Below are 57,671 nucleotides of genomic sequence, written 5' to 3'. Positions count from 1 at the left end.
CAACCAATTAACCTTTTGCCCCGTTTTGTAGGCTATATTACCCATATGGCAAACCATCGCCGTATTGTAACCTACTTCAATTGGAGCGTTTAGCGTACTTCTATCCCTAGATTTTACCGCTTCAATAAAATTCTTAGTATGCAAATCCAATCCGTTACCTTGGTTGGTCTGCAGCGGTACCGCTTCAATCTTTGGCCCTAAATTAGTACTCCAATCTGGCTTATTATCTTCAGGAATTACCTCCCAACCACCTCTATCTAATACTAAAGTTCCATTATTACCAATAAAGGCGATACCATGGTTGCGGCCGTAATTACCACCATCTATTCCTGTGGCATGCTCCCATAGAATTGAAAAATCATCATATTCATAGACAGTTTGCAAGGTATCCGGTGTTTCCGAAGCATCTTCTGGATAGGCAAACTTACCTCCCAAGGCCATCACCGAATTTGGAGTGCCTGCTTTCATTCCATACAATGCATAATCTATTAAATGCACGCCCCAATCTGTCATTAACCCGCCAGCATAATCCCAAAACCATCTAAAGTTAAAGTGAAAACGATTGGCGTTAAAAGGTCTATTTTTTGCTGGCCCCAACCACATTTTATAATCCACATCTTTTGGTGTTTTCGTATCTGGAACCACAGGTACAGGCTTCATCCATCCTTGATAAGCCCATGCCTTGGCAAGCCTTATCTTACCCAATTTACCAGAATGCACGTAATTTATAGCATCTACAAAATGTGGTTGACTTCTTTGCCATTGCCCTACTTGAACAATTTTATTGGTGGAGTTGACCGCATTCAACATAGCGTTACTCTCAGCAATACTATTAGCTATTGGTTTTTCGCAGTACACATCTTTACCGGCCGTCAATGCATCTACCAACTGTAGACAATGCCAATGGTCTGGTGTGCCAATAACTACAACATCTACATTTTTATCTTCCAAAAGTTTCCTATAATCTGTATACCACTCTGGTTTTTTAAGTCCGGCTTTTTCCAAATCTGCCGTACGTTGCGCTAAAACGGTTTTATCCACATCGCAAAGCGCAACAACCTTTATTTCTGATAGTTTTAATAAGGATAAAAGGTTAGAAAAGCCCATTCCTTTACACCCAATTAATCCAACTTGTATTTGATCGTTGGGGCTTATCTTATTTCTCATATGTGCCAGCATTTCTATAGGGAACAGAAAACTTACACCCGTAGCTGCAGTAGCCATTGCAGAATTTTTTAAAAAATTTCTTCTAGAATGCATTTGGTTCTATTTTAAGGTGTATAAGTTACACATAAAATTACATGCAAAAAAAAAGCACCTAAAAAATAGGTGCTTATCTTTTTTGAGCCAAAAAGGATTACTTACTTGCTACGGGGTTTAACTTTTTACTAGCTTCCATAGAGATTGCAGCTCTATCAAACTTTAACCTACCTGCCATAGTTTCTATGACACATGAATTATCGTTGTCGTTTAAATCTACAATTTTACCGTAAAGACCACTTTTGGTCATTATTTTATCTCCCTTTTTTAACTCGGCCGCAAACTTTTTCTCGTCTTTTTGACGTTTCATTTGTGGTCTTATCATAAAAAAATAAGCCACAACAAATATTAGTAGTAGCGGAAAAAACTGTTGTAATTGTTCCATTAAATTTTATTATCCGTTTTTCATTGGAACTGAAATTGCAGCTCCGTCTTTTGGCGTTACAAACGCTTTTATTCTTAACAATTCAGAACCTTTAGCCGTGTTGGCCGTAACCGTAATTGTCTTGGTTACTTGGTTTTGCCCCGTTCCATTGAATTTTACCAATAGCTCTCCTGAATCTCCAGGAGCAATAGGTGTGTTTTTTGGGTATTCTGGAACCGTACACCCACAGCTACTTTTAGCATCTGTAATAATAAGTGGTGCATCTCCTGTATTGGTAAACTTAAAAATTGTTTCTTGAGGCGTTCCGTTTTCAATAGTACCAAAATCATGCTCAGACTTTTCAAACTGCATTACAGGTACTTTTTTAGAGGCCTCATCTCTTGTACTGGCCGTCTCTACATTGTCTGCTACAATTTTAGTGCTAGCCTTGTCTTTACAAGAAGTAGCACCTATTAACATTGCCCCTAAGGCAAAAACATACAATACTCTTTTCATGGTTTAAATTTTAGATATTCAAAAATAATAATTTCCTTTTTACAGTAAGCCCCTACCTATTTTTTGCATTTTACCGGTTTCTTTAAATTCTCTAACTACTTTATCTAGAATACCGTTGATAAAAATGCTACTTTTTGGGGTAGAGTACTCTTTGGCAATCTCTAAATACTCATTAATAGTTACCTTTTCTGGTATAGAGGCAAAGTGTAAAAACTCGCATATGGCCATTTTTAATAAGATATGATCAATTTCCGCTATACGGTCGGTGTCCCACTTTGGTGTTTTCTCAGCAATAATTGACTCCCATTCGGCATTGTGCAATAAGGTTTTAGACAATAAATCTTTGGCATAGGTCATATCCTGCTCGTCTTTTAACAACTTAGGCAGAAAATAGCTAAAGGTCTCATCTTCTTTGGCCTTTTTTAGCAACTTTACAATAAAGGTATTCACAATAGGAATATCATCTACCCAAGTAAGTTTATCGTCTTCAAAATATTCATATATCTTGTCATTGGGCGCAATTACCTCTTTGTATAATTTTATAATCAATTCTTTGTCTAAAGCGTAGCTAGAAGTAGGCTCGCTCATGTACTTTTTATACACTTCACTTTCGGTGATATCTTTTAGAATAATTTTTACATATTCCTCGTTTAGATACCAATTGTTAAGCTTCCTTTTTTCCAATGCTTCTTTTAGCGCTGCATTCTCTGCTAGTTGAACCAACAAACGATTATTTACAAATTTGGATTTATCCGGATAGGCATCCTTCTTATCAGAAATATATTTTTTATTAGATGCGGTAACATGCTGTTCGGCAAGTTCCCTAAGTTCTAAAAGCAAACTCAACATTAGTAAGTACAGACTATACACGTTGGCAATACTTACATTTAAAAACTTTTGTTGTTTCTCCAAAGACTCTTCTTTGGACTGTATTAATGCATAGATACACTGCATCACCTTTACTCTAATGTGCCTTCTAGTAAGCATTTAAAAGAACTTTTTCTTGATTAGGACTCTTTTTCACGCTGCAAAAGTAATGTTATATTCTTACTCTTCCTATGTTCCCACATTATCTTATTAGTTTTATAACATTTGTTTTGGGCTGTAAAAACTATCTTTGGCATCTTGCAAGGGCAAAACTTCCTTTTAAAAGGTATTGATGAAAGCATTAAAACACCTAAATAAATACTTTAAAAAATACTGGCTCAAATTATTTTTGGGTGTATTGATTACGATAATTGCTAGAATTTTTTCTTTGGTGATGCCCTCCTACGTTAGCAAATCTATTAACGTAATTGAAAAGTTGACTACCAATGATATTGATAAGGCTACCGCTAATGATTTGTTATTGCAATACATTTTGGTAATTATAGGTACCGCACTTTTGTCTGCTCTTTTTACCTTTTTAATGAGGCAGACCATAATTAACGTTTCCAGATATATAGAGTATGATTTAAAAAACGAAGTATTTGATCATTACCAAATACTAAGTCTGGACTTTTATAAAAGAAACCGCATTGGTGATCTTATGAACCGCATTAGTGAAGATGTAACCCAGGTTAGAATGTACGGTGGCCCGGCAATAATGTACGGTATGCAAACCTTGACACTTTTTGTTTGTCTTATTCCGCTCATGTTCATGAAGGCACCTACCATTGCATTTTATACCTTGGTACCCTTACCTATTTTGTCCGTCTTAATCTATCAAATAAGTAAAATAATACATAAGCGCAGCACCAAAGTACAAGAATACCTTTCTACGTTATCTACTTTTGCCCAAGAATCGTTTTCTGGTGTTGCCGTAATTAAAGCGTATGGCTTAGAGCCAAAAATAAATGCCGACGTTGCCCAACTGGCTACCGAAGGTAAAGATACCAGTATGGATTTAGCTAAAGTAAATGCCTGGTTTTTTCCTTTGATGATCCTACTAATTGGAGTAAGTAATATTTTTGTAATCTACATTGGTGGTAAACAGTATCTGGCAGGAGAAGTTAGCTTGGGAATTATTGCCGAATTTATCTTGTATGTAAATATGCTTACTTGGCCCGTTGCCGTGGTTGGTTGGTTAACCTCTATAGTACAACGTGCAGAAGCATCTCAGAAAAGGATAAACGAATTTTTAGAGGTAACACCAACGATTACCAACACTACAACTACCCCTACACCCATAAATGGTAAAATAGAATTTAAAAATGTAAGCTTTACCTATCCAGATACGGGTATAAAAGCATTAAATAATATTTCTTTTGTCTTAGAACCTGGCAAGACCATGGCTATTTTAGGCAAAACCGGTTCTGGTAAATCTACCATTCTAGATTTGGTAGCTCGTCTATATGACGTAGATTCTGGAAAAATCTTAATAGACGATAAACCTATTAAAGAAATAAACCTAGATAGTTTAAGAAACAGTATTGGTGCCGTACCGCAAGACGCTTTTCTTTTCTCAGATACTATTGCCAATAACATAAGGTTTGGCAAAGAAGATGCCACACAGGAAGAAATTGAAGCTAAAGCCAAACAAGCTGTTGTACACAAGAACATTATGGGTTTTGCAAAAAAATACGACACTATTTTAGGAGAGCGTGGCATAACCTTAAGCGGTGGTCAAAAACAACGTGTTTCTATAGCAAGGGCGCTTATAAAAGAGCCTAAAATCTATTTGTTTGATGATTGTTTATCTGCCGTAGATACGGAGACAGAAGAAAAAATATTAAAAAATCTAAAAAAAGCGGCACAGCAAACAACTACTTTGATCGTGAGCCACAGGGTATCTTCCGCAAAAAATGCAGATACCATTATTATCATGGAAAATGGTAGTATAAAACAACAAGGTAGCCACAACGAGCTAAACAGCGTAAATGGGTATTATAAACAACTTTATGAAGATCAATTAACAGAGAAAGATTAACATAAAAGTTGGTACATTATGATTTTTTTTACATTTTTGACAGAATATTGTAAGCAAATTCAATAACAGACACTACACCAAAATGAACGAAAAAGGATTAATGGAACAGGAAGAAATTTACTCTAAAGTACTGCGTGCGGGGAGACGTACTTATTTCTTTGATGTTAGAAGTACCAAAGCAGGGGATTACTATCTAACTATTACAGAAAGCAAAAAATTCACCAATGATGATGGTTCATTTCACTACAAAAAACACAAAATATACCTTTATAAGGAAGATTTTGAGTCGTTTAGGGAAATTATGAACGAAATGATGGACTATATAATTGATGAAAAAGGAATGGAAGTAATCTCTGAAAGACATCAAAAAGATTTCAAAAAAGAGGATCAACCATTAGAAAATAGTACAGCAGAAAGCTTTACAGATGTAAGCTTTGATGATATTTAAGGATTAAAAACCTTAATAAAATTTTAAAACGACCTGTAACCCAGGTCGTTTTTTTATTTTTAAGCTCGACTAACTCAAAACCAATCCGAGAATGAAAAACAGACTTTCAATTCTGGTGGCAATATTTTGTTGCTTAACCACCCATGCACAAGAAGATTTAAGTTTAGATTACTACTTACCACAAAACGTTACGTACAACCCTAATATACCCACTCCTAAAGAGGTAATTGGTCACGAAGTTGGTGAATGGCACGTAACGCATGATAAACTTAGTTTTTACATGCAAACGCTTGCCAAAAGTACCAATAGGTTTACACTAGAAGATAGAGGAACCACATTTGAAGGTAGACCTCTACTATTGTTAACGGTAACCGCGCCAGAAAATCATTCTAATCTAGAAAATATCAGAAAAGAGCATTTAGCACTAACCAATGGCCAAACAGGAGCTTCAACTATAGAAAACATGCCCATAGTTGTATATCAAGGTTTTTCTATACACGGCAATGAACCAAGTGGTTCTAACGCGGCATTGGCATATGCCTATTACCTTGCAGCCGCCCAAGGCCCAGAAATAGATGCCATTTTAAAAAATACCATAATATTATTAGACCCAAGTTTTAATCCAGATGGTTTGCAACGCTTTGCTTATTGGGCCAACATTCATAAAAGCCAGAACCTAAATCCAGATGGCAATGAAAGAGAATACCACGAGGTTTGGCCTGGCGGTAGAACCAATCATTATTGGTTTGATATGAACCGTGATTGGCTACCGGTACAATTACCAGAAAGTAGGGCACGTATTGCGTCTTTCCATAAATGGATGCCCAACATTCTAACAGACCACCACGAGATGGGAACCAATTCCACGTTCTTTTTTCAACCAGGAGAACCCACAAGAGTACACCCACTAACCCCTAAAATTAACCAAGAACTTACCAAAGAAATTGGTACCTACCACGCAAAGGCTTTGGATAAAATTGGCTCATTATATTATTCTGAAGAAAATTATGACGATTACTATTATGGCAAAGGTTCAACTTTTCCAGATGTTAACGGGAGTATAGGAATATTGTTTGAGCAAGGTAGTTCTAGAGGACACATCCAAGAAAGTGAAAACGGGGTATTAACCTTTCCATTTACCATTAGAAATCAATTTACAACAGCTTTGTCTACCGTTGCCGCTGCAAATGGTATGCGTACCAAGATTTTAAACTATCAGAAAAAATATTATCAAGACCTAGCCCAAGAAGCTACCAAAGAAAAAAGCAACGCATATATTTTTGGCGACGAAAAAGATGCTGCAAAAGCTTGGCACTTGGCAGAAATCTTAGAACGCCAACAAATTAAATTTCATGAGTTAAAAGAAGATGCTAAAATCAACGGAAAAAGCTACAAAAAGGGCTCGGCCTATGTGGTTCCACTAAATCAAAAAAATCCAAGGTTAATACATGCCATGTTCGAAATGCGTACCACGTTTACAGATAGTTTGTTTTACGATGTATCTGCTTGGACTTTTCCGTTGGCATTTAATTTGGATTACGAAAAGGTTACCTCTTTGAACAACGCCGGCAATGCGGTTACGGCATTAGAACCTATTGCGGGTAAAGTAAGCGGCCAGAGCAATTATGCTTATCTGTTCTCTTGGAACAATTACTATGCCCCAAAAGCACTTAACCAAATTACACAGCAAGGTTTACGGGCAAAAGTTGCAAAATCTCCATTTACGGTAGAAGGTAATAATTATGATTATGGTACTATCATGATACCCGTACAAGGTCAAAATATGGATAGTAAAGAATTGTTTGCTTTTTTACAAACGGTAGCAAAAGAGAGCATGTTAGACATAACCGCTGTTGGTACAGGTTCTACCGTAGGTATAGACTTGGGAAGTAATGATTTTGACCCCATTAAAAAACAGAAGGTGGCCCTTTTAGTGGGTAATGGGGTACGTTCTTACGATGCTGGTGAAATATGGCACTTATTTGATACCCGATATCAAATGAAAATCACCAAAATAGACACTGATTATTTTAACAGGGTTGATTTAAGTAGTTATACCGATTTAATAATCCCGAGCGGATATGGCAGTAATATATTAGACAAAAATGGAGCAGAAAAAATTAAGGAATGGGTAAAAGATGGTGGTACCGTAATTGGTTACAGAAATGTAGCCCAATGGTTTAACAAAAATGGTTTTTTAGATTTAGAAATGCTCAAGGATACTACCTTAAAAGCCAAAAATATTCCATTTGATAAGCGTAGCGATTTCTACGGTGCCCAAGTTACCGGAGGTGCTATATTTGAAGCCAATTTAGATTTAACCCACCCTATTGGATACGGTTATAAAAATGATAAAATTTCTTTATTTAGAAATACCAACATCTATTTAAAACCGGAAAAAAATAGTTTTGACAATCCTATACAATATACCACCAACCCACTACAGAGTGGTTATATCTCAGAAGAAAACGAGGCTTTGATAAAAGGTAGTGTTCCTTTTAAAGTAAAAGGATTAGGCCGTGGTAAAGTTATACTGTTTACGGATAATACTAACTTTAGAGCCTTTTGGTATGGCACCAACAAATTAATGATGAACGCCATATTTTTTGGTCCAAGTATGTAGTAAGTAAGGAACTAAATAAGGAAAAGCCATGGTAATACCATGGCTTTTTTTTTGAATAAACTAACTCTACTAGTAGAATTAACTAAACTAAAATGCAATCGAAAATAATCCAAGTTAAAAGTAAGTGCATCCTGTAGTGTAAGGGTTTTAAGAAATAAAGAAAATATACTTGGGTTACTATATAAATGTCCCTAAATTTAGACGTAGCCTTAAATTTACCATTGTGATAAAAGCAACGGACATTCTTGTAAATGACGATTCTAGAATACCAAAATACAAACAGGTAGTAGATTCTTTAATTAGCCATATAGCAAAAGGAAATTTGCCCATCGGCAGTAAAATCCCATCTATAAATGAACTTAGTGAAAATCTCTTGTTATCTAGAGACACCATAGAGAAAGCATATTCTGAGCTAAAAACAAAAAAAATAATAACCGCTGTTAAGGGCAAGGGGTTTTACGTAGCAAAGACCGATTTGATTTCTAAAATCAATGTCTTCTTTTTAATAAACAAACCCAGCTCTTACAAAATGCGCATTTACAATTCTTTTGTTAATGGTTTAGGAGTAAATGGCCATGTAAATCTATTTATTTATCACTGTGACGAATCCTTGTTTACCAGAGCCATTGAACGCAATTTAGGAGCCTATGATTACTATGTGATAATGCCGCATTTTAAGAACATGAACCTTGGTCACGTTAGTGCCACCAAAAACGTACTAGAAGTATTAAAAAAGATTCCACAAGACCAACTTATCGTATTGGATAATGCAAGACTAGAATTAAACGGGAATTACGGTGCCTTGTATCAAGATTTTGAAAACGATATTTACAATGCCCTTAAAGAGGCTTTAGAAAGACTTCGTAAATATGACAAACTTATTTTAGTTTACCCTAGCAAAAGTGTTTTTCCTTATCCAAAACGGATTTTATACGGTTTTCAAAAATTTTGTGGAGAATTCAATTTTGACTTTGAAATCCTAGATGAAATCTATGATGAAATGGAACTACAAAGCAAAGATGTTTTTATTACCATAGAAGAAATGGACTTGGTGAATTTAGTTAGACAAGTACGCGCCAAACAATTGGTTTTAGGGGAAGATATTGGCATAATCTCTTATAATGAAACGCCACTAAAAGAGCTTTTGGGTATTACCGTAATTAGTACTGATTTTACTGCAATGGGAGAAACTGCCGCCTACATGGTACTTAGAAACAAAAGAGAAAAAGTCAAGAACGTATTTAGCTATATAGAAAGGAATTCTGTTTAGCCTTACACTACAGGATACTTACCAAATTATCACCTAGTATTTTTACTAAAAGTATGGTGGTACAAAAAGCTTTATCAATCTTATTTTTTATCTATGGCGCTATCTTAAGTGGGCAAGAGCAAAAGTATACTTTTGGCCTAGCTGATGATACAACCAATAATTTTGTTGGTAAACAAGCGTACAACATGGAAAGTGGTGCTGGTTGGGATGCCATAACCAATAAGCACATCTCCCAGCTAGACGATTGTGTTTGCCTAACTAAACCCTCCTACTTTTCGGTTATGGCAGATCCAGGTAATTATTTAGTTAAAATAGTATTGGCCAGTCCAATAGAACAGACCCAAACCACTATAAAAGCAGAATCTCGCCGCTTACTAGGTAACAATCTAATCATAGAAAAGGGCAGTCATAAAGAAGTAACCTATTTAGTCCATAAAATGGATACGGTTATAAACGATACGCTTTTTGTAAAACTAAAAGATAGGGAGAAACGAACTTTAAATTGGGACCATAAACTAACCTTGGAATTTTTAGGAACCACCTGTATAAAATCTATTAGCATTACACCTACAAGTTCCAAAACTATATTTTTAGCGGGAGACTCTACCGTAACCGACCAAGATTTAGAACCTTGGGCCGCATGGGGGCAATTTTTGCCCAGTTTAACCAAAAACATCTGTATAGCCAACTATGCAGCATCGGGTGCTTCCTTACATTCATTCAGAGCTAGAAATCGTATGGCAAAAATTCTTTCACAATTAAAACAAGGAGATTATGTTTTTATACAATTTGCCCATAACGATGAAAAGCGAAAGGGTCAAAATATTGGACCCTACTCCTCTTTTACCAATTACTTAAAAGAATACGTAAATGCCATTCGAAAAAAAGGTGGGCAAACTGTATTGTTCACCCCCATTCAAAGACGCTTCTTTAACAATAAAACGCAACTAAAAGCTACACATGGCGAATACCCAAATGCTATTAGAATCGTGGCCAAAGAGATGCAGGTACCACTAATAGATTTAACCCATCTTACCACAAAAATGTTAGTTGCTTGGGGACCTGAAGAAAGCAAAAAAGCTTACGTTCATTTACCTGAAAACAGTTTCCCTAATCAAACATCGGCACTTGCAGACGATACACATTTCACCAATTTTGGGGCTTTTGAAATTGCCATGTGTGTAGCCTATAATTTAAAGGAGTCAAGCACTATACCTGCTTCCTATTTCATCAAAGATTTACCCAATTATGATGCAGCTTTTCCAAAAAACTATAAAACATTTGAATTTAAAACCAATTCACGATTTGAAAATACCAAACCCTATGGTAATTAAACAGAATAGACCAACAAAACTGTTTGTCCTAATACTTTTATACCTTACCGCTTACCACCTAATACATGCGCAAGAAACAGAAAAGATATACCTAAGTGGTAAAGATTTTGAACATCCGGTTACTTGGCAATTTAAATGTAGTAATGGCAATAACTGCAACCAATGGTCTACTATAGGCGTTCCCTCTAATTGGGAGCTGCAGGGTTTTGGTGAATATACCTATGGTAGATGGTATAAAGAATTAAACCTTAAAGAACCCAGCAAGGAAAAAGGATTTTACAAATACCGTTTTAACCTTTTACCTAACCATAAGGATAAACACATTAACCTCGTGTTTGATGGAGTTATGACAGACGCAGAAGTCTTTTTAAATGGAGAAAAGGTTGGCCCAGTACATCAAGGTGGTTTCTACAGGTTTAAATATGATGTTTCTAAGTTTCTTAAATACGGACAAGAAAACGTATTAGAGGTCATGGTTAGTAAACACTCCCAAAACCAATCGGTTAACCAAGCAGAGCGTTACACGGATTGGTGGTTGTTCGGTGGTATCTATAGACCGGTTTGGTTAGAAATTTTACCTAAAAAACACATTGCCAAATTAAAAGTAGATGCAAAGCAAGACGGAAGCCTAATACTAGCGACACAATTGAATAAACTTGCCAAAAATTCTACTTTAAATGTATCCATAAAAGAGCATACCGCTAAAAAATTTAGACCATCGCAAAATGTTGATTTAAACAATGGTGTAAGAGATACTATCCATACCCAATGGAAAAACGTGAAGCCATGGTCCCCAGAAAATCCTGTATTATATGACCTAAGGGTCTCTTTAGTAGAAAAAGGTAAAATTATGCATACCGTTACTGAACGTATTGGTTTTAGAACCTTAGCGTTTATTAAGAAAGATGGTATTTACCTTAATGGCACTAAGTTAATAATGAAAGGAGTAAACAGGCATAGTATATGGCCAGAATCTGGCCGTAGCCTTAGTAAGCGCATTAGTTTATTGGACGCTACCTTGATCAAAGACATGAATATGAATGCCGTACGCACACATTACCCGCCTGCAGAACATTTTCTTTCGGTTTGCGATTCTTTAGGAATCCTTGTTCTGGACGAGCTGGCTGGGTGGCAAAACCCGTACGATACCAACTTAGGGGCCAAGCTTGCTCAAGAGGTACTCGATAAAGACGCAAATCATCCAGCTGTAATTATTTGGGACAACGGAAATGAAGGCGGATGGGGACCAGGTGCGGACCATGTTTTTAAAACCCAAGATCTACAAAATAGGATAGTAATACACCCTTGGTCTGATTATGATGGTTGGGACACCCACCACTACCCTACTTACCAAACAGGCTTGCATAGATTTACCAATGGAGAAAATGTCTTTTTCCCTACGGAGTTTATGCACAGCACCTATGATAACGGTGGCGGAGCGGGTCTAGCAGATTTTTGGGAAAACTATAGTAAAAGTCCGCTATTTGCTGGTGGTTTTATTTGGGCTTTTGTAGATGAGGCCGTGCTTCGTACAGATTGGAAAGGCCCACGTAAGTATGACTCTGCCGGTTCATTGGCCCCAGATGGGATTGTAGGGCCCCATAGAGAAAAAGAAGGTAGCTATTATGCTATTAAATCTATTTTTTCTCCCGTACAAATTGCTCCTGTTCAAATCACAAAGATGTATAATGGTGAGCTTGCCATTAGCAACAGCAATTTATTCACCAACTTAAATACCTTCACGTATACTTACCAAATAGTAAGCGCTTCTAAAGATTCGTTTTATTCCAAAGATTCGGCAAGTGTAATTCATGAAGCATCCTATTCATTTCCAGATATTTCTCCTGGGGAAACTAGAAAAATCAATCTAAATTTACCAGCAAATTTCTTTGAAGGTGACTGGTTAAAACTAACGGCATTCAACAATAAGGGGCAAGCAGTGAACACCTTTACATGGCCCATTCATAAGGCTAAATTTTACAGTGATAAATTTCTAAAAAGTGCTGCTAATCCATCTAAAGTAAATCTAAATACAGACGGCGAAAATATTACCGTGTCTGCCAATAACATTAGTCTTACCCTAAATAAAACAACTGGCTATATTGTTAAATTTACGAGTAGCAAAAAAAGTGTTCCTCTAACCAATGGACCAAAACCTATAGGCATGCAAGCCGTTGTAGACTCCGTACAATCTTTTAAAACAGATAGCACTGCGGTTGTAGACGTCTTTTACTCTGGAGCTATAGATAAAATAAGGTGGACTATGACCCAAGATGGTAAGATAAATCTTAAAATGACGGCCTTACAAAAAGCCAAAACCATAACGGGTTTTGACGGACCTATTTTTGATGCTAAAATTAATAGTTTTGGGTTGTCTTTTGATTATCCAGAGACCGATGTACTTGGCTTTAAATGGTTTGGAAAGGGACCCTACCGTGTCTGGAAAAACAGGATGGAAGGGGTTAATTATGGACTCTGGGAAAAAGCCTACAACAATACGATTACCGGAGAAAGTTTTGAAAATTTGGTCTACCCAGAATTTAAGGGCTACCACGCCAATTTTTACGCAGGAACACTCCATTCTAAAAACAATACGTTTCGGTTTTTTAGCGAAAATGAAAATACCTTTCTCAGGCTATTCACACCGGAATACCCCAAGTATGCCATTAAGGGAAGAAGCCATCCACAACCCGAATTTCCAGAAGGGGATATTTCTTTTATGTACGAAATACCTGCCATGCGTTCATTTAAACCCATATCGGACCATGGCCCTAATAGCCAACCAACCAACATTCGTATAAAAAAGGGAGACCAAGGAATTACCATGAGCCTTTGGTTCGATTTTATTGATTACAACAAAACAAAATGAACATATCAAAACAACTAATCACAAGCCTGTTCGCATTGATATTAATTGGCTGTGGTACTTCTAAAAAAGAAACACCCACCTTATTTACCGTAGGCGATAGTACCGTAAAAAACGGGCGTGGTGATGGTGCAGATGGTTTATGGGGATGGGGCGATTTTTTAGAACAATACTTAGATAGCACCAAAATAAAGGTTAAAAACCATGCTTTGGGCGGCACCAGCTCTAGAACTTATATAGATAAGGGGCTTTGGGGTCCTGTTCTTGCTGAAATTAAAAAGGGGGATTTTGTTTTGATACAATTTGGTCATAACGATGACGGCCCTATTAACGACACGATTAGGGCTAGAGGGACTATTAAAGGAGTTGGAGAAGAAACAGAAACCATAAATAATTTATTAACAGGCAAGCACGAAACGGTACATTCTTACGGTTGGTACCTAAGAAAAATGGTTAACGAAGTTAAAGAGGCCGGAGGTAAACCCATTTTGATTACCCCTATACCTAGAAACAAATGGGTTAACAATACTGTTATACGCAATAACTCCAATTATGGTGGTTGGGTAAGACAGGTAGCCGAAGAAGAGAAAGTTCCTTACTTAAACTTGAACAATCTGCTAGCTTTGGAAATGGAAAAACTTGGCATGGAAAAAGTGATTAATACTTATTTCTACGATTGGGATGCCACACATACCAACGCAAAAGGAGCTGCGGTTGCCGCAAAATTAGTCGCCGAAAGCCTACAACAGAAGGTTTCTTTTTTTAACGATATACTCCTAAATAACCCAGACATTCAGTTACCCCCAAAACGAACCATTTATTTAATAGGAGATTCTACTATGGCAGATAATAATAATGATAATGCCGTTGGCTGGGGTGTTCCATTTGTACAATTTGTAGATACCTTACGGGTTAATGTTCAGAATAGAGCTATTGGCGGGCGTAGTAGTAGAACATTTATGAACCAAGGACATTGGAATGCCATTAAACAAAAACTTACCCCGCGCGATTTTGTTATAATTCAATTTGGCCACAACGATGCAGGTAACATTGATAAAGAAAAATATCGTGGCTCGTTACCAGGAACAGGAAAAGATACGACGCATGTAGCATTTGCTAATGATTCTACAGAAGTAGTACATACATTTGGTTGGTATTTAGAGCAGTATGTTAAAGATACCAAAGCAGCCAGAGCCACCCCAATATTATGTAGTTTAACCCCAAGAAATGAATGGCCTATGGGAAAAGTGGAACAACGAAAAGATTCTTACATTAAATGGACTAAAGAGATAGCCCTAAAGAATAACGTACAGTTTATAGATTTAAGTGACAGTATTGCAACTGCTTATCAACATTTAGGTGCTAAGAAGGTTGCCGAATTCTTTCCTAAAGACCACACACATACGGGTCTTAAAGGGGCTCAATTCAATGCTTCAATTGCGGCCAAAAGTTTAAAACAATTAAAAGGTTGTGAAATTGTTTATTTTATAAAATAGCGCTAATCATAGATTGCCTTTAAATCGATATTAGAGCAATTTTCCAATTCAACTTTAGAAGCATCCAAAGTACGTAAGCTTACATTATCTATTTTCCAGTTTTTACTATGGTTTATACTACCGGCAGTTGCAGCATTAATTTGAACGTCTTTTAAATACACCTTGTTAATTGTAGATACCTCCAAACCACTTACACTAATTGCTTTGTTAGCATGTTTTACCAAAACATTATTGAGTACAATGTTTTTAAATTGAGGAATACCCTGTTGCTCTGGAACGGTGTTTAACATGGTTTTCCAATGTTCTGGAACTTCGTCTATATTATATTCTTTAGGTAATTTAGAATAGCTGTAGGTGGGGTTCCAGTTCGTACTAATGCTTAAAAAGGTACCCACGCTATCCATTTTCATATTGTCAAAAATAATATCCTCTATCACACCGCCTCTGGTTGTCGCAGATTTTAGTTTTAAACCCGCATCCGTGCCCTTACCCTGTATGTTGTTGGCATAAATATGCCTAATACCACCACTGGTCTCGCTACCAACAGTTAATAGGCCAGCGCCTTTACCTGTTTTACAATCCTTTATAACCACATACTCTGTTGGTCTGTTAACGCGCAGACCGTCCCAATCCCTGCCTGCTTTTAGACAAAAATTATCGTCATTGCAATCTATATCACAGTTTTGAACCAAAATATAGCTACTAGAATCTATATCAATTCCGTCTGTGCTAGGACCATGCCCTCCAATGTTGTTTCTAATGGTTAATCCGTCTGTGGTTATATGTTTAGAATACAATATTTGTACCGTCCAAAAACCGGCACGTTGTAATGTAAGATCCCTTACTATAACGTTCTTACTATTTTGTATTAAAACGGTCCTTGGTCTTTTAGCATCATAATCCACAATCCATCTTAAACCTTTAGGCTCATAATCGTTCTTTCGCATGTCCCAATACATATCCCAAAAAACCTTACCCTGACCATCTATGGTTCCCTCCCCGGAAATTAGTACGTTTTGCGTATCAATGGCATTCACAAGTGCCGCTGGCCATTCCATCTCAATACCTGCTACCCGGGTGGCTATTTCTTTATAATCCAAAATATTTTGGCTTCCTAGTAAGGTTACCTCCTTATCTAAATGCAACTGTACATTATCCTTTAAAAATATTGACCCTGAGAGATAAGTACCAGGTCTAAATTTAACTATACCTCCACCACTAGCGGCGCAAGAATCAATTGCCGTTTGTATTGCTTTGGTATTTGTAAATCCAACTTTGCTCTGCGCACCAAAATCATTGGCATAAAATATTCTTTCTGGAACATTAAAGTTTTTGGCCCCTACTTTATGGGTCCAACCGGGCTCCAAACTGGTTTTGCTACCAATATTTGTTTTTGTCTCTTTATTTTTCTTGCATGCGAATGTAAACACTAACAGGATTACACTTAAATATCTAGTTAAAACCATGGTTTATTGTAAATAAAAAACTTCTTTTAAATCTCCTTCTACCGGACTATTATCCAAATTTGTTTCCATAATGTCTGCCATATAGGCCCACCATTTTTTTACAATTGGATGATTGGGTAGAAATGAACTATCAAAATCTTCGGCTAGCTTTTGAACCGCAAAAAGAGTATTTGATTTTTCGTCTAAATAAATAGCATAGTCGCTAACCCCAGATGCTGTTAATAGGGATACAAGTTCTGGCCAAATTTCATCGTGCCTTCTTTTGTATTCTTGGGCGTAGCCCGGTTTCAGTTTCATGGTAAACGCGTGTTGTTTCATATCTATTTATCAAATATTTCTGGTCCATTCACAGTTGCCGCATCCTTGGCAAATTCGCTTATTAACTGTTTGTGTAATTGGTTGGTAACTATTGGTTTTGAAGCCGCTAGATTAAAAGCTTCTTCTGGGTCTACCACAACATTATATAACTCTAGAAGAGTATCTTTTTTAGATCTAGTTCGTATTAATTTATAGGGTGGTATTATTATGCTTTCCTGTAGATGCCCTCTAATATATAACTGCGGAATTTTTGTCTGCGATGCTCCATTAAGTAGGTTTAAAAAACTACTACCTTCAATAGTGTTGGGTTTAACGGAAGCACCTGTTAATTCTACTAAAGTTGGCAAAACGTCAATAACGCCAATAAAATCGTCTAACGTTTTACCATTAAAATGGTTTTTCCAATATACAAAGGCCGGCACACGTATAGCGCCCTCATAATTAGTTGTCTTATAATCCTTAAGTGGCGTATTATCACCCAAGGTAGTATTTGGACCATGTTTACCTTGGTATTGATTTTTAGGATACCAATTTTTCATGGCACCATTATCACTCATAAACAAAATTAAGGTGTTATCTAACTTTCCAGAGCGCTTCAAGGAATTTAAAAGCCTACCGAACGCTATATCTAAATGAGTCATGGCAGCTGCATAATCTACCCTACTAGAATCTGTGAATATAGTGCTATATGGTCTTTTGTAACGCACCTCTTCCTGTAGCGGAAAATGAGGCGCACTATATGCCAGTGTCACAAAACTTGGCGTCTCTGTTTTTGTTTCTTGATTAAAATAAGCAATGGCTGCATCTGTTAATAAATCGGTTACGTGTCCGTCTTCCTTAAGGAATTTACCGTTTTTATGCCAACTAGGGTCTCCATTTTTATATTCATGGGTGTATTGGTCTATTTGGCCATGTAAAAAACCGTAAGAAGTATCAAAACCATATGCTTGGGGGCCATTTTCCGGGGTAAGACCTAAGTGCCATTTTCCGAACAGGGCTGTTCTATAACCCAATTTTTTCATTGCCTTAGGTAAGGTTACCAAACTATCTGGCAAGGCAATTTTGCTCTTACCGGCAATAGGTGCCACTATTCCCAATCTACTGGCAGGTATGCCCGTTAATAAGGCGGCCCTAGAAGGTGAACATGTAGGAGCCACATAAAATCTCTCTAGCTTAGCCCCATTATTTGCCAAACTATCTAGAACTGGTGTTTTAATTTTAGAACCATGGTAACCCACATCGTTCCACCCGGCATCATCAGCAATTACCAGTAAAATATTGGGTTGCTCTTTAGGTAAACTGTTAGACGATTTTATCTTTTTATCGCAACCCCAAAAACACAAACCAATAAAAAATGATACCAATATCTTAAAAACCACATTATTCATCAACACTAAATATTGGTGCTGTTGTTTTTACAGGTTTATCATAAAACTGAACAGCACTGTCATTCATTTTAGGATGGGCATTTTGTAATAGCAACAAAACCTCAGCGCCTGCCAACAGTACAGGCCCGTAGCCATGTGCTGCGTAAACGTTTACCGGTCTATAATAATAAAAGGCTGGATCAAAACCCATTCCTGTACCCACACAAGTACCTGTGACCTGACCTTTCTCATTAACCTGTTCCGCAACAGCGTTCCACGCCAAACAGACCGCTGGCCCGTATGCTTTTGCATCTATATACCCGCGATTAATTGCCCTTGCCATGGCATAGGTGAAAATTGCAGATGCAGAGGTTTCCAGGTAAGAATCATTCTTATCCAATAACTGATGCCATAGACCATTTGCTGATTGTAATTTTGCCAATCCCGAAATATGCTTTCTTAATAATTCTAAAACCTTGTTGTAATTTTTATGTTCTTTAGGTAAGACTTCCAATAGTTCTACCATGGTCATAACCGCCCAACCGTTTGCCCTACCCCAATAAAAAGTAGGATGGCTTTCCATATCCATGATATAAGCGTGCATAAACAGCCCTTTTTCTGGTACAAACATGCGTTCCGCAAATTGCAAAACTTGTTGGGTAGCATCATCAAAATACGTATTGTTATTGGTGTAAGCCCCCATTTGTGCTAAAGCGGGAACACTCATAAATAAATCGTCTAACCAAAGTGAATTTTTCATTGGCCTATTTCTTGCCAATGTCCCGTCTAACAACCGTAACTGTTTGTTAGAGATGTAATCTATAAAATTGTTGACCATTGGATCTACAGGTGCATCCAAACCTTCCCGTTTAGCTTTTAGCATGGCAGCACATATAGCTCCTGCATCATCTAAAGCATTTGGATGCAAAACAGTGTGCATGGGATGTTCCCCTTCTGGATGTTTTTTCTCCCATTTTTGAAGATTAGGATACAAATCAGCCAAAAAGGAAATACGGTTGTTGGTGTAATTGGCATATTTAGGATTTTTAGTTGCTTGTGTAGCCAAAAGCATCCCTGCATAGGTTACCCCCCACTCATAGCTTACTAACCTAAAATCTGCTGCACCAAAAGTTAAATTGGCCGCTTTTTCTAAATTCTTAAAATCAGTAATTTCTTTTCCCTTGTTCTTATCAACAATTGTTGTAGGCGTAGTACTTTCTAAATAGGCATGCACCTTAGATAAAACCGAATTTATTTTTGCCTTATCTGGCACTCCATATGGATAATCATACTGTGGTTGCATAAGGTGTAGCGGTGCGGTAGCATCGTTCATTTTTTGCTGTGCCGATAAAGCAAGGCAACAAAGGCAAAGTATAGGCAGTAGTTTTTTGGTCTTATTCATGTATCTGTTTTTAGTTGATTTCTACCTGTATCTCATAGGTTAAGGTTAATACCAATTCTTCTAAATACGCTTTAAAAGCATCTTCTGAAGTGAAATTAGGATTTGAAAGTTCCCAGCCAGCAACGGCATAATAAGTTAAAGGGATTCCGTTTTTAATTTTCATTTGAGCTAAAAAAGAATTGGAAAAATTTCCTTCTTTAGGGGCTTCTTTTATTCCTAGAAAGTCTTTTGTGGGTACAATGATTGCCATACCCAACCACCATACTTTATCATAGGTTTGTTTATCGTGTGTGTACAGCACGGTGTACTTATCCCCTACATTAACTTGTTGTACACTTTTATCTGTGTTTATATTAACCAAACCAATGGCTAATGTTTCGTCTCCCCTTAGATTATTAAAAAGTACTTGATTTTTATACCCGTACATTCCTGGCCAAATAGACGTTTTTTCATAAACAGTATAAGGCCAACCTGCGGCCTGCCAATTTAAATAACTTAATTGCAGGGAAGAATAAACCGGACCTTCATCTAAAATTTTAAATGATGTTTTTTCAACATTATTTATGGTATCTGTGACCGTTATACCCAGACGCAACAAAGAATCTTTGACCATAAGGCCATAACCACCTAGCCCTACAGAATTTCCTACGGCCAAGATATCCCTACCCCAAGGCTCCATAACATGGTAATTATCTATTACTTTGCCAAGACTATCTAAACCAACTGTTTCCGGTGAAATGGCCGCTGTCTTTTTCCCGAACAAATCTTTGGCATTTCTTCCATCAAAATAATGCCTAAATCCTACCTTATCGTTCTCCCAAGTAGGACCATCTGTTTGGTAGGGTTGATAACCCAAAGCTTTAGGAACTTCCGTTTTGTAAAAGCTATCACTAGTTCTTGCAGACACAGCTTCGTTGGCGTTATCCCTTTTTCCAAAACGTACACTAGTGCGTTTTGGAAATTTTGGTTTCTCTTTTGTTTGTTTTAGGGTTACCTGTATCTTCTCTTTCGGCTCAAAATTGGCCAAAATAAAGTAATGGTCTTTTTTGCCATCTGTATCCACATCTATTTCTTGATATGCCAAGGTATCTTTATCTACAAGAAAAAGCGGATAAAAACCTGATTGCACTTTTAATTTTAGACTGTCTTTAGCTATTACAACAGGTTTATCTTCCATTTTAAATGAGGAAGGGTTACTAAAGGTTAATGCTGTATCCGCGTCATTATTTGTACAAGAAAAACCGATGCTTAAAATAGAAGCAAACAATAGTTTATGAATTGTTCTCATATTTATCTTTTAAGGTTCTGTATATGCTAAAGTTACAGTCTTTTTGGTCTCATATTAATTTTGCTCTATTTCCATTACTAGTATATCGCAAGCTGTAAATCTGCTTGAATTAAATAAAACCCATTTGCCATCTGGGCTAATGGATTGATGCATATGTGCCTCGCTTGAAAAGGGACTAACGCTTGTTTTTCTATGCCCTTGGGTAAGAAGTAGCTGTTCCTCTGGATTTTTGGTATTTATTCTATAAAGCTTACCATCAAAAGTATCTCCTAATATATACTTACCGTCTGGGGTAGCGTTGCAATGCCAATAACCACCATCAGTTGTTTGGCCATGAAACGTAATTTTATTGGTTTCGGTATTTATAGAAAAAATACCAGTTTTATTGGCATTTAACCTATCTAAGTGCCCCATTAAATGAAACAATACTTGGTTTGCTCCCATAAATACCTCATGGGTTACCCAATCATCTGCACGTTCTCGGTACAAAGCCTTATTGGTAACTTTTCCATCTGGTTGTACGGTAACGTACCACATGCGTTGTGGGGCATCTCCCCTAGTTTCCCAGCAATACAGAAAGGAGTTAGCTTTATATGGGTTTGCTTGCAAATGACCTACCCAGAAAGGTACCTCCAATAATTGTTTGGTAACTCCCGTTTTAAAATCCAATTGATAGATACCATATAACTTGTCCGCTAGTTTAGAAGCAAAATAAATCTTGTTTTCCGTTGCATCTAAACCCATTCCCGTGGGTTTTAAAGTATCTGGAATAGTAGCAATTATTTTTTCATAGGCTTCTGGACTTTTAACATCCTCCATAGAGCTATCTTCCAACAGATTGTCTAAATCTATGCTAATTAGCTTATTCTTTTTAAATCTATACGCTTGGTTACTTTTCCAAGACAAATGAAAGTCATGATAGCTATTACCAGTTGTAATTTGCGTAATCTTATGGGTTTTGGTAGAAATGGCATAATACTGCCTAGTCTTGTCTTCTTTTGTTGCTGTTCTGTTTGATGTAAAAATTATGTATTTACCATCTGCTGTCCATTGCGGATGTGTTTGATACATTTTTGAATTATGATGTTTGGAAGTAGTTAAAGCGATTATTGTTTTTCCAGTTACTTTGTCTTTATAGGTAAAACTTTCTGAAGCAAAGGTTTGTCCAAAACTATCTGCTCCTGCCAAATCAAATGTTTTTGAAACATGATTTAGGGTATTATAATTAATTCCGTTAATTGTTTGTGCAGATAGCCCAGCAAAGCACCATAACATCGTAATTAATACCAGTCTATATATAATATTGGTCTTCATAATTTAAAAAACAAGTGCAGTTGCCAAAGCGCCTGCACCTGTTTGAAAAAACTAACTTATTCTTTAATAACCAGGGTTTTGCTGCAAATTAGGATTCGCTTCTATAGCTGCCCTAGGTATGGGATACAAGGTTCTAAAGTCTTCAGAAACTTCTTTAAACTCCCAGGCATCCCCAAATTTTCCAAAACGTATTAGGTCTCTTCTTCTAGACATTTCAAACGCCAATTCCCTACCTCTTTCGTCCAAAATATCATCTAAGGTAACCGCGGTCAACAAGGTTGCGTTGCTACGCTCCCTCACTTGATTTACCAAAGGAAGGGCACCACCGGCATCTCCGTTTCTTAATAAAGCCTCTGCTTTTACCAAAAGAATATCCGCATAGCGTACAAAGGCAATATCATTACCTGCATTACCACCATTTGTATTAGGGTCTAGGCCCCATTTTACCCACTTGATACCAGCATTCATTGGTTGTAATCGTATTCCAGTTGCGGGAATGATTTCGTATGGAACCGGACCTTCGGTTGAAGTATCAGGATTATACAAAGTGGAATTGTTATCTGGCACAATGCGTTCTACCATTACCACTTCGCCATTTCTTGGGTCTGTTAGCGGTCCATAACCTATGAACATTGATTTGCGGTCATCTTCATCTTCATACTTATTCATTACAGAAGGTCTGGTACCAAAACCATTTTGTGGGGTGTAGGGCAAACCAAACAGCCCACCTTGTATACCCGGTAAAACCTTTTGAACTAATGGATGGCCAATACCACCAGAAATATCTGGAGAGTAAACAGCGCCAAAAATAAATTCGGCATTATTATCATTATTGTATACAAAATTGTCAAAGTAATTGGGCAATAAGCTGTACGCACCAGAGTTTATTACCGCATCTGCATTCGTAATCGCTTTATCATACATGGCGTTACCTGTATACACCTCTGCATTTAAATAAATAATTGAAAGTAATGCATTCACAGCTTCTTTTGTAAACCTGCCATAGTAAGCATTTCCTGCTTCACTTTTAGTTGGTAGGTTCTCCAAGGCCGCCTCCATTTCTGTAGTTACAAATTGAAAAACTTCTGCTCTAGTATTTTGTGTTGGCAAATTCAAAGGGTCAACCTTAGGGTCCGTAAAAACAGGAACGTTACCAAATAAATCCATCAAGAAAAAATAGGCATAAGCCCGCAACGTCCTTAATTCGGCAATAGGACCATCTACCAAGCTACCGTCTAAACCTGAATTTTCTAAAGAACTGATTAAGGCATTGGTTTGCCCCACGGTTCTAAAATATGTATTCCAAGCACCACCAATGTAACCATGGCTCGCATCCCACTCATGTTCCATTAATTGTGAGAAATTGGCACCGCCCCACCAGCCTTGGATTTTTTCGTGAACCACAACTTGATCTGCAGACAATTCTAAGCATCTATATTCCACGCCCATTCCAGTGGTACTGGCAAAAAACCTGTAAACCCCAGAAAGCGAGGAAAGTATTTGCTGTTCATTGGCGTAGAAGGTTTCTGGTGTGTAAATAGAATACGTTTCTTCTTCTAGAGAACAACCTGCAAACGGGAGCATAACACACAAAATCAGAAATCTTGCTACCGCTTTTTTTAATTTTATATCGTTTTTCATCTTATTTTTTTTAGAAAGTTAAACTGGTTCCTATTTGGAAAGTTCTAGGTCTTGGGTACACCAAATAATCGATACCAACAGACCTTGTTCTAACTTCTGGGTCAAAGCCAGAATATCCTGTAATCACAAATAGGTTACTGCCAGAAACATAAACCCTCGCTTTTTTAAATACCTTAGAAGTATCTGTATTAAAATTGTAACCTACCGTAACATTGTCTAATCGTAAAAAGCTAGCATCTTCTATCCATTGCGAAGAATATTGGGCAACTTGTTCCCTACTAGCACCAGTATCAAATGCAGAACGCAAAACATTAATACCTGGAAACTGACTAGTATAACTAAATTCTGCCCTAGTATTATTGTACATATCATTGCCTATTGTACCTCTAAAATTTATATTGGCATCTAACCTTTTGTACTTAAACGTATTATTGAAACCAAAAATTAAATCTGGGTTGGCATCGCCTATAGCTACCTCATCGGCTCCTTCTACCCCGTCTTCGTCTAGATAGGTTTCCATACCATTTGCATCATAACCCGTAAACTTCCATCCGTAAAAAGTATTTAAGGGTAAACCAGGTTTAATAATCTTGGTAGACGTTTGGTTGCCAACTACACCAGAACCACTTGATGTTCTAATTTCATCTCTCTGAAAATTCTCATTAGACAAGGAGATAACTTCGTTTTTGTTAGAGGATAGATTTAGATTAGTACTCCAAAACGCTGTACCGTTATCTATAATATCTGCATTAATACTAAACTCTATACCCTTATTCTGTACCTCACCAACATTGGCCCACTGGGTGGTAACCACAGATGGTGCAGCGGTAGAAAAGGATAACAATAGGTCGTCTGTCTTTTTTATATAATAATCAATAGAACCATAAACTCTATAATCAAACAATCCATAATCCAAACCAAAGTTAAGTTGACTTGTTTGTTCCCATTTTAAATCTGGATTTTGAAAGTTTGTAGGCAACACACTGGGTACCGCTTGCCCACCAAAAACATATATAGCAGAACCGGATATTGAAAGTTGTTCTAAATATAGATTATTGGGAATTTCTTGATTACCCGTTACCCCGTAACCCAATCTAAATTTTAAATTATCAAGTTTGGAATTTTGCATAAAAGGCTCATCAATAATATTCCAGGCCAATGCCCCAGAAGGGAAAGTACCCCATTTATTATTGGCTCCAAACCTAGAAGAACCATCTCTTCTTAAGGTAAAGGTCATTAAATACCTATCTTTTAATTTATAATTTAATCTACCGTAGTACGATGCCAATCTATTGGCGTCTTTAAATGAAGTATTGGCACGGATAGTACCAGACTGTATTAGGTTCCATTGGGTAGCATCTGACACAAAATTATTGGCAGAAGTAAAGGTGTTTTCCGTAAGAAAACGTTGATAAGAATAACCTGCCAACAATGTAATTTGGTTATCTGGATTAATCTCCTTGTCATACGTTAAAGTAGTTTCTGACAATACGTTGCTATTGGTGTATTTATTGATAGAGCCGAAACCTCCTTGGCCTTCTCCGGCTGGATGCGTAGATGGTATAAATGAGTATCTATTTACCTTTTCATTGCTATAACCAAAACTAGTTTTTAAGGTTAAACCATCTATTAGTTCATAAGAAGCATTCATGTTTCCTAAAAACAGGGTGTTGGTGCTTTCATCCGTTACATCTCTCCAAGAAACCGGGTTTATACGCAGAGCACCTATTTGGTAAAAAGAACCATCTTCGTTATAGACCGGTAGTGTTGGTGCCCATCTAATGGCATCTTTTAAAATATTACCACCTTCATCTGCAATATTGGAATTTAGAGCAGGGCGTTGCTCATCTATGTAGGAATAGGTCATATTTACCCCTAGCTTTAATTTATCGTTTAAAGCAGAGTGGTTCGCGTTTAATCTTCCCGTATATTTCTTAAGCCTAGAACTTAATAAGACTCCTTCTTGATCATTTAAACCCAATGAGCCTGTTACGTTTGTAGTCTCTGAGCCTCCTGCGAAAGAAATATTGTGGTTGTGTGTTATGGCCGCCCTAAAGATTTCTTTTTGCCAATTGGTATTGGCACCAAGGTCTGAGAAAGGTAGATCATTCTCTGTAGCCCTTTGCCTGTACTCATCTGCAGACAATACTGGTAAATATTCCCTAACGCTTGAGACACCTGTATAGGCATCATACGTAATAAAATTTCCAAACTTACCCTTGTTTTTGGTAGTTATAACAATAACACCATTTGCCCCCCTAGAACCATAAATAGCAGTTGCCGAAGCATCTTTAAGAACGTCTATACTTTCTATATCTGCCGGATTTATTAAACTAAGCGGATTGGTAGCTTCTTCTGATAAGGGCGAAGAACCAGAGGTTGCCACAGAAATATTATTATTGGCACTACCAAATTGTAAAGGCACACCATCTATTACATAAAGTGGATCATTACCCGCAGAAATAGAACTTGTTCCCCTAATACGAACCGTAGAAGATGCCCCTGGCATACCACTGCTCTGCACTATGTTTACCCCTGCTACCTTACCTTGTAGTAACTGCTCTGGTTGCACAGGCAAAGCATCCACAAAGTCATCAGATTTTACAGAAGCAATTGCCCCTGTTACGTCTTTTACCTTTTGTGTACCATAACCTACCACCACAATCTCATCTAGTAATTGTGAGTCTTCTTCCAAAACAACATTTACAGCGGTTTTTCCGTTGGCATTAACCTGTTGAGTTTTAAAACCAACATAGGAAAAGACAAGAATTGAAGCACTATTGGTTTGTAGGCTAATGCTATAGTTACCATCAAAATCTGTGGTTACACCATTAGCTGTACCCTTTTGGATTATATTAACCCCAGGGATAGGTTCCCCATTTGCATCTGATACCTTACCAGTTACTGCTGTTTGCGCTATTAAGCACAACGGGGAAAGCAGTAAAGCCAGAAAAACCGACCATGAACTTAGTTTAGAATTTAGTGATTTTTTCATTTGTTTGTTTTTAGTGTAATCGATTACAATTAATCAATCGAGACGAAACTAGAGATTTGATATTACCCCCCTATCCTGTACTATCCTGAGTAAATTCTTTATTTTATTGATTATACAATAATATAAAGCGGTTTTTACCTGAAAATTTTCAATATAATTGAATTTAAATTTGCTTGCGGAATAAAAACTTGAAGTTCCCCGTTTTCATAAGAATAATGAGGAGATTTATTCCCATTTGTTCCTTTTTGGGCTAATGGCTTATTGTTTAGCACAACTTTACTTGGCGCAGCTTCTAAATTGAACTTCAACCAATAATTTCGTTCATTTAATCTATAATTACCGGTAGGCTTTTCAATAAAAACTTGTCTTGAATCTCCTTGCCATTCGGTCATTTTAACTTTGGTTAAAGCAAAATCATTCTTAGTTTGGTAGGCCATAGATGATCCGTCATCGTCATATAGGTTAAATTCACCAGCATTGTTGCCATAAAAATGTAACCAGATATTTTTTACCGGCTCTTTGTCTATAAATTGTACTAATTTTTGCTGTGGAATTATGCTTCCAGACCTTACAAATAAGGGTAAATGATTCTTGGGGGTAAGTACGCTTATCCGCTGTTTACCATCGTATATTTCTCCACTCCAAAAATCTATCCATTTACCTTCTGGAAGGTATACTACCCGTGTTTGTGCTCCTTTAGTAGTTACAGGGCATACCAGTAGATTGGGGCCAAACATATATTGGTCGGTTATACCATACGTTTGTTCATCGTCTTGATGATCCAATACCAAAGCTCGCATTAATGGCACTCCCGTTTTGTATTGTTGGTAAGCACTACTATAAATGTAGGGCAACAACTTATAACGCAATTCATCGTACTTTTTAAAATTAGCTAAAGCTTCTTCCCCATAATTCCAAGGCTCTTTGTAGCTAGGATGTTCCATTCCAAATAAATGCGCTACTGGGCTTAGCATACCAAATTGCACCCAACGCATATAAAGCTCTACATCAGAAACATGCTCAAAACCACCCATGCAGTGCCCCCAATAACCAACACCGGACATACCAATATTTAAACCAGCCAAAATAACTGGTTCAAAATATTGCCACTCACTGGGCCAATCTCCTGCAAAAATATATGGATAACGTTGAATACCCGCGTAACCCTCCCGAGTAAGATTTAAGCCCCTTACTTTATTGAAGTCTTGAAATTTTAAAAATGGGGCCCTAGCATAGGCCAAAGGAAATAAATTGTGAAGCGGTACTATTTCTTTACCCTGCGGACCCGTTTTATCACTCTCGTTAGCCTTGTGCCCAAAGGCACTACCCTCATCTGTTTTTAAAAACATAGCACCTTGTTTGGCTACATTCATTACACCATTAGACCACCACCAATCTACAGCAGATTGCTCAAAGAAATTTACGAACTCTCCTGTACCATTAGGTTCTGGATATACATGATTCAATGCTCTGGCCTTATCCAAAAGGCGCATGGTTTTACCATTGTCAAATCTTGGTCTTAAATGCACCCCAACCATGCTAAAATTTTGTGCATAAACGCTATCGAACATAGCCTTTGGGTTTCTAAACGTGTCTCGCCATTCAAAAGAAGTAGCTCCTTTACCACCATTTTCACCAAAAATGCGCCAAGTACTATCTAAATGCAACACATCTACCGGTATCTTATTGGCTCTAAACTTTTTGGCCAATTCTACCACATAGGTATCAGATGTTTCTGCCTCGTGCCCCCATGTACCTCCACTGTAAGTTCCTACATGTAATCCATGTGCAAATTTGGGCAACAAGGGTGCCCTGCCCGTAAGGGCGGTGTAATTACTTAGAATAGTTTTAAAAGATGGGCCAGCCATAAAATAATAATCTAACTTACCACCAGATGCGGTAGCAGTAATTTTAGAAGTATCTGAGTAACCCAAGTCCCATTCTGTTGGGTAGGCCGTATTAAAAAATAATCCGTACCCCTTTGTACTCATTAAAAATGGAATTGGACTATAATTGGCTTCCAAAATATTGTAAGCCCCAACTATATGCGGCAATCCCTGCCCCCTACCAACATTTAATTTGGTTTTAGTGCCTTTACGATCCAATACGTCCATACGTTCACCTAAACCAAAAAAATGTTCCTCTGCCTCTAAAGTTTTAGAAAAACCAACCTTCTCCTTAGATTTAAATCCACCTCTGGCTAAATTACCTTCTCCCAATAGGGTTTTTCTATTTGTGTCTAAGAAACTTATCTTAAAAGGGCTTTTGGTTATCTTTATAAGAATAGCATTGGTAACCAATTCTATAAAGGTTTCGTTTTCTAAAAAAGATGTTTGGGCCGTTGGCCATTTTTTATCTGGTACCATTAAAGGGTTGCTCTCATAAAAATCGCCCTCCCATGATGTACTTATTCTAACTAGGTTATCTTGTAGAATTTGAATTCTCACTTTACCCTTTGTAGTGGTAAATATATATTCTGACGGATTGGTTTTAAGGGAACTTTGATAATCACCTAAATTTTCTTGGGCAAACGTATTACCAAAAACGAATGCAAATTGCAGATATATTAGTAGTTTAATTTTTTTAATTGCCATGTTTAAGTAGTTTTTAGTTGGTGGCCTGGCTAAAACTAAGATGTCTCTATAAGGTGTGCATCCTGTTGTATATGGTAACCGTTCTAACAGGATGCAACAGGACGGTAGAATTTAATTGGCAGTCTATTTTTAGCTTTGCTTACAACTGATAAATCGAATTCATGGGTAACACCAAAATCATATCTCTTCTATCGCTTTTTACCATCTTCTGTTACGCTACTAGCGCACAAATGGCAACCGAACCCATTTATACCTATGATACCACCAAACCATGGACGCGATGGTGGTGGATGGGTAGCGCCGTGGATAAACCCAATATAACCCAATCTCTTATCGACTTTAAAGAAAAAGGAATTGGAGGGGTAGAAATAGCGCCCATTTATGGAATTCAGGGAAAAGACAGCTTAGAAATAGATTACCTATCCTACAAATGGGTACAGCTATTACAACATACCATAAGAGTTGCCGATAGTTTGGGTTTGGGTGTAGATTTTACCTTGGGGACCGGTTGGCCTTATGGCGGGCCACAAGTAGAACAGAAATATGCAGCTACCAAACTACATATTGCAAAATACGAAATAGCAAAAAACACCAAAAAAACTTATGAATTACATCCAGATTTATTTACTGATAAAAAGGTTACCAAACTACTCGCGGTAATTGCCAAAGGACATCATACTAATAGAACCATCAATTTAAAAGTTGATGCAAAACAACAAGTTCGTTTTAAGGCTAAACAAGAACCCTACACGCTTTATGCCTTTTATGAGGCCAAAACAGGACAAGTAGTAAAACGTGCCGCACCTGGTGCAGGTGGATTTACACTTGATCATTATTCTAATGAGGCACTTTTGGATTATATAATACCATTTAATACCGTTTTTGACACTATTGGTTTAAGACCACGTGCCATTTTCAACGATAGTTATGAAGTTTATGGTACTGATTTTACACCAAACTTTTTAGTTGAATTCAAAAAAAGAAGAGGCTATGATTTAGCAAACCAGCTATTACATTTAACAGATACTACCAATAATACAATTTCTAATAGGGTAAAAGCGGACTATAGAAGAACATTGGGGGACTTGTTGTTGGAAGAATTTGATTTGCCTTGGACCAAATGGGCCAATAACCAAAAGATGAAAACCAAGTTACAGGCACATGGATCTCCCGGCAATCTACTAGACCTATATGCAGCCTCAGACATTCCTGAATGTGAAACCTTTGGTTCAATGCCTTATGAAATTCCTAATTTTAGAAGGCTGCCAGAAAATATTAGAGAAGGAGATGCAAATCCTATGATGCTTAAATTCTCTTCTTCTGCAGGACATATAGCCAATAAAAAACTCATTTCTTCAGAAACTTTTACTTGGCTAAGAGATCACTTTAAAACTGCCCTGGCCCATTGTAAGCCAGAAGTTGAAGACTTATTTTTAAACGGTATTAACCATGTATTTTTACACGGTTCCACTTATTCTCCCACAGAGGCAGACTGGCCTGGTTATAAATTTTATGCTTCTGTAAATTTTAATAGAAACAATACTATTTGGGAACATGCAGATGGTTTATTTAGCTATATCCAAAATTGCCAACGTTTATTGCAAAAAGGTTCTCCTAATAATGATGTATTAGTGTATTGGCCCATACATGATGTTTGGCATAAAAGTTTAAATAATCAATTGTTCTTTCAATTTAAAATTCATTCGTTGGATGAGTGGCTTTTAAACACCTCTTTTTACCGCACCGCAACCCAAATTGCAAAAGAAGGCTATAGTATAGATTTTATATCGGACAGATGGTTAGAAGAAGTTAGAGTTGTAAATAATCTAGCAAAATTACCTGGAGGAAATTATAAAGCTATTGTTGTACCAGCTACAAAATATATTCCCTTAGAAACCCTTAAAAAGTTATTAGACTTAAAAAAAGAAGGTGTTCCGGTTTTGTTCATGGGCAAACCCGAGTCTGTGCCTGGATTTTATGAATATCAACAACGAGAAAAAGAATTAGAAAAATTAATTGATGCCGCTAAACTAGAACTAGTACTAGAAGAAAATATTACGGCAATTTTAGAACAACAGGGTATACAACCAGAAACCCTTGCTCAAACAGGATTAAAATTTATACGTAGAAAATTTAACGATCAAGATATTTACTACTTGGTAAATCATACAAATAAAACTATTGACGCCCCTATACCATTTTCTAGAAATATGGAAAAAACAGTTTTATATGATCCTCAATTAGCTATTTACGGAAGTGTACCATCTCAAAATAACCAACTTCGTATTCAGTTAAATCCTGGGCAGTCAATTTTTGCAATTAACAATTACGACAAGAATGTTCCTGAATGGATATATAAAACCGAAGAAGAAAAACGTATTGAGTTAACTAATTGGTCGCTCGAGTTCACCAAAGGAGGGCCAACATTACCTTCTAGCAGAAAACTAGACTCCCTAAAATCTTGGACCAATTTAGATGCTGAGGCTACCCAATTCTCGGGAACAGCAAAATATAGTACCACTTTTGAGTTGACCAATAAAGCAGCTAAAAATTTTGTGCTAGATCTAGGAGATGTAAGGGAAAGTGCTAAGGTTTGGGTTAATAATGAATATATAGGAACTGCTTGGCACGTACCATTTAACTTACCGGTAAACAATCTAAAACAGGGTACGAACACCATAACCATTGAAGTTGCCAATTTACCTGCGAATCGCATAAGAGCGAAAGCCCTTAATGGAGAAAAATGGCAGATTTTTAAAGAAATAAATATGGTTAATAAGGATTACAAACCTTTAGAAACCGAAAAATGGCAGCCGGTACCTTCTGGACTTTTAGGCCCTGTTACCTTAATCGAATTAAAATAATAATAGCGATGAAAAAATCTTTTTTAACTAGTTTACTTTTAGTACTCCCCTTTTTCTTATCAAGTCAAGCAATTGATAAAAAGGAAGTGCTTGACCATATGATTTTAGCCAACGGTTACTTTATGAAAAAGTGGCCAGATGTAGGTAAAACCATAATAACCAATAAAGAGAGGCCTAGCAATATTTGGACTAGAGGGGTGTATTATGAAGGTTTAATGGCCCTTTACCAAATTTGGCCAAAAGAAGAGTACTATAAATATGCCTTAGATTGGGCCAATTTTCATGAATGGGGTTTTAGATATGGAACCGCCAATAGAAATGCTGATGATTATTGCGCCGCACAGACCTACATAGATTTATACAACTTAGAGCCACAACCACATAAACTAAGAAAAACAAAGGCAACGTTAAACATGTTATTGCATACGCCCCAGTTAGATGATTGGTCTTGGATTGATGCCATACAAATGGGTATGCCTGTATTTGCTAAAATGGGTGTTTTGGAAAACGATGACCGTTACTTTGAAAAAATGTATCAAATGTATGCGTATACCAAAAACCAACATGGAGATAATGGCCTATACAATCCAGAAGATGCACTTTGGTGGCGCGATAAAGATTTTGACCCACCTTACACCGAACCCAACGGAGAAGACTGTTATTGGAGTCGTGGTAATGGCTGGGTTATTGGCGCCTTAGCCAAAACACTTTCAATAATACCAACCAATGCTCCGCATAGGGCAGAATATATAGAGGACCTTAAAGCCATGAGCCATGCTTTGGTGCCCTTACAACGTAAGGATGGCTTTTGGAACGTAAGTCTACACGACCCTAAAAATTTTGGCGGTAAAGAATTAACAGGAACGGCTCTTTTTGTTTACGCTATGGCCTATGGCGTAAATAATGATATTTTAGACAAAGAAACCTTTTTGCCTGTAATTGAAAAAGGCTGGAACGCCATGATAAAAGAGGGATTACAAGACAGTGGATTCTTGGGTTATGTGCAATCTACCGGTAAAGAACCTAAAGATGGCCAGCCCTTATCTAAAAGCAAAATTCCAGATTTTGAAGATTACGGTCTCGGATGTTTTTTATTAGCAGGTAGTGAGGTTTACAGACTTTAATAAATCAAATTTTAACCAATGACCAAACAGCTCCTATTACTTTTCTTTTGCCTGTCTATTAGTCTACACGGGCAAAAAACGCTTAAACTTTGGCCCAATGGCGTACCCAACGCAATAGCAACAAAAAACTATAAGGAAGAAACCCAATATGATGCATTAGGTATTGTTAAAGGAGTAAATAAGGTCTCTGTACCTGAGATCACCATATTTGAACCGGCTGAAAAGCTAAAAAATGGAACCTCCATCCTTGTTTTACCAGGTGGCGGGTATACCCACTTAGCTATCAATAAAGAAGGATTTAAGGTTGCTAAATGGTTAAACACCCTAGGCATAACCGCCATTGTTTTAAAGTATAGAATGCCTGCCGATGCCACTATGGAAACTAAATCTATAGGGCCCCTGCAAGATGCCCAAGAAGCCATCCGTTACATACGAGCAAATGCTGACAGTCTCGATATTGATGCGCAAAAAATTGGGGTTTTAGGTTTTTCTGCTGGCGGACACCTTGCTTCTACCTTGAGCACTCAATTTGATAAACAAACCTATACAAGCTCTTACAGGGTAAGCGCTAGGCCAAATTTTAGCATTTTAATTTACCCTGTTATAACCCTTAAAGACGACTTTACCCATAAGGGCTCTAAACATGCCTTACTAGGAGAAAAGCCATCCAAGAGCTTAGTAGAGAAATTTTCTAATGAATTGCAAGTAACCAACAATACGCCACTAACATTGTTAGTACATGCAACCAATGACAAAGCAGTTCCGGTAGAAAATAGTCAACAATATTACAATGCGCTTAGGAAAGCTAACGTACCAGCAGAATTATTAATTTATCAAGATGGTGGGCACGGTTTTGGTCTGGGAACTACAGGCACACACAATCAATGGCCAAAAGCTTGCGAAAAATGGTTGCGGCAAAATAAGTTCTTACCCCAAAAAGAGGTTTACCTATTTTCGTATTTTAAAGATAATGGAGAAGACGGTTTGCATTTGGCTTTTAGTAGAGATGGTTTGGAATGGAAAAGTTTGCACAAAGACCAATCCTTATTAAAACCAATTGTTGGTAAAGATAGTCTAATGCGTGATCCGTGCATTATAAAAGGACCAGAGGGGCTTTTTCATATGGTTTGGACCGTAAGTTGGACCGATAAAGGAATTGGTTATGCAAGCAGTAGAGACCTTGTTAATTGGAGCCAGCAGCAATTTATTCCGGTAATGGAAAAATTTGAAGGTACTAGAAACACTTGGGCACCAGAAATTACATATGATGAAAAAGAAAACCAGTTTATAATTTATTGGGCTTCTACAATTACCGGGAAATTTCTAGAGACACAGTCTAAAATGGATAATGGTTACAATCATAGAATGTACTACACCATCACAAAAGACTTCAAAACATTTAGTCCTACGCAATTATTTTATGAACCAGGTTTTAATGTAATAGATGCAACACTGCAAAAAACAGGTAATGGTTATGTTATGTTCTTAAAAGATGAAACTAGGGAACCACCACAAAAGAATCTTAAAATTGCATTTTCTAAAAATGCAAGCGGGCCATACTCAAAAGCTAGCAAACCTATTACTGGAAATTACTGGGCAGAAGGGCCAACTGCGGTAAAAATTAAAGATACCTGGTATGTCTATTTTGATAAATACATGGATCATAAATATGGTGCTATTAGTTCCAAAGACCTAGAAAACTGGACGGACATTTCCGATCAGGTAACTTTTCCAAAGGGATTAAGACATGGTACGGTTTTTACCGTTTCTGAAGATTTTTTTACCACTTTAAATTATCAATTGGAAGACTAAGGCATTACTTTTATCAGTACAAAATTTAGAAAATAGTGACTTATTAGGGCTATTAAAATTGTAAGTGGTGGGTAAAACCAAATAAGGGCACAAAATAGGATAGGATACCCAAAAGAAAACGCCAAAAGGGCAAACATAAATCTAAACGTATCTATAAATTCAGGTTCTGGAACTTTAGGCTTAACAACAAATTTCCACACTAGGTAAACCGGTAAATTTAAAACTGCCAGCAAAATCTTTGTAACCTTTATTTTTTTATTGCTTCTGGTTTGTTTAGGCGTTCCAAGAAACCCTTGCCGTATTCTTTTGTTTACCATTGCAGGAGAAAGGTAATCTACCTTTTCCGTATCTAAATGGTATAGAATTAACTCATAGCCATCTTCTTCGGGCACATGTACCGTAAGGTTCTTTAAAGCAAAGCTCACCTTGGTTTTTAAAGTTTCAATATTAGTTTTATCCTTTACCTCCTCTGGCGAAACAGCAATAGGTTCGCCATAGATTATTTTACAACTATCCCCAATTTGGGTAGGGCGCTTGTAATTTTGACCTACGGGTTGCAAATACATTTCAAGCTTTTCATTTACTAAAAACGCGCTTTGTAAAAGTCTGGTAAAGCCCTTGCTCAAGGGTCTAACCCTACGTTTTAGATTGTGGTTTGCCTCCGGAAATAAAAGAATGGCTTCGTTTTTACTTAGAAGTTGGCCACAAAAGTCAAAAATAGCCGCATTTTTAGCTAAAGCTGCCTTACCATCCCTTATTCTGTAAATGGGCAACATTTGTAGAAATCGAAAAAAATCCTTGAGCATTTTTCCTTTAAAAACATCGGATCGTGTTAGATACCATGGTTTTCTACTGCAGTGTGTAGCTATTATTAAAATATCTAATAAAGCGTTCTGGTGATTACTTAAAAATAAAATGGGTTTAGCTTTAGGGATGTTTTGTAAGCCTTCTATGCCTATCTGCTTGTAATAGGTATGTAAACCAATTTTTATCCAATATTTTATTGCGTAGTACAATAATTTATCCATTCAAAACTTTCTTTTTTGTACTTCCCATTCTACTCCAAATTGAGCCTAAAACCAAACCGGATACCAAATGCCATATACCCCAAAAGGCAGCAATTAGTGCCATGCCCCCAAGACCTTCAAAAAAAGTAAATATCAAAAGTAATCCTAAACCAGAATTTTGTATTCCTGTTTCTATGGTAATGCTTTTGGTATCTTCCATGTTAAGACCCATTAACTTTGATAAGGAAAAGCCAGTTATTAAGGCGATACAATTATGCAACAATACCAACCAAAAAATATAAGGAACGTATTCTAGAAATACCAATTTGTTTTTGCCAAGAGCAAGACCAATCAATACAATAAAAAACAACAAAGAAGCTATTTTAAAAAATTTACTCAGTTTTTTAGAGCGGATAGGAAAGTAGGTATTGCATATAATTCCCAAAATTAAGGGTACTACCAATAATAAAGCTACCAGTTTTACCATTTGCCAAGGTTCAATAGCCACATTTTGTAAAATTAGTTGCGTAGGCTCGTATAGGCCTCCCCAAAATTGAAGATTCAGTGGAGTAAAAAATATAGCCAACAAAGTAGCAAAAGCGGTAAGCGAAACAGACAATGCAGAATTGCCTTTAGCCAAGTGGGTTATAAAATTGGAAATATTACCACCCGGGCAGGCTGCAACCATAATCATACCTAATGCAACACTGGGTATTGGCCGTATTATCCAGACCAATATAAAAGTTAGAAAAGGCAACGCTATAAACTGACTAAGAATGCCCGTTAAAAGCAATTTTGGTTCTAAGAGAATTCGTTTAAAATCTGAAGGTTTAATTTCTAATGCTACCCCAAACATAACAAAGGCCAAAGCAATGTTTAGTGTCCAAAGTGCTTGCTCATCAAAATTTACTTTAACGTTATCCAGAATTTCTTCCAAAAAAAATACAGTTTAACTTAGTTCTGGAAGATAGTATTTTTAAATAAATTGGAAAGGTTGTTAAGGATGTTCAATTTTTAGTTTACGAACCATTTCCATGGAAATATTGCCAGAATAGGCACCGTAGGCATCTACCAATAACCCCTTTTCACCCGTATTGGTTTCAATTACATAAAGCACCGTATTATCTGCAGGATTGGTTTTGCCTTCAAAACGATAATATTTTACCACATTTAAAGTTTCGGCAAGATGTACGGTTTTTCTATTTTTATTTTCAATTCCGGCATCACAAAGATTATAATCTTCTACAAAGCCCTCTTGTTGTAAGGCGTTAATTGCAATTGATAATGAAGTATATGACTTTTCCATGGTATATTTTTTGTTTCTTAGAAACTAAGCAAATTATATTTGAATATCATTAAAACTATCTTAAATGGCTAGAACACCAAGTAATATGCTCCCGTTAGGCACTTTAGCTCCAAAATTTAGTCTGGCAGACACTATAGCTAACCGAACAATTGCATTAACAGAATACAAAGGTGCTAAGGGAACAGTAATCATGTTTATATGTAATCACTGCCCGTTTGTTATTCATGTAAATCCTATGCTGGTTAAACTGGCCAATACGTATCAAGAAAAAGGCATTGCCTTTATTGCCATATCTAGCAATGATGTTGAAAAGTATCCGCAAGATGCACCAGACCTAATGAAACAGGTTGGGCTAAAAGAAAAATACCCGTTTCCTTATCTGTATGATGAAACTCAAGAAGTTGCCAAAGCCTATGATGCAGCATGTACTCCTGATTTTTACCTTTTTGATAGCGACCTAAAATTATTTTATCGAGGGCAGCTAGACGATTCTAGACCTCAAAATGGCAAACCCCTCACAGGTAAAGACCTTATGGAAGCTATAGATGCATTACTTCAAAATAAACCATTAGATACTGTTCAAAAGCCTAGCTTGGGATGCAATATTAAATGGAAATAATTACCAATTATTTCGCACCATTAGATTTTTAATGTGAAAAAAGTGGTGGTTTCCATGGTGTACATAACGACCAACATTTTCTTTTAAATTGGTAACCACGTTACCTTCTGGATGTATAAATTCTCTAGCTAACAGAGATTTATCTAGCCCCCTTAGTAGATAAACCAATTTGGCATGTACTGCTTTTAAATGTTGTAAAGAAAGTTCTATTGGTGCCGTTTTGGTATCAAATAATTCTGCCCAAGCTTGTTCATTGTATGCCTTAATAAGGGGTTTATTTTCCGTAAGCGCCCATTTAAAACGCAGATATGAATTATGGTGACTGTCCGAGACATGATGGATTACCTGTCTAACCGTCCAGCCATTTGGCCTGTAGGGGGTATCTAATTGTGCTTCATTAAGATTTTTGACCAAGTCTCTCAGTTTATTTGGATATTCATCTAACTCATTTATCCACAGGTCAATTTGGGCATCTGTGATGGTAGCCGGAATCTGAAAATACCCAATTGGATAACGCAAATTCTCTAGTTCTTTATTCTCCATGTTTAAAGGTAAAACTTTAATAGACATTTAACCCTTTCAAATTCTATTAGATGGCTTAATCTAGTAAATTTATAGGATAATAAACACATAAATAATATGGCAACACTAAGATTAGGTGATAAAGCACCAGATTTCACCGCAGATACAACACAAGGAAGATTAAACTTTTACGATTATCTAGGAGATGGATGGGGAATTTTATTCTCTCACCCATCAGATTTTACTCCGGTATGTACCACTGAGCTAGGTACGGCCGCAAAGTTTAAAGATGAGTTTGATAAAAGAAATACCAAGATGATGGCATTAAGCGTAGACGACGTTGAATCGCATCATAATTGGATTAAGGATATTAATGAAACCCAGAACACCACCATAAATTTTCCAATAATAGGTGATGAGGATAGAACGGTTTCTAATTTGTATGATATGATTCATCCAAATGAAGACAGCACCTTTACCGTACGTTCTGTTTTTATTATTGCACCAGATAAATCTATCAAGTTGATACTAACTTACCCTGCTTCTACCGGAAGAAACTTTTATGAGCTTTTAAGGGTGTTAGATTCTTTACAACTTACTGCATACCATAAGGTAGCTACCCCTGCCAACTGGAAAAATGGAGAAAAAGTAGTGGTAAGCCCATCCATACCAACAGAAGAGGCCAAAGAATTATTTAAGGAAGGTGGCGTAGAAGAAGTAAAACCTTATTTAAGATTTACGGCAGATCCGTTCGCAGCTACTCAAGTATAGCTATTTTTTCTTAAAAAAATGAAAAGTCCTCAATTTTTGAGGGCTTTTTTTGTTTATAATAAAATTCTTACATTTTATGCGATTTTATACGCAACCTTTACTTCTTTGTTTATCTAGGTAATATACCTAAACCGATAAACACTTAACAATGACCACTTTTTTTAGCGTACTATCTATATTGCTAATCGTCAACCTTTTACTAGTTGCCGTAAGCGTAAATAGGAATAAAGAATAAGTTTTAACAATTTCTAGGTAGGGATTACCGTTTATTAATTGTTCTCAAGACAACAACAGCATTGTAAACACCATAACCATGAGTACATTTTTTTCAATTTTACTATTGCTTTTAGCACTAAATGCCTGCCTTATATTTTTTAGTGTAAACAAGGCCAAATAAAAAATCCCCTTGTAAAACAAGAGGATTTAATTTTATTGTGAGTAAGAACGTCTATTTTACGTTCATCAATTCTACATCAAAAATTAAGGTCGCATCTGGTGGAATTACACCGCCTGCACCCCTACTACCGTATGCCAAGTTAGACGGTATTACAAAACGGGCCTTATCTCCTACTTTTAACAAAGAAATACCCTCGTCCCAACCAGAAATAACCTGACCAACTCCCAATTGAAAATCTATGGGTTGGTTACGCTTGTAAGAAGAATCAAATACTTGACCGTTATCTAGGCTACCTTCATAATGAACCGATACGGTCTTACCCTTTTCTGCCTGTGCCCCGTTTCCTTTTTGGATTATCTTGTAACGCAAACCAGAGTCTGTCTTATCAAAACCAGCCGCTAATTTTTCCATTTGCGCCTCAGCTTTAGCTTTTTGTTCGGCTATACGTTTTTCTCTTGCCCCTTCAAAAGTTCTAAAGGCTTCAATTGCATTCCATTGCTCTGCTTCATCACCAACCCTAACAATTTCAAGACTATCTATTATATCGCCTTGTGCTATAGCATCAACAACTTCTTGTCCACTCTCTACATGACCAAAAACGGTATGCTTACCATCTAACCACGGCGTAGGAACGTGTGTAATGAAAAATTGGGAACCATTTGTTCCAGGACCAGCATTGGCCATAGAAAGTATACCAGGAGCACCATGTTTTAAATCGTCATGAAATTCATCATCAAATTGATAGCCTGGGCTACCCGTTCCAGTTCCTTGAGGACACCCCCCTTGAATCATAAAATCTGGTATTACCCTATGAAATTTTAATCCATCATAATACGGTGTTCCTTGTGGTTTGGCGTTATTTTCCATATTACCCTCTGCCAAGGCCACAAAATTACCTACCGTACCAGGCGTTTTATCGTGCGTAAGTTTTACTAAAATCTCTCCTTTTGAAGTATTGAATTTAGCGTAAATTCCGTCTTGCATTTTTTCATTTTAAATTAAGGCGCAAAGGTAAGGCTTTTTAAGAGTTTACCCTATTTGTATAATTGTAGGCTACCCACAAATGTCTTGAATGCTAACCTTTTATCTTTTTTGGTTTTATTGGGCCATATTTATCCATCAGATAAATTAAAGATGTCATGGTAGCGGCTCCTAGCTCTAACTCTCTTTTATTTACATGTTCAAAAGTGTCGTTCTCCGCGTGGTGATGGTCAAAATACCTTTGGCTATCTGGGCGTAACCCAGCAAGAACAATCGCATCTTCTTTTAACGGACCTATATCCGCACCGCTTCCTCCTTTTTCAAATAAATGAATAAGGTAGGGCTTGAATAATTTTTCCCAACTTTGTATCTGTTCAAAGTTGGCATCGTCCGTATCAAAAGAAAAACCTCTAGGGGTAAAGCCCCCAGCATCACTTTCTAATGCCAATACATGATTTTCACCTTTTTGTTTGGCCACCTCTGCATACTTGTTTCCTCCTCTTAGACCGTTTTCTTCGTTCATGAACAATACCGCCCTAATGGTTCTTTTGGGTTTATAACCACTAGCTTTTATCAATCTTAGAACATCCATACTTTGTACCACACCAGCACCATCATCATGACTGCCATCTCCTAAATCCCAAGAATCTAAGTGGCCACCAACCACCATTATTTCATTTGGGTATACAGAACCTTTAATTTCGCCAATAACATTATACGATTGTACATCCGGGTAAACCTTACAGGTTTGGTTAAAGTAGAACTTTATTGCCGGATTCAATTTTAATGTAGCACTTAATAATTCTGCTCCTTTGGTACTAATAGCCGCAGCAGGCACCCTATTTTCTACCGGTGTATCCCCATAACTCATAGAACCGGTATGTGGGTAATCATCTAAGCGCAAATTCATAGAACGAACAATAACCCCTACTGCGCCATATTTGCCGGCCTCTGCCGCACCACTATAACGTTGGTCTACACAGCCACCATATGCATTAAAAGTAGAAATTTGTTTTGGGTCCATAGGACGATTATAGAAGACAATCTTTCCTTTTATTTTTTCCTCGCCTAATTCCTTTAACTCTTCCAAGCCTTGTACTTCTATAAGCTCTGCCTTTAAACCACCATCTGGAGTTGCAACAGAACCGCCTAATGCACAAACCGGTACATTGGTAGTTAACCCTGGACTGGTTTCAAAATAAGCAAACTCTGCCGTTCCCCTAACCCATTTGGGAACCATTACCGGTTGTAGCCAAACCCGGTCTAGACCTAAAGAATCCATTTGGGCTTTTGTATACTCAACGGCATGTTGCGCTTGCACGGAACCAGACAATCTACCTCCTATTTGGTTAGACAAGTAGTTTAACCAATCGTACGCTTTTCCCTTGGTTAGGGCCATATCATAAATTGCTCGTAATTGTTTTTCATCTTCGGTTTGGGCCTTTACTACGGTAAGCATTAAGGCAAATAAGAGTAAAAAGGTTAGTTTTCTCATTAAGCTTCTTTTTCTAATTGTTCTTTATAGCTTTTCAAGTTACTTTTTATTTCGGGGTCTAATTCTGGTTCCTTAATATCTTTGTACTTTTTTAACGTTTGCAATAGAATGGAAGCTACTATTAACCTAGCAGATTTTTTATTGTCTGCAGGTACAATATACCAAGGCGCATGCTCCTTTGATGTTTTATTAATTGCTGTTTCATAGCAATTTTGATAGGCTTCCCATAGTTCTCTTTCTGCCAAATCTCCTGGAGAAAACTTCCAATTTTTTTGTGGCAAGTCTAATCTTCTTAGTAGGCGCTTACGTTGTTCTTCTTTGGAAAGGTGCAAGAAAAATTTAAAAACCAACGTACCATTTTCGGTAATGTGCTTTTCAAAATCATTTATTTGCCTGTAACGTTTTTCCCAAAAGGCATCATCCACATCTTCTACCGAATTAATATCTGGTAAATTCTCACCTAAAATATATTCTGGATGTACCTTGGTAACAAGTACATTCTCGTAATGTGTTCTATTAAAAACACTGAACTTACCCCGTTCTGGAAGCGCTATATAATGGCGCCACAAATAATCATGCCTTAATTCTAATTTTGTGGGTACTTTAAAACTATGCACTACAACGCCACGAGCGTTCAATTCTTTAAAAACTTCACGAATTAAACTGTCTTTACCCGCAGTATCCATTCCTTGCAAGCACACCAGAACGCCATATTTACCGTGGGCATAAAGTTTATCTTGAAACTCTGCCAATTCTTTACTGGTTACCTTTAATTGCTTTTCCAGCACTTTTTTACTGCTATTAAAATTGTCCTTGGTAGGGACTGATTTTAAAGCTACCGGTTTTGTAACCTTATATGATGTTATATCTATTGTATCCATAAACACCAAGATACAATAACAACCGTAAAAGCCGTACTAGTAAATTAAACTGGGACTATTTTTTTTGCTTTTTAAAGACAAAAGAGGTTTTATACCGATGTTATCCTATTAAGTTTACAATAGCCCGTATCTTGCATGCACCAAATCTTATTAAAAATGAAATCCTACAGGAAGCTATTTCTTATAGTAGCTGGTTTTCTAGGAATCATAAGTTTACCCCTGTTAGTAGCTTCTACTAATTATAATGCTTGTGAATTCGCTAAAAAAAATACCACTTTCATTGCAGAGCGTACGCAAGAAGCGTTGAACGCTCCTACCTTAGATTTGGTAAAATTTCATTCATTTAGAGCTCTTAAAGCAACATTTAATAGTAAAACCAATTTTGGCGACTGTGGATGCGAAAAAGCATTGGGTACCATAAACCAGGTAGAAAAAAACCTGAGAAGTGTTACCAAAAGTGTTGCACTTGATGATGCTAGACTATTTCTTGAAATTGCATCTAAGAACTTGGATTTAACCAAAACCAATCTTTTAGATTATACCAAAGAACACTTAAGTGCCTACGGAGATGAGTTTTTGGTAATGAATACCAAGGAAGCCGTAGAATTACAAGGTGGTATAGCAATTGACTCCAAAACACAAATGGACTCGGTTATTGAAAAAAGTCTATCCAAGTTCGAAAAATCTTTAAAAGACGTTATTATACTGGTAGATTGTGAAAAAGCCCAACAATTTATACAAGCCACGGTAAACCGCACTAATGTTGCATTGGATGACCCAGGTTTATCCGATGCCAAAAAATATTACCACAAAAGGGTATTGGAAATTAGCAATAACGCGATCAAAGAATTATCCGGTTGTGAAAACAAAGGGTAACTTTCTTTATTTACTAGCAAACAATTTTACATCGTCTTCACTTACCTCAGCTCCACCTAAGATTATTAGTCTTTCTACAACATTACGTAGCTCCCTAATATTGCCCGTCCAATCATAGCCCTGCAACAATTTTATGGCGTCTTGGGAAAAGACTTTTGCCGCACTACCTTGTTCCTTGGCAATTTTTTGCGAAAAGTGTTTTATAAGGGTAGGTATGTCTTCCCTCCTATCATTTAAGGCAGGAACCTTAATTAATATTACCGCTAATCGATGGTATAGATCTTCCCTGAACTTACCGTCCGCTATTTCTTGCTTTAAATCTTTATTGGTAGCCGCAAACACCCTAACATCTACTTTTATATCCTTATCGCTACCAACCCTGGATATCTTATTTTCTTGCAGTGCCCTAAGTACCTTAGCTTGGGCCGAAAGACTCATATCGCCAATTTCATCTAAAAAAATAGTACCGTTATTGGCAGCTTCAAATTTACCTGCCCTGTCTTTTACCGCAGAGGTGAACGCCCCTTTTACATGACCAAATAATTCACTTTCAATTAATTCTGACGGTATGGCAGCACAATTTACTTCTATAAATGGTGCGGAAGACCTTGGGCTTTTTTGATGCAACCAATGGGCTACCAATTCTTTTCCTGTTCCATTGGAGCCGGTAATCAAGACCCTTGCATCTGTTGGTGCTACCTTCTCTATCATTTCTTTAATGGTCTCAATAGCCGGGCTACTGCCTACCATTTCGTAATTTTTGCTAACCTTTTTCTTAAGTTTTTTATTCTCTACTACTAACTCCTTTTTATCCAAGGCATTTCTAACGGTAGTTAATAGTCTATTTAAATCTGGTGGTTTAGAAATATAATCAAAAGCACCTAAACGCATGGTATTCACCGCGGTATCTAAATCGCCATGACCAGAAATCATGACAAACGGTATTTCAGGTTTAATTTTTTTCGCATTTTCCAACACCTCTACACCATCCATTTTGGGCATCTTAATATCACATAGAACAAGGTCAAAATCCTCTTTTTTAAGCGTTTCGATACCCTTTAGACCATCTTCTGCTTCAGAAACCTGATAGGCATCGCTTTCTTCGGATAAAATTTTAACCAAGACCCTTCTAATGGCCGCTTCATCTTCTATTACTAATATTTTAGACATGTGTTTAATTTTAAAAAATGGAAACTTTAAATCCGCCCCTTATAAAAAAATTAGATTCGCCGTTTAATAAAAATACGTCATTCCTTTTGTTATCCCTAAGCTTTCCTTCTTGGTGAACAGATTTACCAAAATAGGCGTAAAAGGATGCTATGTTGCTTACTTTATATTGATACCCCAAGGTAGCCACTAAAGCAGATAATGATATTCTGGTAGCATCTACGCCTTCTGGCATGGCAATAGGATTTTGAACATTTACAAAGTAACCGTCCAACAATAGTGCCAATTGTACTATGTGGTCTTCAGAGGGGTGATATTTAAAATTGGATTTAGGTATGCCCAAGGTATAGGACCAATTTGGATGAAAACGTTTGTAGTAACTCACCACTGGTAGTGGTATTGGCAGACCGGTGGTACTATTGTAAGAAAGGCCCAATACAATTCTATACGGTTTGTCTGCTTTTGGATTGTCTTTTAAGAAAGTTGCAGTGGCATTAAAAAAATAATCGTCTAGTGTTGTTCCTTGGGTAAGATTGGATGCCAACCTGGGGGTAAGTATACCTATTAAACGCCAGTTATCGTTCCATTTTGCAATGTACCCAAGGTTTAAATCTATAATATGTAATTTTTGAAGTTGTGCCGTATCAAAACCAAAATCTTTTGAAAAATTGATATTAAACTGATTGTACTCACTACCCACCACAAAATAGTCTTCTTTGGAGAGTTTTAATGGTAGGTTTAAGGCGAACTTATAGCGCTCCGTGTGTACACCAGAATTGTTTTCTGGTATTCGCAAATATTCTAAACGCAATAAGTCAGAGCTTTGTGCCCTACACATACAAACCACAAAAACAAGAAACAAACTTATGTTGAATGGACGTATTGCCTTTGCCATTACCTCTCTGTATTAGGGGCCTTGTAATTGGTATGTCCAATAATGTGAACATCTCTTTGGGGGAAAGGTATAGAAACGTTGTTTTCCCTAAATTTAGCATCTATGGTGTACCTTATATCACTCTTAATCCTTGGGTCTCCAAAGCTATCGTTTATAAAAAAATGAACTGAAAATAGAAGAGCGGAGTCCCCAAAATCATCAAATGTTACAAAAGGTTTAGGGTTCTTTCTTACACTTTTTTGTTTGTCTACCGCCTCTAATAACAAATTGGTCACCAATTGTACGTCGCTGCCATATGCTACACCAACAACTATCTTTTCTCTTGTTAGTTTGTGATTTTGCGTGTAGTTATAAATTATATCACTAATAAATTTGTGATTGGGAATAATAATAATTTTATCATCTCTGGTTATTGCCCTTGTGGTACGTAGCTTAATCTCAAAAACCTTACCCACTTTTCCATTAACCTCTATAATATCCCCTACATTTAAAGACTTGTCTACAATAATAAAAATGCCACCAATAATATCTTGAAAAAGCTCTTGTAAAGCCAGACCCAAACCAACGAACAATGCGGCAGAGGCTGTTAATATTACCGTTACGTTAATACCCGCGGCACTCATGGTAAGTAAAATAACAACCAGATAAACAAAGTATTTGATAAACTTAAATATGCTAATAAACTTTAGCGTATCCTCGCTATCCATTTTGCGGGTAAGTAACTTTCTTAAAAACTTTAAAAAGTAACTGGTAACTACAAAGGCAAGAATTAAAACCAACAATAACCAAATGGTAAGATGTATGGTACCCTCTCCTGTAGGTATATGGAAACCCAGGTTCATAAACTCTTTTATGTTACCCCAAACATCTTTCTCCAATATTTCCTTTACCGGCTCTGCCCCTTGCATCTTATTTGTATTTAAGCCACTTAAATAGTTCTTTGTAAGTAGGTTTTTTACCATACATTAAAATACCAACCCTATAAATTTTGGCCGCCAACCAAACTATTGCCAAAAAGGTTAAGATTAGCAATATAATACTGGTTACAAATTGCCAAATTGGCACACCACCTTCACCTAAACCACCAGGTATTCTCATTAACATTACAATTGGACTGGTAAGCGGAAAAAGTGAAAACCCAACCGCAATTGGTCCATGTGGGTTGCTAAAAACAGAGAAAAAGCCAACATATATGGCCAACATTAATGGCAAAATAATTGGAAATATAAATTGCTGTGTGTCTGTTTCATTATCTACGGCAGCACCAATTGCAGCATAAATAGAACTGTAGATAAGATATCCCAAGACAAAGTAGATTAAAAAAGAAACCACTATTAATACCCAAGGTATTTTAAAGAACTCTGCTGCATATAAAAGCATTTTTTGATTTTTGGCATCCGCAAAATCGCCCATGCCCGCCATAGCTCCAGGCCCTAATGGCTGACCTTGGGTTAAAGTAGCTAAATCTATGTTTAATAATAACAGTGCCACAAACAAGAGCATACTAGCAGATATAATCCATATGGTAAATTGGGTTATACCAGCCAAAGAAGTACCTATTATTTTACCCAACATTAGTTGAAAGGGCTTAACAGAAGAAATAATTACTTCAATAATTCGTGATGTTTTTTCCTCAATAACGCTTCGCATTACAAAACCACCATAAATTATAATGAACATCATAATTAGATATCCAAAACCGCCGCCAATTATTGCTTTAAGTTCATTAATCCCTTTGAGGTTTTCTTCACCCTTAAAAGTACCTGCATGCATCTGAAATTTTGTATCAACCGTAGCGAATTGTTTTTTAGAAATACCCAAATCTTGTAACCTGGCTTGTCTAAGCCTTTGTTCAAAAATACCCTCTAAACGGTTTAAGACACTACTGTTTGGATTATCCTTAGCATAAAGAAATGTACTTTCTGCCGTTTCTTCCAAACTATCTTCTTTAGGAATATGTAACAAGGCGTAATAATCTAAACTTTGGGTAGAGTCTTTAGCTTCTTCAAGGGTAATATCTTTGAAGCTTACATAAGAAATAGATTCGGTTGGCGTAAATGCATTAGAAAAATAATCGCTTTGGTTCAAGATAGCAATCGTTCTACTTTCACTGTCGTTAACCTTGGTAAGGTAAGCAATCAAAACAATCATCCCTACCATTAAAATAGGACTTAAAAACGTCATAATGACAAAAGATTTGTTCCTAACCTTTGCCAGATATTCTCGTTTGATAATTAATCCCAGCTTACTCATTACTTTTGGCGTTTATGGTTTGAATAAAGATATCGTTTGCAGATGGAATAGTTTCTTCAAAATGATTAACGTTGCCGTAGGTAGTAAGACTAGCTAACAAGTGAGAGGTATCTGCAGAAGGCAGTTGTATGGAAAGTTCCCAGTTTTCGTCTTCCCTATTATATAAGGCCTGCTTAACAACAAATTGCTCTTGTAATACGCTGCCTAGATCAACGGCCGTATTATTGGGTGCAACGCCTATTTGGAACACATTGTTTTTATGGGCCTTTTTAATATCCTTTAATTTGCCATCCAATATTTTCTCGGACTTATGGATTAGGGCAATATACTCGCATAGCTCTTCTACTGATTCCATTCTATGTGTAGAAAAAATAATAGAAGTACCTTGCTTTTTTAGCTCTAGTATTTCGTCTTTTATGCGGTTTGCATTTATGGGGTCAAATCCACTAAAAGGTTCATCAAAAATCAACAATTTTGGCTGGTGCAAAACCGTAACGATAAACTGGATTTTCTGAGCCATTCCCTTGGATAATTCCTGGATTTTTTTGTTCCACCAATTACCAATTTCCAAACGCTCAAACCAATATTCCAAACGTTTTTTAGCGTCTGCCTTAGACAAACCTTTTAATTGCGCCAAATACAAGGCCTGTTCCCCAACTTTCATACTTTTATAAAGTCCGCGCTCTTCTGGCAAATAGCCAATGGTGGCAATATGCTCTGGCGCCAGGGGTTCACCATCAAACAATACATGCCCTTTATCTGGGTAAGTAATTTGATTGATTATACGTATTAAAGTTGTTTTACCTGCGCCATTAGGCCCTAGAAGTCCGTAAATGCTGTTCTTAGGTATATTTATGGATACGTTGCTAAGTGCTGTATGTTCTCCAAATTTTTTAGAGATATTTTCTGCAACAAGAATTGAATTCATTCAGAGAATTTTATCAAATATAAAATTTTGAGAGGGTACTAATTAATTTGTTACCCTATTTTATTTTTTCCTAAAAAAACAAAACCCACCCTTAATAAATTTAAGGATGGGAAAAAAATTGCTATGAAAAAGAAAATTAGATACTGCGCTAACAGTATCAAAATCAAATATACGGTTTTTCCTTAAACAAAAAGCGTTTTTGTTTAGGAGAACATATCTTTAACTTTCTCAAAGAAAGATTTATCGCTCTTTTCTGGTTTTGGCTCAAAATTATCATCGTTCTGCATCCGTTCAAAAAACTCTTTCTGCTCTCGATTTAGTTCTTTAGGGGTCCAAACGTTAACATGTACCAATAAATCTCCTTTACCATAACCATTTATACTCTGTACGCCTTTACCTCTTAACCTTAAGATTTTACCAGATTGTATACCAGGTTCTAGTTTAATACGCACTTTACCACCAACAGCATCTATCTCTTTGGAACATCCTAAGACTGCTTCAGAAAAACTTATATAAAGATCGTAGTGTAAGTTGTCTCCTTCTCTCTTAAGGGTGTCATGCTCAACAGATTCTATGGCTACCAACAAATCTCCAGGAATACCGTTTCCGGGAGCTTCATTACCCTTACCAGAAACCTTTAATTGCATGCCTTCTTCAACCCCAGGTGGTATTTTAATAGATACTGTTTCCTCTTGTACCTTTAAACCTTGAGCATCTGCATCAGATGGTTTTTTGTCTATCATTTGCCCCGCTCCACCACATGTATTACAAGCGGTCGCGGTTTGCATTCTACCTAAAATTGTATTGGTTATCTTGGTTACTTGCCCGGTTCCATTACAGGTTGTACAAGTTTTATAGGTAACCCCGGCAGCCTGCATTTTACGCTTAACCTTAATTTTTTTCTCAACACCATTTGCAATCTCGTCTAGAGTTAGCTTAACCCGTATTCTAAGATTACTTCCCTTTACACGTCTTTGGCCACCACCAAAGCCGCCAAAGCCGCCAAAACCACCTCCAAAGGCACCGCCAAAAATGTCTCCGAATTGGCTAAATATGTCATCCATATTCATACCGCCGCCACCAAAACCGCCATTATCAAAAGCAGCATGGCCATATTGGTCGTATTTGGCACGTTTATCTGCGTCTCCTAATACCTCATAAGCCTCCGCAGCTTTCTTGAACATTTCTTCTGCTTTGGCATCTCCGGGATTTTTATCTGGGTGAAATTCTATTGCCTTTTTTCTGTAGGCTTTTTTTATTTCAGCCGCAGTTGCCCCTTTGGAAACACCTAATATATCGTAAAAATCCTCTTTCATAATCCCTTATTAATTACCTACAACCACTTTTGGGTGGCGAATGATGCGGTCTCCCAACTTAAATCCTTTCTCGATTACATCTATAATCTTACCCTTCATACTTTCATCGGGTGCAGGTATTTGCGTTACCGCTTCGTGCACTTCTGCATCAAAGGCGTCTCCGGCCTTAACCTCTACCTGTTCTAGACCCTTGTTCTTTAAGGTTTCGCTGAACTTACCATGAATCAACTCTACACCTTTAAGTAGTTCTTTTTCCTCTGTTTTTGCAATTTCCTTAATGGCACGGTCAAAATCGTCCATTACCGGCAGCAAAGAAACCATAATCTCTTGCCCTGCTGTTTTGAACAACTCCATACGTTCTTTGGAGGTTCTTTTTTTATAATTTTCGAACTCAGCAAAAAGACGTAAAAACTTATCCTTTTCCTTGGCTAAATCTTCTTTTAACTTATCCGTTTCAGATAGTTCTGCGTCTTGTTCTGTATCGTTATCTATATTTTCAGCTTGCTCAAGCTCAGTTTCATCAACAGATTTTTTTGCATCTAGCTCTTCATCCATTTCTTTAACCTTACTTTTTTTGCTCATCGTATCTTATATTTATTTATGCATTTTAAGTTGGCAAAAGTACTGCCATTATCTTAAAAAATGTCAAAATGTCACAGCAAGCCATAAAAAAATCCGCCAAAGCGGATTTTATTCACTTGTTTAATGCCTCTTATTTAGGAGTAAGTATTCTCATATGCCCCTAAAGACTCTATTTTATTGGTCTCAGGTTTGTAGATTTTATCTAGTGCACTACAAATATTTGTGTAGTAAAAATTAAAACCGGCATCTTCGATTTTTTTACTGCTTACCCGCTGGCTAGCAAATAACAAATAGGCCATTTCACCTAAAATCAGTTTTAAAATAAACTTTGGCACATTGGGTAACCACAATGGCTTCTGTAAAGTTTTGGCCAGTTGTTTGGTTAACTTTGAATTGGTGACCGGATTTGGCGCTACACCGTTATAAGTACCATTAAGTTCATTATTTAGCGCGAATACAAAAATTCTAGCCAAATCTTCTAAATGTATCCAAGATTGCCACTGCTCACCTGTTCCTATTGGCGCGCCCACATAATTTTTAACTGGCTTGGCCATTTGCGGAAGTGCACCGCCATTTTCTGCCAATACCAACCCAATACGAATAGCGGCAACATTAAAATTAAAATGTCCAAAACTGGCTATCTCTTGTTCCCAAGCAACCACCACATCGCCCAAAAAGCTATCATCTACCTCCTTTTCGTTTTCAACATACAATGAAGTTAGGGAACTAGGATAGATACCAATTGCCGAGGCAGAGACAAACCCTTTGATTTTTTCTGCGCCATAGGCCACCAGACCTTCCCTAAGGGTTTTTAAGCTATTAATTCTACTAGTTAAGATTTTCTTTTTGTTACTGGGCGTCCACCTTTTAGAAATTGTAGTACCGGCAAGATTAATGATGTGTGTAACACCTTCAAAAGCATTATTATCTATTATATTCTTCTTAGGATTCCAAAAAAAGCCAGTGTACCCTTCCTTGGAGCTAATTTTCTGTTTGCTGGTAGTTAGATAATGTACAGGAATTTCTTTCTCTTGCAGCAAACCAACAATTGCTTTCCCCACCAATCCTGTTGCTCCCGTAATTAAAACTTTCATGTAAATTTTTCTACTAAATTACAGCTTAATTATCCTGTTCACAGGAAGTTAAAACCTATTTAACATAGCTGTTCAACTTTTAACTATAATTGGGAAAAATTAAACGAAAAAATTTAACGCAACATTTAAAATTCTATGGTTTAACAGCCCTAAGCATTTCGCGTTTACCCGGCGGACCTGGCAAACGTTCTACCTTAAAACCAACAGCTTGCATAGCACGCCTAACGCTACCTTTTGCGGCATAAGTAACTAAAATTCCCTTAGACTTGAGTGCATAGAACATTTTTTGAAATATTTCTTCTGTCCACAATTCGGGTTGCACCCTTGCACCAAAAGCATCAAAGTATACCAAATCAAATTTATCTTGATAGGTAATCTCCTGAAAATTAATTTGTACTTTTTCTAAGCTAAATTGCGCAATTAAGTTTTCTGGCACTCCCCAGTCAATTGAATGCATCTGCTTAAAAACTGCTTCCAATTCTGGTTTATGTAGCAGCTGCACATAATTAAGCTGCGTTATTTCTTCCTGTGCTACCGGAAAAGCCTCAATACCGGTGTAACGTATAGTATAACCCAAACGCAGGGTTTCCCTAATGGTTAGCAATGCATTTAGGCCAGTTCCAAAACCAATCTCTAGGATAGCTATTTTGGCATTTTTTTCGAATTGATGCAATCCATGTTTTAAAAAAACATGCTCCGCCTCCTGTATTGCACCGTGCTTAGAATGGTATTGTTCATTCCATTCTTCCAAATGTATGGTTGCAGACCCATCTGCGGTTGTAACAACTTTTCTTTTCAACCTATTTTTCTGTAATTAAAACACCATCCGCCTCAAAACGCAATGTTTTCTTAGGGGCTGTTATTTTAGCTATTTCTGTCGTCATCAAACCTTTGTCTTTTGCATAATGCTTTTGGTCTTCTACAGACATTTCTTCAATAAATGCCTTACCATTCATAACCACCTCGTTACCCGCAACATCTGTAGGCACAAAAAAGCCATAGTCTTTGAACCGAACAAATACTTCTTCTCCATTGCTTAAATCTACACGCATCCAGCAACCTTTTGCCTGGCAAACCTCCTTTATGGCACCCTTAAGCTGGGTTTGGGTGGAATTGCCGGTAACTAAGTTAGCGTATACATTATTCTTTTGTTCAAGATTTTCTTCTACTTTAAAGGAAGATCCAAATCTAGCCTCACCGTCTATTCTTTGTGAAAAACCTGCAACCACAAAAAACATTACAATAAGTGTGCTAATACTGTTAAAAACTCTCATAATTATTCAATTTTATAGATATAACGAAAAAGGAATCGTAAATAATATTTACTATGGACTAAAACTAACCATAAATAGCTAATTTTAACACTGCAAAGTTATAGATATGAATGTAATGGAAAACAATATTTCAATTGAGAAGTCCAAAACAACAAAAATTCAGGATGTAGATTTTAATAATCTTTCCTTTGGAAGTGTGTATACGGATCATATGCTAGTCTGTGATTACAAGAACGGAGCATGGGAAACCCCAAAAATTATTCCCTATGGCAACCTTTCCCTAGATCCAGCTTCTAAGATTTTTCATTATGGGCAATCTATTTTTGAAGGCATGAAGGCCTATAAAGATGAAGCTGGCAAGATATTCTTATTTAGACCCACAGATAACCATGCGCGTTTAAATAAAAGTGCCGAACGTTTGGCCATGCCAAGCATACCGGAAAGCCATTTTATGGAAGGCTTAGAGACCTTATTAAAACTAGAGAAAGATTGGATACCAACCACTGCAGGTAGCAGCTTATATATAAGGCCTTTTATGTTTGCAACGGGTGTGGGTTTCCATGCATCTCCGGCAGATGCTTACAAACTAATAATAGCCTGCGCCCCATCTGGCGCTTATTTTTCTGGTAAAGTCAAAGTTTTGATAGAACAAACCTATTCTAGAGCTGCCAATGGAGGTGTTGGTTATGCCAAGGCAGGAGGCAACTATGCAGGACAATTTTATCCTACTAAGTTAGCCGCAGAAAAAGGCTACCAACAGATTATTTGGACAGACGATAACACGCACGAATATATAGAAGAAGCAGGTGCCATGAATGTCTTTGTGAGAATTAACGATACGCTTATGACCGCACCCACCAACGATAGAATTTTAGATGGTATAACCAGAAAAAGTATTCTTAAAATTGCGGAAGACGAAGGCATACAAACCGAAGTAAGAAAAATAAAAGTTTCTGAATTGGTAGATGCCGCCAACAACGGTTCTTTAAAAGAAATTTTTGGAGCAGGTACGGCTGCAGTGATTTCGCCCTTGGCAGGTTTTGGGTTTGATGGCAAGGATTATGATTTGCCAGAACTAGAAGCCCCGTTTTCTGCTAGGCTTAAAAAACGAATTACAGACATTCAATACAACCGTGCCGAAGACAAATTTGGCTGGAGACACGAAGTAAAGTAAAATAAAAAGGCGCCCATTGGCGCCTTTTTTATTGTTCTATAATTTTTTTGATATCCGGCCTAAAATAGTTTGGCCCCTTTAAAACTTTTCCGTCCTCTCTATAAATTGGTTTTCCATCTGCCCCCAGCTTACTCATGTTACTTTTCTGTATTTCGGCAAAAACCTCTTCAATCTTATGTTGCATGCCATGCTCTAAAATAGTACCACACAAAATATAAAGCATATCGCCAAGGGCATCTGCTACCTCTACCAAATCATTATTATTTGCCGCCTCTAAATATTCTTTATTTTCTTCGTCCATTAAATTGAATCGAAGTTTGTTTTTACCTAATCCCAAATCTGCCTTTGGCCTTTCTAAAACACCTAATCCAAAAGATTCATGAAATAATTTTACCGCATCAATTTTGTCTTGCATACCTTCTATTTTGCTTAATTTTGTGAATATATAGAATTAAATATGTTCAGTACCGGCCAGTTAATATTTGCATTATTGTTTTTTGTTTCTTTTGTAATAATTATGGTTTTAATGTACCGTAAAGACAAAAAATTACATCAAAAAAACTACAAGGGCGTACAATGGATTTTATTAACCTTTATCATATTCATAATATTTTTGTTCGCCGTTAAACACTTCCTCAAAAATTAACAAGAATATTTCCTACACCACATTTTTTAAGAATTACACAACAAATACTGCCAAAATCTCGTTAAATATAGGAAAAGACGTACTTTTGTAATCGTTAATCCTACACCAAATGGTAACATTTTTTAGCATTCTATTTGTTTTACTTGGCATCAACGCTTTCCTACTATTATTTAGTGTAAATGGAGCCATGGAGAACATTAAAAAACCTTTTCAGAAAATCAAAGAGCAAACTGTTCTTAAATTATCCCCCGACGATTTTTCTGAATCTAAATACAAAAAGGCAGTATAAGTTATTACCTTTATAAGGTATGAAACAGATACTTCTAGTATTTATTGGGGGCGGCTTTGGAAGTGCGCTTAGGTACATAATATCCAAAAACCTAAATTCTTTTTACCCCAATTTTTTTCTAGGTACTTTCTTATCCAACATTCTTGGCTGCTTGTTAATTGGCATCTTATTAGGCCTTAGCGCTAAAGAAAAAATCTTGACCCAAAATCAAACACTTTTACTGGCTACCGGATTTTGCGGTGGCTTTACCACCTTCTCTACATTTGCTTTGGAAAAATACAACCTCTTAAAAACAGGAGAGCTACTCTATTTTGGTTTTTATCTCTTATCCAGCATTATTACTGGAATACTAGCCGTTGGTATAGGTATCTACATTAGCAAGCACGTTTAATTAGCATATTTACAATTCTGAGCCGTATTTGTTAAATAATTTATCATGTTTATATCAGCATGTTAAATTTTACACACCAAAACAACATATTCAATTAACTTATTGTTAAGGAATTCAAAATTTTATAGGTATTAAATTTTAATACCCCTAAACAATTAGGGGGTATAACTTATTATATCATAAAAATACCAGATTACTCCCCCTTAAAATATATAGTTGCATCTCTTTTAACATATATTTGACGTGTTAACTAACAAAATCAATTATGAAAAAAGTCGAGGCAATTATTCGCAAATCAAAATTTGATGAGGTGAAAAAGGCACTTCATGGAATTGAGGTAAACTTCTTTAGTTACTGGGACGTAACAGGAGTTGGTAACGAGCAGCAAGGCCATGTATACCGAGGTATTACCTATAGTACCACAGATATACAGAGAAGGTACTTGGTGATTGTGGTATCTGATGATTTCTTAGAAAAAACCGTGCAAACATTAATTAAAACCGCAAGTACAGGAAATGTAGGAGACGGTAAAATTTTCGTTTCTGAAGTTTCTGAAGCTTACAGAATCAGAACAGGAGAAACAGGACACGCAGGAATCAACTAAACAAATTACTAACCAACAAAAAATTTAATTATGTCTCAATTAGAACAAGAAACTTTAGACAAAGCAATAGAAGCCATTAATGGCGACATGGGTGCTTTGTGGATAACCATAGCAGCTATCTTAGTCTTCTTTATGCAAGCCGGTTTTACCCTTGTAGAGGTAGGCTTTACTAGAAGCAAGAACTCTGGAAACATAATCATGAAAAACCTTATGGATCTTTCTGTTGGCTCCATAATGTTCTGGGCAGTAGGTTACGGTATTATGTATGGAAGCGATACCGTATTAGGCGGTTTTTTTAGATCAAGCCCTGCAGATCAAGGATACTTCTTTTTTAGCGCAGATGATTGGTACAACCTATTTTTCCAAACCGTATTCTGTGCCACGGCCGCCACAATTGTATCTGGTGCCGTAGCTGGTAGAACAAAATTTTCTACCTACTTAATTTTATCTGCTGTTTTAACTACGATTATCTACCCTATTTCTGGTAGCTGGTACTGGCCATTTGACGATGACGCTTGGTTAAACGTTGCTGGATTTGTAGATTTTGCCGGTTCTTCCGTAGTACACGCCGTTGGTGGTGGTGCAGCTTTGGTAGCCGCAATAATGGTGGGGCCAAGAATTGGAAAATATGTAGATGGAAAACCTCAGGTTATTCCAGGTCACAATATGATGTTTGGTGCACTAGGTGTATTTATCCTATGGTTAGGATGGTTTGGCTTTAACGGTGGTTCACAATTAGCTTGGGGTGGCGATGATACCGTTGCCGCAGGTAGTGTTATTATAAACACCAATATTGCAGCGGCAGCAGGTGCAATCGCAGCTTTGTTCTTTACGTGGATGCGTTACAAAAAAGCAGATCTTTCCATGACCTTGAACGGTGCATTGGCAGGCTTGGTAGGTATTACTGCCGGTTGTGGTGCGGTTAATGCCTTT

Annotated in this window: 48 protein-coding genes (2 of these 48 cut by a window edge); 17 read left to right on the top strand and 31 right to left on the bottom strand. The window is 37.0% G+C overall.

The genetic code is table 11. The features are described from left to right. The 4 genes from BUL40_RS13110 to nusB form a co-directional block, all read right to left on the bottom strand. A protein-coding gene (locus BUL40_RS13110) for a Gfo/Idh/MocA family oxidoreductase (protein ID WP_080319612.1) crosses the window boundary here: on the bottom strand, positions 1-1,260 show its 5' portion. It extends 84 nt beyond the left edge of the window; the window shows 1,260 of its 1,344 coding nt (coding positions 1-1,260); it begins with the start codon at positions 1,258-1,260; its stop codon lies beyond the left edge, outside the window. Positions 1,261-1,357: 97 nt separating this feature from the next. Beyond that, complete coding sequence (gene yajC, locus BUL40_RS13105; protein ID WP_010517549.1) at positions 1,358-1,645, bottom strand: preprotein translocase subunit YajC; 288 nt, start codon at positions 1,643-1,645, stop codon at positions 1,358-1,360. Between the two features lie 9 nt (positions 1,646-1,654). After that, the gene (locus BUL40_RS13100) at positions 1,655-2,140 is read right to left on the bottom strand and encodes a DUF1573 domain-containing protein (RefSeq protein WP_010517548.1); all 486 of its coding nucleotides are present in this window, start codon (positions 2,138-2,140) and stop codon (positions 1,655-1,657) included. 39 nt (positions 2,141-2,179) lie between these two features. Further along, complete coding sequence (nusB, locus tag BUL40_RS13095) at positions 2,180-3,127, bottom strand: transcription antitermination factor NusB (RefSeq protein ID WP_010517547.1); 948 nt, start codon at positions 3,125-3,127, stop codon at positions 2,180-2,182. A gap of 172 nt (positions 3,128-3,299) precedes the next feature. Between nusB and BUL40_RS13090 the strand changes: the two genes are divergently transcribed. The 7 genes from BUL40_RS13090 (at position 3,300) to BUL40_RS13060 (ending at position 15,085) form a co-directional block, all read left to right on the top strand. After that, positions 3,300-5,048 carry an ABC transporter ATP-binding protein gene (locus BUL40_RS13090; RefSeq protein ID WP_080319611.1) on the top strand — a complete coding sequence of 583 codons (1,749 nt, stop codon included), beginning with the start codon at positions 3,300-3,302 and terminating at the stop codon, positions 5,046-5,048. Between the two features lie 82 nt (positions 5,049-5,130). After that, entirely contained in the window at positions 5,131-5,496 is a 366-nt protein-coding gene (locus BUL40_RS13085) for a PUR family DNA/RNA-binding protein (RefSeq protein ID WP_010517543.1), read from the top strand. Positions 5,497-5,587: 91 nt separating this feature from the next. Continuing rightward, complete coding sequence (locus BUL40_RS13080; RefSeq protein WP_080319610.1) at positions 5,588-8,119, top strand: M14 family metallopeptidase; 2,532 nt, start codon at positions 5,588-5,590, stop codon at positions 8,117-8,119. Positions 8,120-8,342: 223 nt separating this feature from the next. Beyond that, on the top strand, positions 8,343-9,389 hold the full coding sequence (locus tag BUL40_RS13075) for a GntR family transcriptional regulator (RefSeq protein WP_080319642.1): 1,047 nt from the start codon (positions 8,343-8,345) through the stop codon (positions 9,387-9,389). A 53-nt stretch (positions 9,390-9,442) separates the two neighbouring features. Continuing rightward, positions 9,443-10,723, top strand: a complete 1,281-nt coding sequence (locus tag BUL40_RS13070) for a rhamnogalacturonan acetylesterase (RefSeq protein ID WP_080319609.1) — start codon at positions 9,443-9,445, stop codon at positions 10,721-10,723. Continuing rightward, positions 10,695-13,592, top strand: a complete 2,898-nt coding sequence (locus BUL40_RS13065; protein WP_244901872.1) for a glycoside hydrolase family 2 TIM barrel-domain containing protein — start codon at positions 10,695-10,697, stop codon at positions 13,590-13,592. The genes BUL40_RS13070 and BUL40_RS13065 overlap by 29 nt, the downstream gene beginning before the upstream one ends. Further along, entirely contained in the window at positions 13,589-15,085 is a 1,497-nt protein-coding gene (locus BUL40_RS13060) for a rhamnogalacturonan acetylesterase (RefSeq protein ID WP_080319608.1), read from the top strand. The genes BUL40_RS13065 and BUL40_RS13060 overlap by 4 nt, the downstream gene beginning before the upstream one ends. 2 nt (positions 15,086-15,087) lie before the next feature. On the opposite strand, the gene BUL40_RS13055 is transcribed toward BUL40_RS13060, so the two are convergent. The 9 genes from BUL40_RS13055 to BUL40_RS13015 all read right to left on the bottom strand — a co-directional run bounded on the left by BUL40_RS13055 (position 15,088) and on the right by BUL40_RS13015 (position 29,470). Continuing rightward, positions 15,088-16,551, bottom strand: a complete 1,464-nt coding sequence (locus BUL40_RS13055) for a glycoside hydrolase family 28 protein (RefSeq protein WP_080319607.1) — start codon at positions 16,549-16,551, stop codon at positions 15,088-15,090. 3 nt (positions 16,552-16,554) lie between these two features. Then, a complete protein-coding gene (rhaM, locus tag BUL40_RS13050) occupies positions 16,555-16,869 on the bottom strand; it encodes an L-rhamnose mutarotase (RefSeq protein WP_010517532.1) in 315 nt (104 codons plus the stop codon). Between the two features lie 2 nt (positions 16,870-16,871). Continuing rightward, entirely contained in the window at positions 16,872-18,257 is a 1,386-nt protein-coding gene (locus BUL40_RS13045) for a sulfatase-like hydrolase/transferase (protein WP_080319606.1), read from the bottom strand. Further along, complete coding sequence (locus BUL40_RS13040; protein WP_080319605.1) at positions 18,250-19,638, bottom strand: glycoside hydrolase family 88/105 protein; 1,389 nt, start codon at positions 19,636-19,638, stop codon at positions 18,250-18,252. The genes BUL40_RS13045 and BUL40_RS13040 overlap by 8 nt, the downstream gene beginning before the upstream one ends. 10 nt (positions 19,639-19,648) lie before the next feature. Continuing rightward, positions 19,649-20,926, bottom strand: coding sequence for a DUF4861 domain-containing protein (locus BUL40_RS13035; RefSeq protein ID WP_080319604.1), 1,278 nt, complete (start codon positions 20,924-20,926; stop codon positions 19,649-19,651). Positions 20,927-20,980: 54 nt separating this feature from the next. After that, a complete protein-coding gene (locus BUL40_RS13030) occupies positions 20,981-22,240 on the bottom strand; it encodes an oligogalacturonate lyase family protein (protein ID WP_244901871.1) in 1,260 nt (419 codons plus the stop codon). A gap of 63 nt (positions 22,241-22,303) precedes the next feature. Then, entirely contained in the window at positions 22,304-23,881 is a 1,578-nt protein-coding gene (locus BUL40_RS13025; RefSeq protein WP_080319603.1) for a RagB/SusD family nutrient uptake outer membrane protein, read from the bottom strand. Between the two features lie 10 nt (positions 23,882-23,891). Next, positions 23,892-26,876: a SusC/RagA family TonB-linked outer membrane protein gene (locus BUL40_RS13020; protein ID WP_080319602.1), complete on the bottom strand. Its 2,985-nt coding sequence runs from the start codon at positions 26,874-26,876 to the stop codon at positions 23,892-23,894. A gap of 134 nt (positions 26,877-27,010) precedes the next feature. Continuing rightward, positions 27,011-29,470, bottom strand: coding sequence for a glycoside hydrolase family 31 protein (locus tag BUL40_RS13015; protein WP_080319601.1), 2,460 nt, complete (start codon positions 29,468-29,470; stop codon positions 27,011-27,013). Positions 29,471-29,631: 161 nt separating this feature from the next. Here BUL40_RS13015 and BUL40_RS13010 point away from each other — a divergent pair, with 161 nt between their 5' ends. Genes BUL40_RS13010 through BUL40_RS13000 form a run of 3 tightly spaced genes read left to right on the top strand, consistent with a single transcriptional unit; the run spans position 29,632 to position 35,270 of the window. Next, positions 29,632-32,334 (top strand): glycosyl hydrolase, encoded by a 2,703-nt coding sequence (locus tag BUL40_RS13010; RefSeq protein WP_080319600.1) that lies wholly within the window; start codon positions 29,632-29,634, stop codon positions 32,332-32,334. Between the two features lie 8 nt (positions 32,335-32,342). Then, positions 32,343-33,458, top strand: coding sequence for a glycoside hydrolase family 88/105 protein (locus BUL40_RS13005; protein WP_080319599.1), 1,116 nt, complete (start codon positions 32,343-32,345; stop codon positions 33,456-33,458). A gap of 18 nt (positions 33,459-33,476) precedes the next feature. After that, the gene (locus tag BUL40_RS13000) at positions 33,477-35,270 is read left to right on the top strand and encodes a prolyl oligopeptidase family serine peptidase (RefSeq protein WP_080319598.1); all 1,794 of its coding nucleotides are present in this window, start codon (positions 33,477-33,479) and stop codon (positions 35,268-35,270) included. Here BUL40_RS13000 and BUL40_RS12995 read toward each other — a convergent pair. Genes BUL40_RS12995 through BUL40_RS12985 form a run of 3 tightly spaced genes read right to left on the bottom strand, consistent with a single transcriptional unit; the run spans position 35,267 to position 37,583 of the window. Next, positions 35,267-36,298 carry a 1-acyl-sn-glycerol-3-phosphate acyltransferase gene (locus BUL40_RS12995; protein WP_080319597.1) on the bottom strand — a complete coding sequence of 344 codons (1,032 nt, stop codon included), beginning with the start codon at positions 36,296-36,298 and terminating at the stop codon, positions 35,267-35,269. The two genes, BUL40_RS13000 and BUL40_RS12995, sit on opposite strands and share 4 nt — an antisense overlap. After that, positions 36,291-37,214 (bottom strand): bile acid:sodium symporter family protein, encoded by a 924-nt coding sequence (locus BUL40_RS12990; protein WP_080319596.1) that lies wholly within the window; start codon positions 37,212-37,214, stop codon positions 36,291-36,293. The genes BUL40_RS12995 and BUL40_RS12990 overlap by 8 nt, the downstream gene beginning before the upstream one ends. Before the next feature lie 60 nt (positions 37,215-37,274). Then, positions 37,275-37,583, bottom strand: coding sequence for a phosphoribosylpyrophosphate synthetase (locus BUL40_RS12985; RefSeq protein WP_080319595.1), 309 nt, complete (start codon positions 37,581-37,583; stop codon positions 37,275-37,277). Between the two features lie 64 nt (positions 37,584-37,647). Between BUL40_RS12985 and BUL40_RS12980 the strand changes: the two genes are divergently transcribed. Next, complete coding sequence (locus BUL40_RS12980) at positions 37,648-38,202, top strand: thioredoxin family protein (RefSeq protein ID WP_080319594.1); 555 nt, start codon at positions 37,648-37,650, stop codon at positions 38,200-38,202. On the opposite strand, the gene BUL40_RS12975 is transcribed toward BUL40_RS12980, so the two are convergent. Beyond that, positions 38,203-38,745 carry a YfiT family bacillithiol transferase gene (locus BUL40_RS12975; protein WP_176465484.1) on the bottom strand — a complete coding sequence of 181 codons (543 nt, stop codon included), beginning with the start codon at positions 38,743-38,745 and terminating at the stop codon, positions 38,203-38,205. A gap of 96 nt (positions 38,746-38,841) precedes the next feature. On the opposite strand from BUL40_RS12975, the gene BUL40_RS12970 reads away from it, so the two are divergent. Further along, positions 38,842-39,495, top strand: a complete 654-nt coding sequence (locus BUL40_RS12970) for a peroxiredoxin (protein ID WP_010517509.1) — start codon at positions 38,842-38,844, stop codon at positions 39,493-39,495. 448 nt (positions 39,496-39,943) lie between these two features. Here BUL40_RS12970 and BUL40_RS12965 read toward each other — a convergent pair whose 3' ends face one another. From BUL40_RS12965 to BUL40_RS12955, 3 genes are all read right to left on the bottom strand, one after another. Then, positions 39,944-40,876 (bottom strand): peptidylprolyl isomerase, encoded by a 933-nt coding sequence (locus tag BUL40_RS12965; protein ID WP_080319592.1) that lies wholly within the window; start codon positions 40,874-40,876, stop codon positions 39,944-39,946. A 91-nt stretch (positions 40,877-40,967) separates the two neighbouring features. After that, complete coding sequence (locus BUL40_RS12960; RefSeq protein ID WP_080319591.1) at positions 40,968-42,368, bottom strand: M20/M25/M40 family metallo-hydrolase; 1,401 nt, start codon at positions 42,366-42,368, stop codon at positions 40,968-40,970. After that, positions 42,368-43,249 carry a PPK2 family polyphosphate kinase gene (locus BUL40_RS12955; RefSeq protein WP_010517505.1) on the bottom strand — a complete coding sequence of 294 codons (882 nt, stop codon included), beginning with the start codon at positions 43,247-43,249 and terminating at the stop codon, positions 42,368-42,370. The genes BUL40_RS12960 and BUL40_RS12955 overlap by 1 nt, the downstream gene beginning before the upstream one ends. A gap of 156 nt (positions 43,250-43,405) precedes the next feature. On the opposite strand from BUL40_RS12955, the gene BUL40_RS12950 reads away from it, so the two are divergent. Further along, positions 43,406-44,125, top strand: a complete 720-nt coding sequence (locus BUL40_RS12950) for a hypothetical protein (RefSeq protein WP_080319590.1) — start codon at positions 43,406-43,408, stop codon at positions 44,123-44,125. A 6-nt stretch (positions 44,126-44,131) separates the two neighbouring features. Here the strand turns inward: BUL40_RS12950 and BUL40_RS12945 are convergent, their stop codons facing one another. The 10 genes from BUL40_RS12945 to BUL40_RS12900 all read right to left on the bottom strand — a co-directional run bounded on the left by BUL40_RS12945 (position 44,132) and on the right by BUL40_RS12900 (position 53,634). Then, entirely contained in the window at positions 44,132-45,295 is a 1,164-nt protein-coding gene (locus tag BUL40_RS12945; protein WP_010517503.1) for a sigma-54-dependent transcriptional regulator, read from the bottom strand. Positions 45,296-45,305: 10 nt separating this feature from the next. Continuing rightward, on the bottom strand, positions 45,306-46,187 hold the full coding sequence (locus BUL40_RS12940) for a DUF6268 family outer membrane beta-barrel protein (RefSeq protein WP_080319589.1): 882 nt from the start codon (positions 46,185-46,187) through the stop codon (positions 45,306-45,308). Then, a complete protein-coding gene (locus BUL40_RS12935) occupies positions 46,187-47,095 on the bottom strand; it encodes a mechanosensitive ion channel family protein (RefSeq protein ID WP_176465483.1) in 909 nt (302 codons plus the stop codon). Before BUL40_RS12935 ends, BUL40_RS12940 begins: the two co-directional genes overlap by 1 nt. Before the next feature lies 1 nt (position 47,096). Further along, positions 47,097-48,440 (bottom strand): ABC transporter permease, encoded by a 1,344-nt coding sequence (locus BUL40_RS12930; protein ID WP_080319587.1) that lies wholly within the window; start codon positions 48,438-48,440, stop codon positions 47,097-47,099. Beyond that, positions 48,433-49,368, bottom strand: a complete 936-nt coding sequence (locus tag BUL40_RS12925; RefSeq protein ID WP_080319586.1) for an ABC transporter ATP-binding protein — start codon at positions 49,366-49,368, stop codon at positions 48,433-48,435. Before BUL40_RS12925 ends, BUL40_RS12930 begins: the two co-directional genes overlap by 8 nt. 203 nt (positions 49,369-49,571) lie before the next feature. Then, the gene (gene dnaJ, locus BUL40_RS12920; RefSeq protein ID WP_080319585.1) at positions 49,572-50,684 is read right to left on the bottom strand and encodes a molecular chaperone DnaJ; all 1,113 of its coding nucleotides are present in this window, start codon (positions 50,682-50,684) and stop codon (positions 49,572-49,574) included. A 9-nt stretch (positions 50,685-50,693) separates the two neighbouring features. Continuing rightward, a complete protein-coding gene (locus tag BUL40_RS12915) occupies positions 50,694-51,266 on the bottom strand; it encodes a nucleotide exchange factor GrpE (RefSeq protein WP_080319584.1) in 573 nt (190 codons plus the stop codon). A 134-nt stretch (positions 51,267-51,400) separates the two neighbouring features. After that, on the bottom strand, positions 51,401-52,360 hold the full coding sequence (locus tag BUL40_RS12910) for a TIGR01777 family oxidoreductase (protein WP_080319583.1): 960 nt from the start codon (positions 52,358-52,360) through the stop codon (positions 51,401-51,403). Positions 52,361-52,493: 133 nt separating this feature from the next. Then, positions 52,494-53,159 (bottom strand): tRNA (5-methylaminomethyl-2-thiouridine)(34)-methyltransferase MnmD, encoded by a 666-nt coding sequence (gene mnmD, locus BUL40_RS12905; protein WP_080319582.1) that lies wholly within the window; start codon positions 53,157-53,159, stop codon positions 52,494-52,496. Position 53,160: 1 nt separating this feature from the next. Then, positions 53,161-53,634, bottom strand: coding sequence for a DUF4920 domain-containing protein (locus BUL40_RS12900; protein WP_080319581.1), 474 nt, complete (start codon positions 53,632-53,634; stop codon positions 53,161-53,163). Between the two features lie 106 nt (positions 53,635-53,740). Between BUL40_RS12900 and BUL40_RS12895 the strand changes: the two genes are divergently transcribed. Next, positions 53,741-54,808: a branched-chain amino acid aminotransferase gene (locus tag BUL40_RS12895; RefSeq protein WP_394336970.1), complete on the top strand. Its 1,068-nt coding sequence runs from the start codon at positions 53,741-53,743 to the stop codon at positions 54,806-54,808. A gap of 28 nt (positions 54,809-54,836) precedes the next feature. Here BUL40_RS12895 and BUL40_RS12890 read toward each other — a convergent pair whose 3' ends face one another. Further along, positions 54,837-55,223, bottom strand: a complete 387-nt coding sequence (locus BUL40_RS12890; protein ID WP_080319580.1) for a pyrophosphohydrolase domain-containing protein — start codon at positions 55,221-55,223, stop codon at positions 54,837-54,839. Positions 55,224-55,762: 539 nt separating this feature from the next. On the opposite strand from BUL40_RS12890, the gene crcB reads away from it, so the two are divergent. The 3 genes from crcB to BUL40_RS12865 form a co-directional block, all read left to right on the top strand. Next, complete coding sequence (gene crcB / locus BUL40_RS12875) at positions 55,763-56,134, top strand: fluoride efflux transporter CrcB (protein ID WP_080319578.1); 372 nt, start codon at positions 55,763-55,765, stop codon at positions 56,132-56,134. 265 nt (positions 56,135-56,399) lie between these two features. Beyond that, complete coding sequence (locus BUL40_RS12870; RefSeq protein ID WP_010517742.1) at positions 56,400-56,738, top strand: P-II family nitrogen regulator; 339 nt, start codon at positions 56,400-56,402, stop codon at positions 56,736-56,738. Positions 56,739-56,768: 30 nt separating this feature from the next. Next, positions 56,769-57,671, top strand: partial view of an ammonium transporter gene (locus tag BUL40_RS12865; RefSeq protein WP_080319577.1) — the 5' portion only. The gene runs 381 nt beyond the window's last position; only the first 903 of its 1,284 coding nucleotides appear in the window; it begins with the start codon at positions 56,769-56,771; the stop codon falls past the right edge of the window.

This window comes from Croceivirga radicis, from assembly GCF_002072105.2.
GTDB classification, from domain to species: Bacteria; Bacteroidota; Bacteroidia; order Flavobacteriales; family Flavobacteriaceae; genus Croceivirga; species Croceivirga radicis.
The sequence above is the reverse complement of the archived record's forward strand: the minus strand, read 5'-3'. Positions and strand labels throughout refer to the sequence as shown.

Excerpts from the sequence above, each read along its gene's own strand:
- crcB (WP_080319578.1), top strand. The coding sequence starts at position 55,763 with ATGAAACAGATACTTCTAGTATTTATTGGGGGCGGCTTTGGAAGTGCG.
- BUL40_RS13015 (WP_080319601.1), bottom strand. The coding sequence starts at position 29,470 with ATGGCAATTAAAAAAATTAAACTACTAATATATCTGCAATTTGCATTC.
- BUL40_RS13080 (WP_080319610.1), top strand. The coding sequence starts at position 5,588 with ATGAAAAACAGACTTTCAATTCTGGTGGCAATATTTTGTTGCTTAACC.
- BUL40_RS13055 (WP_080319607.1), bottom strand. The coding sequence starts at position 16,551 with ATGGTTTTAACTAGATATTTAAGTGTAATCCTGTTAGTGTTTACATTC.
- BUL40_RS12870 (WP_010517742.1), top strand. The coding sequence starts at position 56,400 with ATGAAAAAAGTCGAGGCAATTATTCGCAAATCAAAATTTGATGAGGTG.
- BUL40_RS12975 (WP_176465484.1), bottom strand. The coding sequence starts at position 38,745 with ATGGAGAATAAAGAACTAGAGAATTTGCGTTATCCAATTGGGTATTTT.
- BUL40_RS13000 (WP_080319598.1), top strand. The coding sequence starts at position 33,477 with ATGACCAAACAGCTCCTATTACTTTTCTTTTGCCTGTCTATTAGTCTA.
- BUL40_RS13035 (WP_080319604.1), bottom strand. The coding sequence starts at position 20,926 with ATGAGAACAATTCATAAACTATTGTTTGCTTCTATTTTAAGCATCGGT.
- BUL40_RS12940 (WP_080319589.1), bottom strand. The coding sequence starts at position 46,187 with ATGGCAAAGGCAATACGTCCATTCAACATAAGTTTGTTTCTTGTTTTT.
- BUL40_RS13100 (WP_010517548.1), bottom strand. The coding sequence starts at position 2,140 with ATGAAAAGAGTATTGTATGTTTTTGCCTTAGGGGCAATGTTAATAGGT.
- rhaM (WP_010517532.1), bottom strand. The coding sequence starts at position 16,869 with ATGAAACAACACGCGTTTACCATGAAACTGAAACCGGGCTACGCCCAA.
- BUL40_RS12900 (WP_080319581.1), bottom strand. The coding sequence starts at position 53,634 with ATGAGAGTTTTTAACAGTATTAGCACACTTATTGTAATGTTTTTTGTG.
- BUL40_RS12955 (WP_010517505.1), bottom strand. The coding sequence starts at position 43,249 with ATGGATACAATAGATATAACATCATATAAGGTTACAAAACCGGTAGCT.
- BUL40_RS13025 (WP_080319603.1), bottom strand. The coding sequence starts at position 23,881 with ATGAAAAACGATATAAAATTAAAAAAAGCGGTAGCAAGATTTCTGATT.
- BUL40_RS12960 (WP_080319591.1), bottom strand. The coding sequence starts at position 42,368 with ATGAGAAAACTAACCTTTTTACTCTTATTTGCCTTAATGCTTACCGTA.
- yajC (WP_010517549.1), bottom strand. The coding sequence starts at position 1,645 with ATGGAACAATTACAACAGTTTTTTCCGCTACTACTAATATTTGTTGTG.
- BUL40_RS12930 (WP_080319587.1), bottom strand. The coding sequence starts at position 48,440 with ATGAGTAAGCTGGGATTAATTATCAAACGAGAATATCTGGCAAAGGTT.
- BUL40_RS12995 (WP_080319597.1), bottom strand. The coding sequence starts at position 36,298 with ATGGATAAATTATTGTACTACGCAATAAAATATTGGATAAAAATTGGT.
- BUL40_RS13085 (WP_010517543.1), top strand. The coding sequence starts at position 5,131 with ATGAACGAAAAAGGATTAATGGAACAGGAAGAAATTTACTCTAAAGTA.
- BUL40_RS12890 (WP_080319580.1), bottom strand. The coding sequence starts at position 55,223 with ATGCAAGACAAAATTGATGCGGTAAAATTATTTCATGAATCTTTTGGA.
- BUL40_RS13090 (WP_080319611.1), top strand. The coding sequence starts at position 3,300 with ATGAAAGCATTAAAACACCTAAATAAATACTTTAAAAAATACTGGCTC.
- dnaJ (WP_080319585.1), bottom strand. The coding sequence starts at position 50,684 with ATGAAAGAGGATTTTTACGATATATTAGGTGTTTCCAAAGGGGCAACT.
- BUL40_RS13070 (WP_080319609.1), top strand. The coding sequence starts at position 9,443 with ATGGTGGTACAAAAAGCTTTATCAATCTTATTTTTTATCTATGGCGCT.
- BUL40_RS12925 (WP_080319586.1), bottom strand. The coding sequence starts at position 49,368 with ATGAATTCAATTCTTGTTGCAGAAAATATCTCTAAAAAATTTGGAGAA.
- BUL40_RS12895 (WP_394336970.1), top strand. The coding sequence starts at position 53,741 with ATGAATGTAATGGAAAACAATATTTCAATTGAGAAGTCCAAAACAACA.
- BUL40_RS13030 (WP_244901871.1), bottom strand. The coding sequence starts at position 22,240 with ATGAAGACCAATATTATATATAGACTGGTATTAATTACGATGTTATGG.
- nusB (WP_010517547.1), bottom strand. The coding sequence starts at position 3,127 with ATGCTTACTAGAAGGCACATTAGAGTAAAGGTGATGCAGTGTATCTAT.
- BUL40_RS13020 (WP_080319602.1), bottom strand. The coding sequence starts at position 26,876 with ATGAAAAAATCACTAAATTCTAAACTAAGTTCATGGTCGGTTTTTCTG.
- BUL40_RS12910 (WP_080319583.1), bottom strand. The coding sequence starts at position 52,360 with ATGAAAGTTTTAATTACGGGAGCAACAGGATTGGTGGGGAAAGCAATT.
- BUL40_RS12970 (WP_010517509.1), top strand. The coding sequence starts at position 38,842 with ATGGCAACACTAAGATTAGGTGATAAAGCACCAGATTTCACCGCAGAT.
- BUL40_RS12965 (WP_080319592.1), bottom strand. The coding sequence starts at position 40,876 with ATGCAAGACGGAATTTACGCTAAATTCAATACTTCAAAAGGAGAGATT.
- BUL40_RS13010 (WP_080319600.1), top strand. The coding sequence starts at position 29,632 with ATGGGTAACACCAAAATCATATCTCTTCTATCGCTTTTTACCATCTTC.
- BUL40_RS12950 (WP_080319590.1), top strand. The coding sequence starts at position 43,406 with ATGAAATCCTACAGGAAGCTATTTCTTATAGTAGCTGGTTTTCTAGGA.
- BUL40_RS12980 (WP_080319594.1), top strand. The coding sequence starts at position 37,648 with ATGGCTAGAACACCAAGTAATATGCTCCCGTTAGGCACTTTAGCTCCA.
- BUL40_RS13060 (WP_080319608.1), top strand. The coding sequence starts at position 13,589 with ATGAACATATCAAAACAACTAATCACAAGCCTGTTCGCATTGATATTA.
- BUL40_RS12915 (WP_080319584.1), bottom strand. The coding sequence starts at position 51,266 with ATGAGCAAAAAAAGTAAGGTTAAAGAAATGGATGAAGAGCTAGATGCA.
- BUL40_RS12935 (WP_176465483.1), bottom strand. The coding sequence starts at position 47,095 with ATGCAAGGGGCAGAGCCGGTAAAGGAAATATTGGAGAAAGATGTTTGG.
- BUL40_RS12945 (WP_010517503.1), bottom strand. The coding sequence starts at position 45,295 with ATGTCTAAAATATTAGTAATAGAAGATGAAGCGGCCATTAGAAGGGTC.
- BUL40_RS13045 (WP_080319606.1), bottom strand. The coding sequence starts at position 18,257 with ATGAATAATGTGGTTTTTAAGATATTGGTATCATTTTTTATTGGTTTG.
- BUL40_RS13040 (WP_080319605.1), bottom strand. The coding sequence starts at position 19,638 with ATGAATAAGACCAAAAAACTACTGCCTATACTTTGCCTTTGTTGCCTT.
- BUL40_RS12985 (WP_080319595.1), bottom strand. The coding sequence starts at position 37,583 with ATGGAAAAGTCATATACTTCATTATCAATTGCAATTAACGCCTTACAA.
- BUL40_RS13005 (WP_080319599.1), top strand. The coding sequence starts at position 32,343 with ATGAAAAAATCTTTTTTAACTAGTTTACTTTTAGTACTCCCCTTTTTC.